This is a genomic window from Shouchella oshimensis (assembly GCF_002019765.1).
GTDB lineage: Bacteria > Bacillota > Bacilli > Bacillales > Bacillaceae_D > Shouchella > Shouchella oshimensis.
The window spans coordinates 1,375,201-1,432,871 of sequence record NZ_KV917380.1 but is presented as its reverse complement, the minus strand read 5'-3'; the positions used below and the strand labels follow the sequence as shown (position 1 = coordinate 1,432,871).

The following is a 57,671-nucleotide window of genomic DNA, read 5'->3' as shown; positions in this document are numbered from 1 at the left end:
TTCTGTCTGTTTCGTCCATGGTAATTGAATTAGCCAGTCAAGGTAGTTTCGCAGGATGGAGCTTTCTCCAGCATTAGCTGGCATTTTCTCATAGCGACTTAGCTCTTTTATCGCTTTTTCATACACGTGTTCAGGCATTTCCGCTGATTCTATTTTTTCTTTCAACTCAGCAATTTCGCCTGTTTTCCCTTCACGATCCCCTAACTCTTTTTGGATGGCCTTCATTTGCTCGCGTAAGTAATACTCTTTTTGTGTTTTTTCCATTGATTTTTTTACACGTTGGCCAATCTTCTTTTCAAGACCTAATACTTCTTGTTCATTACCAAGAAATTCAATCAGCTTTTGCAATCGTTCTTTTACATCAATAAACTCAAGTAACGTTTGTTTTTGAGATAACTTTAACGTTAAATTCGCTGCTATTAAATCAGCAAATTGCTCTGGCGCTGTTGTTTCCTTCAAAGTCGCAAGGGTTTCTTGTGAAGCGCGTTTTGATTGTTTGGAGAACTGATCATACATGGAAAGGAGCGTACGCATTAATGCTTCTGTTTCTGTATCAGCTTTACCATCTTGCTCAAATAATTGAATGTCAGCAACAAGAACATCTCCATGGTCATGAAAACCAGTAAGTGAAGCTCGTTGCAATCCCTCAACTTGAACACGCACCGTTCCATTCGCTAATTTCGTTGATTGAACAATTTTAGCAAAGGTACCAATTCTATATAAATCTTCTTCCGTCGGATCTTCTTTTGTTGTTTGTTTTTGTGTAGCTAAAAATAAAAATTGATCGTTTTGCTTGGCTTCTTCTAATGCTTTTACCGATTTTTCACGACCTACGTCTAAGTGCATAATTGCCCCTGGGAAGATTAATACACCACGCAAAGGAAGGAGCGGAACTCGGCGTTCTTGATATTGGTCAACCATCCGCATGACACCTCCGCCTTTATCTTTATAAAAAATTCATTATGTCTAATCATCTTATTTCTATGCTAAAAAACAAAAACGATGATACACACAATGGAGAAAGCGTCATTCTCAATAGAGTGACGCTTTCAATCATTCATTTCCGGTTTGTTAACCATCTACTCATTTTAGCTCACGAAGTGGTTTGTTGTCCATTATTTAGATTGGTACAGCTCCTCCTGTAGAGAAGGTTTGGGCAGGTATAACATTTTCTGTGCTTTCTTCCTGAATTAACGCAAGTTGAAACACTTCGTCAAGGGTTGTTACTGCAATGACGTCAATGCCATCGATTTCTTTTAAAATCGCTTGTTCATTTTCTTTTGGAATAATAACGGTTTTTGCACCAGCTAATTTAGCTGCTTTCACTTTCGCAATCACTCCACCAATGGGCTTTACTTTTGCATGAATACTTAACTCACCAGTCATCGCCACTTCGTTGGAAACAGCCATTTGCTTTATGCCAGAATAAATACCAGTAGCAATAGCAATCCCAGCTGATGGACCATCTACTGGCGTTCCTCCTGGAAAATTCACATGAATATCATAGTCATTTGTCGGTATACCTTTTCTTTTTAAAACCGATATAACATTTTCAACAGATGAACGAGCCATGCTTTTTCGTTTAATCGAACGAACTTGCGATCCAGATTGTTCTTCTTCTGCAATACCTGTAATCGTTAATTTACCATGCTGCGCATTTTCATGCACAAGCACTTCAATTTCAAGCAATGCTCCGCTTGTTGGTCCAGTTACCGCTAAACCATTTACTAAACCAACAACTGGCTTTTCATGGATTTGTCGCTCTGGACGAGGAGCCATCTGACTAGAATGAGCTACCCATTCAATATCTTTAAGCTGTACTTCTTGCCTTCCATCAGCTCGAGCAGCGCCAACAGCGATTTGCAACATATTCACCGTTTCTCTTCCGTTTGTTGCATATGAAGCCATTTTCTTCGATGCCTCATCGGTTAACGTCATTGCCGCTTTTTTAGCAGCCCGCTTAGCAATTTCTTCGATTTCACCCGGGTCTAAACCGCGAAAAAAGACTTCTAAACAGCGAGAGCGAATCGCTGGCGGCATCTCTTCCGGCTGTCGTGTTGTAGCAGCTATTAAACGAAAATCAGCAGGCAAACCACGCTTGAATATATCATGTATATGAGTAGGAATTTGATCGTTTTCTGAACTGTAATAGGCACTTTCAAGAAACACTTTACGGTCTTCTAACACTTTCAATAATTTATTCTGTTGAATCGTGTGTAGTTCGCCAATTTCATCAATAAATAGGATACCACCATGAGCCTTTGTGACTGCTCCTGGTTTCGGTTGTGGCACACCAGCTTGCCCCATTGCACCGGCCCCTTGGTAAATAGGATCGTGTACAGAACCAATTAGAGGGTCTGCAATTCCTCTTTCGTCAAATCGTGAGGTAGCACCATCTACCTCTACAAATACAGCTGTTGATTGAAATGGAGAGTGATTGCTTTTTTTTGCTTCATCTAACACTAAACGTGCTGCTGCTGTTTTTCCAACACCAGGTGGTCCGTAAATGATAACGTGTTGCGGATTAGCTCCACACAATGCCATACGCAATGTTTTCAAACCGTCTTCTTGCCCAACGACTTCTGATAATGATTTTGGACGTACTTTTTCAGCTAACGGTTCAGATAATCGAATGGAGCGAAGTTTTTTCATTTTATCTAATTCCACTTTTGATTCTCGATCAATATACGTTTTTTGACTCCGCTGGTTTTTTAATAAGTTCCAAAAATAAACACCAATAATAACACCAAAAAATAATTGGACAAATAATGCAATTGTCGTAAAACCCATCTGTTTGCCTCCTAATTGTTCTATTGACGTTAGTATGACCTTGAGACAAGACGTTAGTCGAAAACGGTCAAGCGCATTATTTCCAATTCTAAACACGATGCAAAAAACCACGTTGGTTAAAGACCATCGTGGTTTCTACTTTATGCACTTTCTTTCGGCTTATTAAGGGTTAACTCTGTGCCATCTGCTGATTTAATAATCGGCTCTGCACCGTCCGTTATACAACCTTCATGGATAATACATTTCACTGCATCTTCTCTAGATGGAAGGTCGAACATAACATCAAGCATAATGCTCTCAATAATTGAACGGAGTCCACGAGCACCTGTCTTACGTTCGATTGCTTTTTTGGCAATTTCTTTTAACGCTTCATCTGTAAACTCTAATTCAACATCATCAAGTTCAAGCAGTTTTTGATATTGTTTTACGAGAGCATTTTTAGGTTGCGTTAAAATTTCAACTAGCGCATCTGTATCAAGTGGCGCTAGACTCGAAATAATTGGGAGACGACCGATAAATTCCGGAATCAATCCAAATTTCAAAAGATCTTCAGGAAGTACTTTTGATAGGTACTCACCTGGTTTTAACTCTTCTTGTTTTGAATCGTCGGAACCAAATCCAATAATTTTCTTTCCTAAACGGCTTTTAATAATTTGTTCGATTCCATCAAATGCGCCCCCACAAATAAACAGCACGTTTGTTGTATCAATTTGTATAAATTCTTGATGAGGGTGTTTTCTACCACCTTGTGGTGGCACGCTAGCAGTTGTACCTTCAAGAATCTTCAGCAACGCTTGCTGAACACCTTCCCCTGAAACATCACGGGTAATAGATGGATTCTCAGATTTTCGAGCTACTTTATCAATTTCATCAATATAGATAATACCTTTTTCAGCTTTTTCCACATCATAGTCAGCTGCTTGAATGAGTTTTAGTAGGATGTTTTCTACGTCTTCACCAACATAACCAGCTTCCGTTAACGATGTAGCGTCAGCAATCGCAAAAGGTACATTTAAAATACGTGCAAGAGTTTGTGCAAGAAGGGTTTTTCCGCTCCCTGTAGGTCCAATTAACGTTATATTACTCTTTGCTAATTCAACATCCTCGGAACGTGCCATTGAATTAATGCGCTTGTAATGGTTGTAGACGGCGACGGCAAGAGATTTCTTTGCATCTCGCTGGCCGATAACATAATCATCAAGAATGACGCAAATTTCACTAGGTTTTGGAATTTCTTCTAATTCAACCTCTTCTTCAGTCCCTAGTTCTTCCTCAACGATCTCTGTGCAAAGCTCAATACACTCATCACATATATAGACTCCAGGCCCAGCTACAAGCTTTCTGACTTGATCTTGAGTTTTACCGCAAAAAGAACACTTAAGCTGTCCTTTCTCCTCGTTAAATTTAAACATAACCTCACCCCTTACAGGATTTCTTTTTTTCCATGATTTGCTCATAAAAGCTTAATGTCAAATCATTTTAGCATAGACTAATTCAACAAACTAGAGATATGCATTTTATGTATGAGCTAGAGCAATCACTACCCTTACTCTTCCCTCTCAGAGTACAATTCAAGCTTGATTGTAAAAACCCTTCTTTTTCAGCTACTATCATTTTGTTCAAATTAGCAAACAATCATACTATACTTATGAATAAAAGCGGACATTCATGTTACGTATCGCCGTATAAGGGAAAAAGGTACGGGTGTTATGCCCGCACCTTTTACATTAAGCTGTTGCTTCTTTACTGTGATCAACGAGTACGTCAATCGCTTTACGCATTTTCAAATCGCCTTTAACTGTGTCAAGACCACCTTGCGCAGAAAGTAGTGCTTTGATTTCATCAGCAGAACGCTGGTACATCTCAGCCATTTTTGAAATTTCTTCTTCTACTTCTTCATCAGAAACTTGTACATCTTCTACTTCAGAAATAGCTTCAAGTGTTAAATTCACACGAACACGCTTCTCAGCATCTTCTTTGAATTGATTACGCATATCTTCTTCTGTTTGCCCTGAGAATTGGAAATACATATCCAAGTTCATACCTTGAGCTTGTAAACGTTGACCGAATTCTTGAAGCATACGATCCACTTCAGTATTAACCATTGCATCAGGAACAGTAATATCAGCTTGATCCGCTGCTTTTTCTAATAACGCATCACGGACAGCATTTTCTGATTCTGTTTTTCTTTGCTCTTCAAGCGTCTTACGCAACTCAGCTTTAAGCTCATCCAGTGATTCAACATTTTCGTTCGCATCTTTTGCAAACTCATCATCAAGTTCTGGAAGCTCTTTACGTTTTACATCATGAATTTTCACTTTGAACGTTGCTGGTTTTCCAGCTAGATTCTCTGCGTGATACTCTTCTGGGAAAGTTACTTCTACTTCTTTTTCATCTCCTGTTTTAAGACCAACTAGTTGTTCTTCAAAACCAGGAATGAACGAATTAGAGCCAATTTCAAGTGAATAGTTTTCAGACGTTCCACCTTCAAAGGCTTCACCATCTGCATAGCCTGCGAAGTCAATAACAGCTGTATCGCCGTTTTGGATTTCCCCATCTTCAACAACAACAAGTTCAGCGTGACGCTCTTGAAGTTTTGTTACTTCTTCTTGAACATCTTCATCCGTAACTTCTGCACTTGGCACCTCGACTTCTAAACCTTTATAGTCACCAAGTTTCACTTCTGGTTTAACCGTTACAGTTGCTTTAAATACAGCTTTTTCGTTTTTACCAATTGATTCAACATCTACTTCCGGACGATCAACAGGGAAAATTCCTGTTTCTTCAACGGCATTTGAGTATGCCTCTGGTAACATTAAATCAATAGCATCTTGATAAAGCGATTCAACGCCAAATTGCTTTTCAAAAAGACCTCTTGGCATTTTTCCTTTACGGAAGCCAGGTACGTTTACTTTTTGCACAACTTTTTTAAATGCTTTATCTAAAGCGTCGTTGACTTTATCTGCTTCAACTTCAAACGTTAAGACGCCTGTATTTTGTTCTGTCTTTTCCCAATTTGCAGACATAATATTTCCCTCCAACATGTAATTTCTACACTACTTTATCACGTTTTTGACAACCATTCCATTATAACATATCGAATGAATCTTTCAATGTCTTCCTTCTTATAAAATAAGGTTAGATGTATTTATGTTGTTTCTACTATAATAAAAACCCTCAAGCCTATGTATGAAACCACTCGTTTTGATTTTGAGCTTCTAGTAAAATGTCCTGCTCCAACGCTTCAATTTCATCTGAAGCAGAAAGAACATCAAATCGCTCACATTCATAACATTCCATCATTGTCGTTTCATCTGTTTCAAGGCCAAGTTGTTCCGCAGCAACTAAATGAAATGCACAGGCCCAAGCCTTTGGATTTTCTGGATTAAGTTCAAATGGATAAGTCATAAGCAAGTATGTATGGTGTAGTTGTTTTGCCATATGTAATAAAGTTGGATCTTCTTGTTCGAGCTGGTCTTCTAAAGCTTTTCTTATCGCCTGATCTACCTGTCTTTCACCTGGCTCTTCTAGCTCACTAGGGGTTACAATAACCACTTGATGATCTCGTTCATATCGTAATGGCTTACGGTCGCCCCATTCATGTAACAACTGTAACGCATATGTACGCATAAGAGGGTTCGTTTGTTTATTTAGTACGAAGCTCCTAATCTCATCCGTTAAATCGGTTAGTCCAAGCTTACGAACGGTTTGCAATGCATTCCATTTAGCTGGTTCGTTTGCTGCGTGAAGCCCTGCTTTTAATTCTAACATTGTTTCTTCTTGATTTTGTTTAGACACAGATGCTTCACTATACTCATTTGATTCACTCATTTGCCGACTGAAATGAAGCAGTTCATAGAAGGTTTCTGCATCCTTTGCAGGAATTTTATCTTCACTTAGTACAGCTTCTAGTAAGTGAACGACTTGATCGTAACGAGATAGTTGAACAAGTAATGACACATGTACTTGTAAGATTTCAAAGTAATGACCAATTCCTTCATTTAATAACTTTTCTGTCTCCATAACAGCTTCCTGCTGACGATTTAATTCAATTAAGCTTAGTACAGTCCCGAATCGCGCTTGCGGATCCCCTTGATCATAAGAAGAAGCTTCTGCAAAAAGCTGGTATGCCTTTTCTGCATGCTTTTGCTTTAATTCATTCATTCCTTCTTCGACCAAACGCTTTACTAAGCCAGGAAATAAAATGATCTTATCTTCTCCTTGCTTTTTATCTTTCAATTGTTATCGCCTGCCTTCTCTATATGCCTACTTTAACACGCCTTCACTCTCTAACAAAAGTTCCCCATGTTTTTATTCGTTATTCCTTCCCTAATCCCTTTCATTCAAAACATTAAAGAAGCTCCTTAGTCATACACTAAGGAGCTTAGATGAAAGAATTTCTGACAAAACGACTGTTTTCAAGTAGATATTGAATGGCTTTGGCTACTACTGACTCGTGTAGGAAGCTTCAAAATTTGTAATGTGCTCTTCTAGCTTCAGCGTTAAGTCAATTTCATCCCATCCATTAATAAGCATCTTTTTCCAATGAGGATCAATTTCGAATGAAGATTCGATACGATCACCGATAACTTTTTGCTCAAGCAGATCAACTGTTATGTGACTCTTCCCTTCATTCACTAGTGTCATCCATGTTTTTACTTCTTCATCAGATAGACGAATAGGTAGTAAGCCATTTTTCACGCAATTGTTGTAAAAAATATCGGCAAAGCTTGAAGCAATTACTACTTTAAAGCCGTAATCATATAACGCCCAAGGTGCGTGTTCTCTTGATGAACCACAGCCAAAGTTATCACCACTAATTAAGATACTTGCGCCTTTAGCAGATGGGTGATTTAATTCAAAATCTAGATTCTCTTTTCCTTCTGCTTCATAACGCCAATCATAAAACAAAAATTGTCCAAATCCAGTTCGTTCAATTCTTTTAAGAAACTGTTTCGGAATAATTTGATCGGTATCAACATTTACACGATCTAATACCGCTGCCTTGCCTCTATGAATGCGGATCGGGTTCACTTCGCATCACTCCTAACATCAAATGTTCGCACGTCGACAAAATGCCCGCTCACTGCAGCCGCAGCTGCCATTGCTGGACTCACTAGGTGTGTACGAGACCCTTTTCCTTGTCGCCCTTCAAAGTTACGGTTTGACGTTGATGCACACCGTTCCCCTTCCGGTACCCTGTCTGGATTCATACTAAGACACATACTACAGCCAGAACTGCGCCAATCAAAGCCTGCGTCTTTAAAGATTTGATCAAGTCCTTCTGCTTCAGCACGACGCTTTACTTTTTCCGACCCTGGCACAACAATCGCCGTTACATCTTGATGAACATGTCTGCCTTTTACGATGCGAGCAGCTGCTTCAAGATCGCTAAAACGGGAGTTCGTACAAGATCCGATAAAAACATGTTGGATGGAAATATCTGTTAGAGCCGTATTCGGCTCTAGCTCCATATAAGCAAGTGCCTGTGCAATGGCACGCTTTTCATTTTCTGAAGAAGCATATTGTGGATCTGGAACAAAAGAAGAAATAGGAGCTCCTTGGCCAGGATTTGTGCCCCACGTCACCATTGGCTCTATTTCACTTGCATCAATCGTAACCGTTCGATCGTATGTTGCATCAGCATCTGTGACTAGTGAGGACCAATATTCAACCAGCTCTTCAAATGCCTCACCCTCAGGAACACGACTTCTGCCTTTTAAATAGTCAAACGTTACGAGATCCGGGCTAATTAAACCTGCCTTTGCCCCTGCTTCGATAGACATATTGCATATCGTCATTCGCTCTTCCATTGTCATCCCACGAATAGCTTCACCAGTAAATTCAATGACGGAACCAGTGCCTACATTCACACCAAACTTTGAAATGATCGCAAGGATCACATCTTTTGCAGCAATGCCAGTACCTAATCTCCCTGTAATATGAACTTGTAACGTTTTCGGTTTTGACTGCCACACCGTTTGAGTAGCCAATACATGCTCGACTTCACTCGTGCCAATTCCAAATGCCAACGCTCCAAATGCACCATGAGTCGAGGTATGGCTATCTCCACAAACAATGACATGTCCAGGCTGCGTTAAACCAAGTTCTGGTCCAATTACGTGGACAATTCCGTTATCTGGATGCTCCAAATCAGCAATTTCAATACCAAATTCACGGCAATTATCTGCTAATGTTTCCATTTGTAAACGGGCAATTTGATCTTGTATATCGTAACGATTAAAAGTCGGTACATTATGGTCCATTGTTGCAAATGTACGCTCTGGTCTTCGCACCTTTCTATTTGCGATTCTTAAGCCTTCAAATGCCTGTGGTGACGTCACTTCATGAACCATATGCAAATCGACATAGAGCAAATCCGGCTGATTCGATTCTGATACGATCGTATGTTTCTCCCATATTTTTTCGATAATTGTTTTTCCCATACATGCTCCTCCTAAGAGTGAATTGCTACTTTTATTTCCTTAATGACTGCTTTCGTCATTTCTTCCGTCGAAATTGCATTGGCATTCGTTAAATCAGCTGTACGATATCCTTTTAACAACACTTGATTGATTGCTTGTTCAATACAATGTGCTTCTTCTAACAAACCGAAGCTATATCGTAGTAGCATCGCAGTCGATGCAATTGTCGCTAAGGGATTGGCTTGATTTAACCCAGCGATGTCTGGCGCTGATCCATGTACTGGCTCATATAAGCCAAAGGCCGTTCCGTTTAAACTAGCAGAAGGGAGCATTCCTAGCGAACCAGTAATCATTGACGCTTCATCACTTAAAATATCACCGAATAAATTTTCTGTTACAAGAACGTCAAATTGCTTTGGCTGGCGTATAAGCTGCATAGCAGCATTGTCTACAAGCATATGTTCCAGTGTTACCGACGGATAGTGAGTGGCTACTTCGTTTGCACATTCTCGCCACATTCTGCTGGACTCAAGAACATTCGCTTTGTCGACTGACGTTACGTGCTTTCCTCTAATTTCAGCAAACTGGAAAGCCCGATGTAATAAACGTTCAATCTCACTTTTTTTGTACACAAGCGTGTCAACAACACCCTCTTCACCATCAATCGTGCGACGCTCTCTTGGCTCTCCGAAATAAATACCACCTGTTAACTCTCGGACGATGAGAACGTCAACACCACTTACTACTTCTGGTTTTAAAGTGGATTCTTCTATTAAGGCATCAAGGGCTTGCACAGGTCGCAAATTCGCATAAAGATTTAATGCTTGTCGAATGGCAAGCAATCCTTTTTCTGGTCGAAGATGCGGTGGTTGCTGATCCCATTTCGGTCCCCCTACTGCGCCCAGTAAACAAGCATCAGATGATTGACAACGTTCAATTGTTTCGTCTGGGAGTGGAACACCCGTTGCATCAATGGCGGCTCCGCCTATTAAGCCCTCTTGGAATTCAAATTGGTGTCCATATAAATCCGCAATGACTTGGAGTACTGCTTTACCTGACTCGACAATTTCAGGACCAATACCATCACCAGGTAGTGTTGTAATTTTTTTTATCATTTTGTATCCTCCTACCCAACCGTAGATGGTTCTTTTTTTCGTTTTTCCTCATTTAACATACGATTTACAGCATGCAAATAGGCTTTAGCTGATGCTTCTAAAACGTCATGTGCGACACCTCGACCGGACTGGGACTGCTCCTCTTTAGACAGTTTTACGTGTACTTCAGCTAACGAATCCTCTCCTTCTGTTATGGATTGAATACGGTAGTCTGTTAAACGATATTCATAGTCTGTTAGCTTTGCTAGCGTATTATAAATCGCTTCTACACTTCCTGATCCTGTGCTCGCTTCAGTTATTTCTTTATCACCTGATTTAACTAGCTTTATTGTCGCTGTTGGTGTTTGATTTGTCCCATATGATACTTGTAACGCTTGGAGGCTGTATGTCTGAACTTGTTCGTCTTCCCCTTGGTCAATCATGAGTGCGTAGAGATCGTCTTCTGTAACAGTTTTCTTTTTGTCCGCCAGTGTTTTAAACGACTGAAACAACTGATTCAATTCATCTGCAGTGCCTTTAAAACCTAATTCTTTCATTTTTTCTTGAAACGCATGCCTTCCAGAATGCTTCCCTAAAGGATTTGAAGACGTTGCTCCAACTAGCTCTGGCGTAATAATCTCATATGTTTCTTTATGTTTTAACATTCCATCTTGGTGAATACCTGATTCATGCGCAAATGCATTTGAGCCGACAACTGCTTTATTTTTTGGAATTGGCATGGAAGTGTAGCGACTAACTAACGCACTCGTTCGTTTTAGTTCATTAAGCTGAATATTTGTACCCGTCTTATAGAAGTCTGAACGGATATGCAAACCAACCGCAATCTCTTCAAGGGAAGCATTACCTGCTCGTTCACCGATACCATTAATTGTACATTCTACCTGTCTTGCCCCTCCCTGAACGGCCGCAAGAGAATTCGCTACACCCATTCCAAGGTCATCATGATTATGAGTAGACAATATAGCCCGATCAATATTCGGAACGTTTTTAGTCATATATTCAAATAATTCGGATATTTCCTTTGGCATCCCATAGCCAACTGTGTCTGGTAGGTTAATCACAGACGCACCAGCATCGATGGTTGCTTCAATTATTCTAGCAAGAAATGTCCAATCAGACCGACTTGCATCTTCAGCAGAAAATTGAACGTAGGGGAATTTTTTTGCTGCATACTTTACACTCTCAACTGCTCGCTCCACAACCTGTTCTGGTGTAAGTTTTAATTTATATTGCATATGAATTGGTGATGTTGCTAGAAATACATGAATACGCGGTTCAGCACTTTGTTTTAGCGCTTCCCAACAAGCATCAATATCTTCTTTCTTTGATCGTGCTAACCCTGTTATAGACGAATTCTTTATTTGGGTTGCTATATCTTTTACAGATTGAAAATCACCTTGTGAGGAGGCTGGAAATCCAGCCTCAATGATATCTACTCCCAAACGCTCTAGTTGGAATGCAATGTCTAACTTTTCTTTATGGTTAAGGTTTATTCCTGGAGATTGTTCTCCATCCCGCAATGTTGTATCAAATATTTTAACCTTGCCCATGGTTAACGGCTCCTTTTTTTTGTTTTGATTGCTTAACAAATGGCATCATTTCGCGAAGTTCACGACCAACAACTTCCAATGGGTGATTTGCTTCAGCAGTATTAATAGCGTTATATTCTGGACGGTTTAACTTATTTTCAAGAATCCATCCTTTAGCAAACTTCCCTTTTTGAATGTCATCTAGGATCGCTTTCATTTCTTTTTTCGTCTCATCTGTTACAATACGCGGACCTGCTTGGAAGTCACCCCATTGAGCTGTATCCGAAATAGAATAACGCATGTACTCTAATCCGCCTTCATACATTAAATCAACAATTAATTTAAGTTCGTGGAGACATTCAAAATAGGCAATTTCTGGTTGATAGCCTGCTTCGACTAACGTTTCGAAACCAGCTTTCACTAACGCCGATGTCCCACCGCACAATACAGCTTGCTCTCCAAAAAGATCTGTTTCCGTTTCTTCTTTAAACGTCGTTTCCAACACACCTGCTCGGGCAGCTCCGATTTGTTTCGCGTATGCAAGAGCAATGTCTTTAGCTTCTCCAGTTGCATCCTGATAAACAGCGATTAAACCTGGTACACCAGCACCTTCTGTGAAAGTACGACGTACGAGATGCCCTGGTCCTTTTGGTGCAACAAGAAATACGTCTACATCACTTGGAGGCACGATTTGATTAAAGTGAATGTTAAATCCGTGTGCAAATACTAGTGCTTTTCCAGGTGTAAGTTCACTTTCAATAGAAGCTTTGTAAACTTCCGGTTGTTGTTCATCTGGAAGGAGAACCATGATTACTTCTGCTTTCTCCGCCGCTTCTTGAACAGGAAACACATTGAAACCATCTTCTTTTGCTTTTTCCCAAGATTTCCCTTGACGTAAACCAACAATTACATCGACGCCTGATTCTTTCAAATTTAAAGCATGCGCATGACCTTGTGATCCGTATCCAATAATTGCTACTGTCTTTCCAGTTAAAAATCCTTCGTTAACATCACCATTGTAATAAACTTTTGCCATCGTCAATCTCTCCCTTTTTTTAATAAATAAGTGTTAAACGCGACGTATCATGTTGTGATTTTACGCTGCGATTTATGGCTGTAACGCCTGTTCTTGCAATTTCTTGTATGCCATAGGACTTAATCAATTCAATAAATGCTTCGACCTTATCCGTGTGACCCGTTACTTGAAGGGTTAATGAATCTCTCCCTACATCGATGATTTGTGCTCGAAATGTCTCAGCAAGTGATCCAATTTCTGCCCGTTGTTCAGGTGTTGCGGCTATTTTGATTAAGGCTAGCTCTCTGGATACGGTTGCTTCTTCAGTAACATCTTTCACCTTTAAAACATCGACTTGCTTATGGAGCTGTTTCATTACTTGTTCAACATTTTCCATCGCATCAGCAACAACAACAAATGTCATTCTTGAAACAGTGGGGTTATCGGTGACACCAACAGTGATGCTATCAATATTGTATTGGCGTCTCGCAAATAAACCTGTAATTCGATTTAGTACCCCAGAACGATTCTGAACAAGGACGGTGATGGTTCGTTTCACAATGGCTCAACCCCTTCCATACAGTGATGACCTTGACCTGGACAAATCATGGGATAGACATTTTCTTCTTTTGCAACACAAACTTCCAGTAATACGGGACCTTGATGGTCAAATGTTTCTTTAATTGCATCTGATAAATCTGAACGCTTTTCAACCTTAATGGCTTTAATATCATAAGCTTCTGCCAATTTAGAGAAGTTAGGTTGAATAGGGAACAAAGAATGCGAATAACGTTCACCATGAAATAATTGTTGCCATTGTCGTACCATTCCGAGGGAAGCGTTATTCACAATGACTATTTTTACTGGGAGCTGCAATTCTTGCAGGATGGACATCTCTTGTAAGGTCATTTGAAATCCTGCATCACCTGTAATCGCGATAACTGGAAGTTTAGGCTCAGCGATTTGTGCACCGATTGCTGCTGGAAATCCAAACCCCATCGTGCCTAGTCCGCCACTAGTAATCCATCGATTCGGTTTATTGAATGAGAAATATTGAGCTGCCCACATTTGGTGCTGTCCCACATCGGTGGTAACAATAGCTTCTCCGCCTGTATGTTCATAAAGTCGCTCTATTAATTCTTGTGGTTTAATCACTTCTTTATCGAGCTTATACCATAATGGAAATTCTTTTTTCCAATGCTGCGTTTGTTCTCGCCATTGATCATGATGTGCATATGGATGAACATCGCCTTCCAATAAAAGTGTTAAGGCAGCTTTTGCGTCACCTACTACTGGAATTTCAGCAGGAATATTCTTTCCAATTTCAGCTGGGTCGATATCAATATGTGCAATTTTTGCATTGGGGGCAAAATGTTCTAATACACCCGTTAAACGATCATCAAAACGTGACCCAATATTCAAAAGAAAGTCTGCTTCATGCAAGGCCATATTTGCCGCATACGTGCCGTGCATGCCTCCCATTCCAAGATGATTTTCATTATTTCCCGGGTAAGACCCTAAACCAAGCAACGTTGATACAAGAGGAATGTTTGTTTTTTCAACAAAGGAAGTCAATTCCTCAGATGCTTGCGCGTGAAGCACTCCAGCTCCAGCAAGTAGAACCGGTTTCTTAGCTTCTTGGAACGATTCCAGAACCTTTCGAATTTGCTGCTTATTCGGTCTTGCATTCGGTTGATACCCTGGTAAATAAACTGGCTTGTCGTAGGTAAAAACCCCCATTTGCTGTGATATATCTTTTGGTAAGTCGATTAATACTGGGCCCGGTCGACCACTTTGAGCAATATGAAACGCTTCTTTAACCGTTTGTGACAATTCTTCAATGGAGCGAATTTGATAATTATGCTTTGTTATCGGCATGGTAATACCTAGCATATCTGCTTCTTGAAAAGCATCTGTACCAATTACTTTCGTGCCAACTTGACCAGTAATGACAACAAGAGGAAGTGAATCAATCATTGCATCCGCAATGCCCGTCACTACATTTGTTGCACCAGGCCCTGAAGTAACAATGCATACACCGGGCTTCCCTGTTACCCTTGCATAACCTTCTGCTGCGTGAATGGCACCTTGTTCATGCCTTGCTAAAATGTGATTGATCCCGAGCTTATATATTTCGTCGTACGTTGGAAGAATTGCCCCCCCTGGGTAGCCAAATATGACATCTACTTCTTCCTTCGCCAAAGACCTTAATAAAATTTCTGCTCCAGTACAAGGCGCATTCGTTTCTTTAGTCGTTTTGTTCTCGTCTTCTGTTTGTTCACTCGCATGTAGCATGCATTCTCTCTCCCTTCCCTCTTTTATATAAAAAAAGAAAGACCTTCTCAAACCCCATGTATGATTATCATACAAGGGGCGAGAAAGTCTCTCGCGGTACCACCCTTATTCACTAATAATAGAATTAGCCTCATTTTTTTGTTAACGAATGGTGGTTCAACCATCCGACAACTCCTACTTATTGTTCAGAGTCGTACTCAAAGGTGAGTTTCACATTTCCTTTACCACCGTTTTCCACCAACCAACGGCTCTCTGTAGATAAAATCAAATGCTACTTTCCTTCTCAACGTGTTGTGCTATTAAATTTTCATAATGCCGCCAGTATTTGCGGATGTCACAAGCTTTGAGTAGCGAGCGAGGTATCCTTTTTTCACTTTTGGTTCTGGCTCTACCCAACCATCTCGTCTTCGGGCTAATTCTTCTTCCGTTATATCCCAATCAATGGTTCGATCAATTAAATTAATTGTAATTCGATCTCCATCCTCTACAAAAGCAATTGGTCCACCCTCAGCAGCCTCTGGTGAGATATGTCCAATTGAAATGCCTCTCGAAGCACCTGAAAAACGGCCATCTGTCATTAAAGCGACTTTTGTGCCTAAGCCTCTTCCTTGTATCGCTGAAGTGGGTGCAAGCATTTCTGGCATTCCAGGACCACCTTTAGGACCTTCGTAACGAATGACGACAACGTGGCCTTCTCGTACTTTCCCTTTGTTGATTTGCTCTTGAGCTTCTTCTTGTGAGTTAAAACAAATCGCTTCCCCATCAAAAATTCTAATGGATGGGTCAACAGCACCTACTTTTATAACGGCCCCATCTGGAGCAATATTACCATAAAGAATTGATAAGCCACCTACAGGACTATATGCTGTTTCTTTCGTTCGAATGACATCGGTATTCGTAATTTCGGCATGAGCCACTGTGTCATAAAGAGACTTTCCTGTTATCGTTAGTCGATCTCCTTTGATAGCACCCATGTGAATTAATTCTTTGATAATGGAAGCGACACCTCCAGCTTTATGCACATCATCCATCGAGTAATCAGAAGCAGGACTAATTTTGCACAAATACGGAACTCGTTCCGCCACCTCGTTAATTCGAGTTAAGTCATATTCTATTTCTGCTTCATTGGCAATGGCCAATGTGTGTAACACAGTATTCGTCGATCCACCCATTGCCATATCGAGGGCAAATGCATCGTCAATGGTTTCTTCTGTGACAATATCTCGTGGTCGAATATCTTTTTCAATTAAATTCATTAGATGCTTTGCTGCATCTTTTATTAAATCATGTCTCCCTTGCGATGTAGCAACAAGTGTACCATTTCCTGGTAACGCAAGACCAAGCATTTCCATTAATGAATTCATGGAATTGGCTGTAAACATTCCAGAACAAGAGCCACACGTTGGGCAAGCTTGTTGTTCGATTTCTAGTAACTCTTCCCTTGTCATTTTTCCTGACGCAAATGCGCCCACGCCTTCAAATACGGAAACAAGAGATAAACTTTGTCCATCCTTTGTTCTTCCTGCCTCCATTGGGCCACCAGAAACAAAAACCGATGGAACATTCGTCCGTACAGATGCCATTAACATACCTGGCGTTATTTTGTCGCAATTTGGAATATAGAAAACACCGTCAAACCAATGTGCGTTAATTACTGTTTCTGCTGCGTCGCAAATAATTTCTCGACTTGGGAGTGAATACCTCATCCCAATATGCCCCATTGCGATTCCATCATCTACACCTATTGTATTAAATTCAAACGGAATCCCTCCGGCATCAATAATCGCTTGCTTCGCTACTTCTGCAAACTTATTTAGATGCATGTGCCCAGGAATGATATCAATATAGGAATTACAAACACCGATAAACGGCTTATCCATATCTTCCTCACTTACACCTGCTGCACGAAGAAGACTCCTATGAGGTGCGCGATCAATTCCTTTCTTGATCATGTCGCTTCTCACATCAATCTCCCCTTATTAAATCGTTATTTCTTGTGAATAAGAACATCCACCTGAGAAATACATCTGTTTTTTGTTTAACTATTATTGAAACTTACTATACGCGTCTTCAATTTTAAGGTCAACCTTTTTTTGAAAAGAAATTTAATCTTTCTGTCATTTGAATACGCTTACAGTCTCAAGGGATTAAGGATTCAACCCTAAAAAAATCTTTTTTGAAAAAGGCTATAAATTTCTGAAAAACGGGGATAGTAAAAAAAGGTGGTGATTTGATGCAAGCAAACTATAATAAGAGAAAAAACAAATTTGCTCCCTTATCCTTTCTAGTCAATCTATTTAAACCTGTAAACCGTCCTTCTCTCATTCTCGTTACCAATCATTGGAACGAATGCAAAAACGAGTCCCAACGACTACTTTGCCGCACGTTAAGAGAAAACGGCTTGTACGCTTCACCCGATTTTTTTGTAGGCAACATTCTTATTCATGTTGCATTGGTACCTTACCGAATTGCCTTCTTGAAAAAACAAGATACCATCCAAAGAAAGAAAATAATTCGCTCGTTACAGCGTAAAGGATGGACCGTTTATTTCATTTCTGATGAACAACTTAAAGAAGATGTAAACACTTTTTTATACACGTTTACTAAAGAGACTCAAAGCCTTAAAAACGCCTCCCCCCAATAAATATAGGCGTTTTTTTGTTTTGTCTTTCTCATAGTTCTCTACTCAAAGGAATACATTGTAAGAAGCTTTTGAAAGGAGCGTGCTATGCTATTTTTAAAAGATCATCCGAGCTTACAAGGATTTGAGATTGGCGCATTCTCGTATGGATCAACACTTGATATATTACATTTAGTTCCAGATGTGACATTAAAAATCGGGAATTACTGCTCATTTGCTGCAGGTGTAAGGATTCTTCTAGGTGCGGATCATCAAGTAGACTGGATTACCACTTACCCATTTAACGTTTTCTATCCTACTATATCAACAACAACTGAACACCCAACGAGTAAAGGTGATATTGTTGTTGGTAATGATGTTTGGGTAGCGAGCGGAGCTGTCCTTTTATCAGGCATTACGATCGGTGATGGCGCGATTATTGCTGCCAATGCCGTTGTCAGCAAAGATGTCCCACCCTACTGCATTGTAGGTGGAAACCCAGCAAAACCTATTAAATACAGGTTTACAGAGGAACAGCGAGATCAACTTTTACAAATAAAGTGGTGGAATTGGCCGGAGGATGAGGTCATTCAACTATCTCCTGTTTTGCAATCTGGTGATATCGACCAATTAGTCACTTATGCAAAAAAGCGATCGACGTGAAATGAGTGATATGAATCTAAAAAAAACAATTAGTTTTATTTGTTGTGTTACTAATGAGGCGTTGTTTAAGCGATGCTGCGCACATATCGAACAACTCTATATGCCTTCTGGCTATCAGAGTGAGATTGTACCCGTTCGCGGTGCTGTCAGTATGACCGCTGGTTACAATTCTGGTATGAATCAAGCAGTAGGACAATACAAAGTGTATTTACATCAAGATAGTTTTATTTTGAACCAATCTTTTCTATACGACCTGCTTTTTATATTTCAGAATAATAAAAACCTCGGCTTACTTGGTGTCATTGGCACTCGGAAATTGCCATTTCATGGGATGTGGTGGCTAAGTGACTATAAGTTTAAAGTCGGAAAAATTATCGAAGTTCGTGATACATTTAAGCAAACCATCTTTGTGGACACAACGTATATGTATGAAAAAGTTGCTTGTATCGATGGTCTTTTAATGGTGACACAGTATGACCTAACTTGGCCAGAGGAAGCCATTACAGGCTGGCATTTTTATGACACTGCCCAATCCTTGCAATATGCAAAAGAAGGATATGATGTTGGCGTAGCACATCAGTCAAGTCCTTGGGTCATTCACTATTGCGAATCCTCAACAATGAAAGGCTATTATGAAGCGTTACCAGCTTTTCAGCAGTGGCGGAAACAATTAACATAATCGTTGCAGTCGCTCATCAGCAGTTGATTCTACGTTTTATACTAGAAAAACCCTCTTACTTGGAAGAGGGTTTTCATTATGTACTAAATATAAGCGTCCCAGGAGAGATTCGAACTCCCGACCGACGGCTTAGAAGGCCGTTGCTCTATCCTGCTGAGCTACTGGGACAATGGAGCGGGTGATGGGAATCGAACCCACATCATCAGCTTGGAAGGCTGAGGTTTTACCACTAAACTACACCCGCATGGTTTCATTACTATCGCATGTCTCTAATCGTTCCAGCCTATTATGTAATGCTTCTAAACAGCGCCGCAAGAACTAATTGCGACGCTTATAAATATACACGATTAAAGTTAAAGTGTCAACTAGTAAACAGAAATTTGTTTACCCTTACTAGCTATATTTAGAAACGAGCTTGTAACTCTTCAATGGGACTTCCATTCATTGTGAAGTAGTCAATGCTTATTTTGTCTTCGGATAATTCAATCATGCAATACGAGCCTTTAAATGGACCTTTTGGTAATCGAAGACTACCTGGGTTAATGGTAATCACGTTATCAACTCTCTGTACTTTCGGAATGTGGGTATGACCATAAATCGCAATAGAGGCACCATTGTCTTGGGCTTTACGCACAAGCTCGCCCAAGGAGCTTTTTACACCTTCGTAATGTCCATGGGTCAATTGAATGCGATGCTTACCTAGATCAAGGATCTCTTCCGATGGAAAAGAAGCGAATACATCACAATTTCCTGCTACCGTTTTAACATCCATTAGGGCATTCGTATCCTCTGCTAATTCAGAATCTCCTGCATGAAGAATGAGGTCAACTTGACTTCTGAGAGGGTTTAAAAAGGAAACTAGTTCTTCTTCCCACCCATGTGTATCACTTAAAACAAGGATCTTCATGTTTATTCTCCTATCAAATAGTTGTTTAACTGCTCTATCGCTCTTGCACGATGACTAATTTCATTTTTTTCCTCAAGAGTTAACTGCGCCATCGTTTTAGTGGTTTGACCAACATAAAAAATAGGATCGTAGCCAAATCCATTCTCTCCTATTTGTTCATGGGAGATACAGCCTTCGCACTGCCCTTCAAAGAAAATGGTTTTCTTATCGGGACTGGCTAGAGCGATGGTACATACAAACCGGGCTGTTCGGTCTTGTTCAGCAACTCCTCTTAAATCTTCAAGTACTTTTTTGATATTAGCTTGATCGTTTTTCTCTTCGCCTGCATAACGAGCAGAAAATACCCCAGGTCTTCCATTTAGCGCGTCAATGACTAATCCAGAGTCATCGGCAACAACCGTTTCATTCAGCGCCTTTGACAGCACTTCAGCTTTTTTCTGTGCATTATCTTGAAATGTTTGGCCATCTTCTATAATGTCAGGAATGTGAGGATAATCTAAAAGTGACTTTACTTCATACATACCCTGAAATAGCTTTTTAAAATCTTCTACTTTCCCTTTATTCGCCGTTGCAATTAGTAGTTCTTTCATGGTCAGTTCCCTCTTTTCCTTAAGTAAGCTCACCAATAATGCTTTTCTGTGCTTCTATTAGCTGTTTTATGCCTTCTTCTGCGAGATCTAGCAACTCATTTAATTGTTCTCTACTAAAGACAGCTTCCTCTCCACTACCTTGTATCTCAACGAACGCTCCGTTACCAGTTTGTACAACGTTCATATCGACATCTGCCGTAGAATCTTCGCTGTAATCTAAGTCACACAAAGCTCCTTTACCTTGCACTATTCCAACAGACACAGCAGCAAGGTAGTCTTTAACAAGACGCTTTTCAGCACCCTCCGTCTTCTGTAACGCAAGTACCATTGCAACAAATGCACCTGTTATTGCAGCTGTCCGAGTACCACCATCAGCTTGAATTACGTCGCAATCAATCCAGATTGTTTTTTCACCAAGCTTGTCCAAATCAACAACTGCTCGCAAACACCTACCAATTAAACGCTGAATTTCCATTGTTCGTCCACTAAGCTTTCCTTTAGCTGCTTCTCGGATCGTTCGTTGTTCAGTCGCTCTTGGTAACATCGCATATTCAGCTGTGAGCCATCCCTTTTTTTGTCCTCGTAAAAAAGGAGGCACTTTATTTTCTATCGTTGCTGTACAAATCACCTTCGTTTCACCGACTGTAATAAGAACGGACCCTTCTGCGTGCTTTGTAAAATTCGGTACAATCTCAATTGGTCGAATTTGCTTATGGTTTCTGTCATTGTGTCTCATGTATGTTTACCCCTCTTCTTATCAAGAAGATTTTCTCTTTATCGTCGTATAGTATAACATAATAAAAAGAGCACCTGTAAGGACAGGTGCTCAATTCTTATAATGGATTTTTATTAATATGTGCGGGTCTTTGAATTGTCTCTACAGCTTCACCAGATTCAGAAAAGACATTCTCTTTACCATTGACGAGAATTGAAATTTTTTCTACATCGTTTCGTTCTGTTAAAGAGAGCGCAATAGACTCAATGATGGACTGCTCAATATAGGATTGGTCGCCAACCATCGTTTGAATGGCTTCATTAAAATCTAGAACGAGTTCTCCATCTTTAATTTCTGGATCGTTTAGCAACATCATATCGTCATTCATTTCTGTAAGCAGTGTTCGCATTTGTAAAGACGGACCGTCAATTAACTCATTTACAACAGTAGCAATCTCATTATCCGCATCCGCAACTCTTCGTGTCACCGGAACATAATAGGTTTCGTTTTCATGAGACCCTAAGAAATAAACGGTTACATCTTGACTATTTGTAAAGTCCACGACATTGCTATAGTCTAAATTTATACCGTCTTCACGACTGAAATTCCCAACGATAGGTGTTTCACTCATCGGTAACTGTTCTAACTCTACCCCATTGACTTCAATTTTCACTTCATCAACATCGTCAAATTGTGTTAATGTCCATGTTACAGCTTCAAACATGCCCTTCTCATCTGCCACATTGTATTCTTCGAACTCATTCGAAAAATTAGCAACAGCAATTTTATCTTCTTTTAAATGATTCACATCTACAGTAGTTCCAGCAGGTAAGACAGCTCTAAATCCACTTGGTAATACATCTTGAAGTGGACCATCAGCAACAAGATATTCTAACGATTGTTTCATAGTGCTATCTGTTTTAGGAAGTTCAATTGTTTGTGGTACGACCATACCATTACTATCGAACAAATAAAGTTGGCGCAGGTTTTGTGCTTCTGGATCTTGATCAGGAGTTGGCTCAGCATCTGCATCCTCGTCTTCATCTGTATTCTTATTTTCTTCCGCATCCTTGTCCTCTTCCGAACCTTCTTCCTCTGCTTCACTCAAGGAAGGATCCGTTTCTTCCGTTTCGTTTGTGTATGTGATTTCTGGATCATCTAAACTTACAGGTTCATCTGCTCCAGTTGAACACCCTACCGCTAATGTAAGTGTGACAATAAGTGGCGCACTGATTCCAATTAATTTCCGCATTGCTTTCCCTCCCAGAATGGTTGTACTTCCATGTATACGAGCCTACTATTTGGTTTAGACCAGCTTGTTCAAAGAAAATAAAAAAACGCTCTTTAAAGAGCGTTTTTTTTCAACCCATTTCTTAAAAAGCATCTACGAACGTACCGGAAGCTTCTCCCCTAATACGTCTAGGCGTTCTTGATGCTGTTCTGGTGAAAGCTGCTGTTCCTTAACATATAAATTTCTCGGATGCACACGACATTCAGGTGTACAGCCACGCAAATATTTATGTTCATTTGCTTCTGAAGCAAGAATCTGTTTATTGCATTCTGGGTTTGCACAATTTACATAACGTTCACAAGGCTCTCCATCAAAATAATCTTTTCCAATTACCTTCGGATCAACTTGATTAATCGGAACCGTTAATCGTTCATCAAAAACGTAGCACTGTCCATCCCATAATTCACCTTGTACTTCTGGATCTTTTCCGTATGTCACAATTCCACCATGAAGTTGAGATACATCCTCAAAGCCCTCTTGTTTTAACCATCCAGAAAATTTTTCACAGCGAATGCCGCCAGTACAGTATGTTAAAATCTTTTTGTCTTCAAATTGCTCTTTGTTTTCACGAATCCATTCTGGGAGATCTCTAAATGTTTTAATATCTGGTCGAACCGCACCTCGAAAATGACCGACATCGTATTCATAATCATTTCGAGCATCAATAACTACTGTATTCTCCTGCTGCATCGCGTCTTTCCACTCAGCAGGGGAAAGATACTTCCCTGTTACTTCAAGGGGATTAACGTCATCTTCATGCAATCGCAACGTTACAAGTTCTTCTCGTGGTCGTACGTGCATTTTCTTAAAGACATGTTTTTCTTCAAGATCCTCTTTAAACACAATACCTTTAAAGATCGGATTGGATTCAAGGGCTTGTTTGTACTGGTCGGTTTGCTCTTTTAAGCCAGATACCGTTCCATTAATTCCTTCAGTCGCAACAAGAATGCGCCCTTTCAAATCTAAGCTTTTACAAAACGCTAAATGATCAATCGCGAATTGCTCTGGATCTTCGATTGTTGTGTAATGATAGTACAACAATACGCGGTATTCTTTTTCCATGTTCACCTATCTCCTTATATTTGCAAGATACAATTTGCAGGTGGCATACCTCAATAATTACATCTGTGCTACTTTTATTCCACTCCATATTATACAAAAATATCATCAAATGTCTAGCGTGCAAAAAAAAGCTGTCCCGTCAAGGTTTAGAAGAAACCTTACAGGACAGCATCTACTGAATTTATTTATTCAACGCCGAAAAACGCTTCTGCTTTCTTTAAGTACTTTTCGTCTTCAGGTGCCATTTCATATTCCTCAACAATCGCATCTACAGGGCAGACACCTTGGCAAGCACCACAATCGATGCAAATGTCAGGGTTAATATAGTATTGATCTTCCCCTTCTTCAATACAATCTACAGGACAAACATCAACACATTCGCCCGCTTTTTCACCAATACATGGACTTAAAATTACAAAAGCCATTCTTTGTTACACTCCTTTGTATAAAACCGAAGCTTGTTTACTTCAAATTTTGTAGTTCATTATAGTACTAGCATACACTCGATTCCAAAAAACTTAAAGTATTTCACTCAAAATCTTTCCTTATTTATACCCTAACGCTCTAGTTTTAAACGATGGTCAAGTGTAATGGACTCGATTTTAGCAGACAACAGGTTAAACCGATCCTGGGCAAACGCTTTAAAAGGCTTTGCTTCACCTGTAGTAAAGAACCTGTGCTGAGGCATTTGGCCTGCTTTTCGGTTTAACGAGTGGTGAAACAGCACGCTACTTACTTCTCTAGCTGTTTCTTCTCCGGAAGAAATAACTGTCACATGAGAGGGTAGGTAGTGTTCAATGATAGGCTTTAGCAACGGATAGTGTGTACACCCTAAGATTAGTGTGTCATAAGTTCCATTTTGTAGCGGCTCAAGGGATTCTTTTACGATTAATTCTGCCTCTTCGCCTGCGATGATTCCCTGTTCTACGAGTGGAACGAATAGTGGACAGGCTAGACTTTCCACCTGAACGTCTTCACTTATGGATGAAAGAGCTAAAGAGTACGCTTGACTCTTTATTGTTCCAGTTGTTCCAATAACAGCAATCTGTTGATTATTTGTCACTTTCATAGCAGTAATCGCCCCTGGTTGAATAACACCAACTACAGGGATAGCTAACGTTTGTCTTGCTTCATGCAACACAACAGCCGTAGCAGTATTACAGGCAATAACAATCATTTTCACTTCAAATGTCAATAAATGGTCAATCATTTCCCACGTATAGCGTCGGACTTCTTCAACGGATCTCGGACCATAGGGGCAACGTTTTGAGTCGCCTACATAATAAATGGCCTCCTTTGGTAATTGACGCATCAATTCCGTAGCAACCGTTAATCCACCGTACCCCGAGTCGATAACACCGATCGGTTTATCCATAACGTTCTCTCCTCAATAAAACGAGCACTTTTACAAGATTATGAACGAATTTCTCGTTTTGTTTTCATTGTTTCTAACAACATGCTCAAATTTTCTTCGAGTATGTTAACTTGTTCACATGAGAAATCGTCAAGCATCTCAGCTAAATAGTGTTGACGCTTTTTTATCACTTCTAAAATAATCTCTTGCCCTTTAGTCTTTAAATGTATTCGTACGACACGTCGGTCGGATTCATCTTTAACCCTTGATACGAGCTCATTCTTTTCCATACGATCAATTAAATCAGTTGTGGTACTACAAGCGAGGTGCATGCGATCAGAAAGTTCACCTATGGTCATATCACCATATTCATTGAGCCATTGGAGTGCGACAAATTGTGGTGGAGTAATAGGAAAATGCGTTAAAATCTCCCTTCCTTTTTGTCTCACTAAATCTGCTACTTTTCGTAGAGACTTTTCAATATCCTCAAACTGGCGATAAGATACCTCATACGTTTTTTCCAACCAAAACACCTCCGCATTTAATCAAAACCGTGCCTCTTTTGTTCTTATTGTACCTAACTATTTCCTATTCCTGCAACCGATACTTCTAACAATTTGAAGGCAGTTTTTGCTACATTCTCTAACTAGACTGTGCAACAACGTGTAACCAAAAAAATTGAGAGAATGCGTTATCATTCTCTCAACCTTTTTAAGCCTATAGCGCCGCTTACCGAACAATTTTTTTATTGGTAATGCTTCTTAACTAAGTTTTCTACTGCTTCAGATGTACTCTCAAGCAAAGCACTCTGAGCAAAAGCACTTAACTCTTCTTTAGAAAGCTTACTTAGCTGACTACGGGCTGGTAATACAGACGTCGCACTCATACTAAATTCATCTAATCCAAGACCTAGCAACAACGGAATGGCAATTTCATCCCCTGCCATTTCACCACACATACCAACCCATTTTCCTTCTGCATGGGCTGCCTTAATAACCATATCAATGAGCCTTAGCACAGCAGGGTGATAAGGTTGATAGAGATAGGACACACGTTCATTCATGCGATCCGCAGCCATTGTGTACTGAATTAAGTCATTTGTTCCAATACTAAAGAAATCAACTTCTTTCGCGAATTGTGGTGATGCTACAGCAGTGGAAGGGATTTCTACCATAATTCCTACTTCCAGTTCTTCTGATACTGTTACACCCTCTGCTTTTAGCTTTTCTTTCTCATCAGCTAAAATTTCTTTCGCTTCACGAAGCTCTTCGATTGTCGCAATCATCGGGAACATGATCTTTAAATTTCCGTATGCGCTAGCTCTTAAAAGCGCACGCAATTGATCACGAAACATGTCTTGTTTTTCTAAACAAAGACGAATCGCACGGAATCCTAAAAACGGATTCATTTCTTCTGGTAAATCAAGATACGGAAGCTCTTTGTCGCCACCAATGTCGAGTGTGCGAATAACAACAGGCTTTCCTTCCATTCGTTCAACCACTTCTTTATACGCTTCAAACTGCTCTTCTTCACTAGGAAGCTCTGTTCGTCCCATATAAAGAAACTCTGTACGATAAAGACCAATGCCTTCTGCCCCATTTGCAAGTACACCGTCTAAGTCTTGAGGAGTACCAATATTGGCTGCTAATTCAACATGAACACCGTCTTTTGTAACGGTTTTTTCGTTAACAAGCTTAGCCCACTCAGCTTTCTGCGCAGCAAATTGTTGTTGTTTTTGCTTATAAGTAGCGAGTTCGTCTTCTGATGGGTTAATTAAAACATCACCATCAATCCCATCAACGATAATCATATCGCCATTGGCAATGGTTTTCGTTGCTTGTTTTGTTCCAACCACTGCCGGAATTTCTAAAGAACGAGACATAATCGCAGAATGGGACGTACGGCCACCAATATCAGTTGCAAATCCTTTAATGACAGCTGGGTTTAATTGCGCCGTATCTGATGGCGTTAAATCATGGGCAATAATAACAGTATCTTCGGCGATTGCCGCTAATGATACCACTTGTATCCCCATTAAATGACCTAATACACGACGAGATACGTCGCGAATATCCGCAGCACGTTCTTGCATATATGCATTATCCATGTTTTCGAACATTGTAATAAACATATCCGCAACTTCGTTTAATGCATATTCAGCTGTAACACCATCGTCATTAATTTTTCCTTTTACAGAATCAATTAATTCAGGGTCGCTTAATACAAGTAAGTGGGCAGAAAAAATCTCAGCTTTGTCTTCGCCAAGTTCTTTTAATGCCTTTTGTTTGATTTCTTCTAGTTCTTTTGTAGATTGTGCTAACGCTTCCGTTAAACGTTCTACTTCTTTCTCTTTGTTCGATGCTTCTTTTTGCTTAACCGTAAAGTCTGGTTCTTCATGAACAAAAGCTTTAGCAATCGCGATTCCTGCAGAAGCAGCGATTCCTGTTAGTGTGTTACTCATTATTCTCCTAATCCCTCTTTTACAACTTCTTCAATTGCTGCTAGTGCTTCATCAGCGTCTGAACCTTCAGCTTTAATTGTTACATCAGCACCTTGGCCAACACCTAAAGACATTACGCCCATGATGGATTTTAAGTTAACAGACTTTCCTTTGTACTCTAATGTAATATCAGAAGAGAATTGACCTGCTTTGTTCACTAACTGTGTTGCTGGACGAGCGTGAATTCCTGTTTCCGCTGTAATTTTAAATGTTTTTTCTGGCATAATAAGTTCCTCTTTTCTATAGAATAATTTAGTTGTGTCCGATTTTTGATCTTTCTCAACCATACCCGGTATGAGAAATAACTAACATCTTGTTTCATTAAAAAATCTAAAACCTCATTCAAGCTAGATCTTTGTTTAAAACATCGTCATTATAGCATGCCCCATTTCCCCTTTCAACACAAAAGAATCCTTATTTCTTTGTATTTAGACCAAATCCGACAACAAATGCTCACAAGCATATTTCGACATCTTGTTTTAGAAGTTTTTTCATGAACGCTCACATCTTCCATTCTTCATACATATACTGTTTTGACTAAAGCCTTTCTGGTTACGATAGCCATCTCTTAGCCCGGCATGAAGGAGTGAACATATTGAAAGGAGCAGACTTCGGACCTAAACCCTTGCTTACAAAAAGGGAACGCGAAGTATTCGAACTACTTGTCCAAGATCAAACGACAAAAGAAATAGCGAATCATCTTTTTATTAGCGAAAAAACCGTTCGTAATCACATTTCGAACACAATGCAGAAATTGGGAGTAAAGGGGCGCTCTCAAGCAGTAATTGAGCTTATTCGACTTGGAGAAATTCAAATATAAAAAAAGCCTGCAAAGGGCTTTTTTTATGTGCGCATTTTTTCCTCAATAGATTTCTGAAAAGGTGATGCCTTCCCTGTCTTTCCATCAATTTGGACAAGTGAACCACGACCAAGCAAAACCGGTCGATCGTTTACTACACCTAGATAATGTAGATCCATTGACGATGTCCCCAGTCTATGTACTTTTACACCGACCTTCACTTGATCTCCATATTGGATTTGCGCAACATAATCACACTGCAAGTCTGCAGTAACAATCATTAACCCATTGTTTAACCATTCTTTCATTAGCCCCTTGTTTTCAAAAAAAGCTAAACGTGCTTGCTCAAAATAAATAAAGGCAACCGTATTATTAACATGGCCAAATGCATCTGTTTCCGAAAAACGGACGGAGATGTCTGTAAAGAAAGCAAATTCTTTTTTCCAGTCTTCTAAATTCTCAATATATCCTGGTAACCGCAAAAGTATCTCTCCTTTTGATAAAAAAAAGACTGCCTAAAAGACAGCCTTTTTCGAGTTTTAATAACTACCGAAGAAATTTTTAAACGATTGAAGCGCCGTTGCACGGTTCAATGAAGCAATAGATGTTGTCAACGGAATACCTTTTGGACATGACTGCACACAGTTTTGTGAGTTTCCACAGTTTAAAAGTCCCCCTTCATCCATTAATGCTTCAAGTCTTTCTTCTTTATTCATTTCGCCCGTTGGGTGGGCATTAAATAAACGAACTTGCGACAATGCTGCTGGCCCGATAAACTCTGACTTTGAGTTTACATTTGGACAAGACTCTAAGCAAACACCACACGTCATACATTTTGAAAGTTCATACGCCCACTGACGACGTTTTTCAGGCATTCTCGGCCCTGGACCTAAATCGTACGTCCCATCGACTGGAATCCACGCTTTTACTTTCTTTAGAGAGTCAAACATGCGGCTACGATCGACCATTAAATCTCGCACGATTGGGAAAGTACGCATTGGCTCTAGGCGTATCGGCTGTTCTAGTTTATCTATTAAAGCTGTACACGATTGTTGAGGCTTGCCGTTAATGACCATCGAACAGGCTCCACACACTTCTTCTAAACAGTTCATATCCCACGCTACAGGAGTTGTACGCTCACCTTTCGCGTTAACTGGGTTACGTCGAATTTCCATTAAGCAAGAGATGACATTAAGGTTTGGGCGATAAGGAAGTTTAAATTCTTCATCGTAAACACTACCGTCTGGACCGTCTTGTCTCGAAATAATTATCGAAATCATGTCACTCATTTCGCTTCAGCTCCTTTACTTTTTTGTGTATAGTCACGTTTCCGCGGTTTAATAAGTGACGTATCAACTTCTTCATATTCAAAATCAGGAGCTCCTGTTGCTGGATTATACCAAGCTTTTGTTGTTTTTAAGAACTCTTCATCGTTACGCTCAGGGAAATCTGGTTTGTAGTGAGCACCGCGACTTTCATTACGATTGTAAGCCCCAATTGTAATAACTCTTGCCAGATTTAACATTCCTTCTAACTGACGTGTAAAGGATGCTCCTTGATTTGACCAGCGAGATGTGTCGTTAATGTTAATGTTTTTAAAGCGCTCCATTAGTTCTTGAATCTTTTCATCGGTTTTTAAAAGCTTATCGTTGTAACGAACAACGGTAACGTTATCCGTCATCCATTCGCCCAACTCTTTATGAAGAACGTAAGCATTTTCTTTTCCGTCCATCTTTAGAATCGAATCAAACTTATCTTGTTCTTTTTTCACTTCTCCTTCAAATAATGAAGAAGATAAGTCTTCTGCTGCTTGATCTAATCCGTTAATATAGTCAAGTGCTTTTGGTCCTGCCACCATACCGCCGTAAATAGCAGATAGTAAGGAGTTTGCGCCTAAACGGTTTGCACCGTGCTGAGAGTAGTCACACTCACCAGCTGCGAATAGTCCAGGAATATTTGTCATTTGATCATAATCAACCCACATACCACCCATTGAATAGTGAACAGCAGGGAAAATTTTCATTGGTACTTTACGAGGATCATCACCCATGAATTTTTCATAGATTTCAATGATGCCACCTAATTTAATATCAAGTTCTTTCGGATCTTTGTGGGAAAGATCAAGGTACACCATGTTTTCCCCATTAATGCCAAGACCTTCATCAACACATACATGGAAGATCTCTCGTGTCGCTATATCACGAGGAACAAGATTGCCATAAGCCGGATATTTTTCTTCTAAGAAATACCATGGCTTTCCATCTTTATACGTCCAAACTCGTCCACCCTCACCACGTGCTGACTCACTCATTAAACGTAATTTGTCGTCTCCTGGAATCGCCGTTGGATGGATTTGAATAAATTCACCATTTGCGTAGGCTACGCCTTGCTCATACAACTTCGCTGCTGCATAGCCTGTATTGATCATGGAATTCGTCGATTTTCCGAAGATAATTCCTGGTCCACCTGTTGCCATAATGACAGCATCAGCTGGAAAACTTCTAATCTCGGCAGAATTTAATTCTTGTGCTGTTAAGCCACGACAAACACCGTCATCAATAATGGCCGATAAAAACTCCCAACCTTCGTATTTCGTTACGAGACCTTGTACTTCATATCGTCGAACTTGTTCATCTAATGCATATAGTAACTGCTGACCAGTTGTTGCACCAGCAAAGGCTGTTCGGTGATGCTGTGTTCCACCAAAACGACGAAAATCAAGCAATCCTTCTGGCGTTCTGTTAAACATGACGCCCATTCGGTCCATTAAATGGATAATCGATGGTGCTGCGTCTGCCATCGCTTGTACTGGAGGTTGGTTTGCTAAGAAATCCCCACCATAGACTGTATCATCGAAATGTAGTGCTGGAGAATCGCCTTCTCCTTTTGTATTTACCGCTCCGTTAATACCACCTTGGGCACAAACAGAGTGAGAACGTTTTACTGGTACAATCGAAAAAAGATCAACTGGAACCCCTTTTTCAGCGATTTTTATAGCAGCCATCAAGCCAGCTAAACCGCCGCCGACTACAGCTATTCTTCCTTTACTCATTTTCGTCCACTCCCTATACGTTGCAAGTCTTATTTACACAAATGCCAGAGCTGAAGCAACACCTACATATGTAAGTGCTATAAATACAACGATCGATACATACGTCATAATTTTTTGCGACTTAGGTGTTACGGTAATTCCCCACGATACCGCGAACGACCACAATCCATTTGCAAAATGAAAAGTTGCTGCGACGATACCCACTATATAAAATGCAAACATCCAATTGTTTTGCAAGATATTTGCCATCATTTCGTAATTTACTTCTTGACCTAACATAGCTTGGACTCTTGTATCCCAGACATGCCAAGCGATAAAGATTACTAAGAAAACGCCTGATACACGTTGTAACAAGAACATCCAGTTTCTAAAAAATCCATAACGGCTTGTGTTGCTTTTGCCTTTAAAAGCAATAAAAATGCCATAAACTGCGTGGAACATAATTGGTAAAAAGATAATAAAAATTTCAAGTGCATAGCGAAATGGAAGGCTTTCCATAAAGTGTGCAGCTTGGTTAAAAGCTTCTGGACCTCTTGTTGCAAAATGATTAATAACAAAGTGTTGAATTAAAAAAATACCAATAGGAATAACTCCTAATAACGAATGCAGTCTTCGATTAAAGTACTCTAAATTACTCGGCATACACGTTCCCTCCACATATGTTTTCCAGTTCCTTACCCCTTTTAGAAATGAATGACAATTTCTATCTCTTTCGTATACATGTACCTCCCGCTCCATTTCTTGCCTATTCACAAAAATTCAACAAAACTATGAAACAAACAGAACACTTTCATTTTACTCCTAGGGGTTTTTTGAGTCAAGAAAACGGATTCAATTCTTATTGATTTAAAAGGGTTTAGAATCTTCTGTCTGATCGATCTTTTAAAAAGGCTGACAAATGATTCAAAGAACTGTACTATAGAAGGAGCAATTTTTTTTGAAACAATGGGGTGCTGTAATGAGTGAAACAAACCATCAATTAAAAGGCTACGAATTAATCCGAAACGACGTGCTTCAACTTGTTTTAGGCAAGGAGCATGATCACTTATTGTATTGGGTTGGAAAATCGTTAGCGCGAAAGTATAAGCTAGAACAAATAGAAGAACTACATACGTTTTTTAAACAAGTGTATTGGGGAGACCTCTCCTTAATTAAGCAAAAGAAAAATGAGTGGCACTATGAGTTAAGCGGAGAATGGATGACGAAAGACGATGAACGGTCGTACCAATTAGAAGCAGGATTTCTAGCTGAGACGCTTGAAACCCAGTTTGCGGTTGCAACAGCTGCCACCTACACAAAAAAAGGCAAGGCAATTCGTCTTACCGTTCACTTTGATCATAAAGACTCCGTAGCCATATAAGCTAGAAAAAAACTGCAGTTTACTTCTCTGACTGCAGTTTTTCATATAGTTGCTTTGCCACGTTTCTAGGCACATATTCTGCTAATTGATCTACACTCGCTTCCCGCATTTTTTTCATTGAACCAAATGCCTTTAAAAGTGTGCGCTTTCGTTTCTCCCCTACACCCGTTATGTCGTCAAGTGCAGATTGGAAAAAACTCTTTGAACGGGTTTGGCGATGGAATGTGATTGCAAATCGATGTACTTCATCTTGGATTCGCTGTAGTAAGTAGAACTCATGGCTATCTCGCTTTAAAGTCACTACTTGAGGTGGGCTACCAATGAGGAGCTGTGACGTTTTGTGCGTCGCGTCTTTTGCCAGACCACAAACAGGGATCGACAGCCCTAACTCATCTTCTACAACTTCTTTTGCTGCTGTAATTTGACCACTGCCTCCATCAATTACGATTAAATCGGGTAATGGGGCTTCTTCCTTTAGTAGCCGTACATAACGCCTCCGCACTACTTCTCGCATAGAACCATAATCATCAGGTCCTGCTACTGTCTTAATTTTATACTTTCGATAATGCTTTCGTGCCGGTTTGCCATCAATAAAAGTCACCATTGCAGATACCGGGTCTACTCCTTGAATATTGGAGTTATCAAACGCTTCAATACGGTAAGGTGTTGAAATACCCATTGCTTCTCCTAGACGTTCAACGGCTTTAATCGTTCGTTCTTCGTCTCGCTCAATTAATGAAAACTTCTCCTTTAGTGCAATTGCCGCATTTTCTTCCGCTAGGTCAAGAAGAGATTTCTTCTGTCCTCTTTTCGGTTGGCTAACTTTTACTTTTAAGAGTTCTGTTAATAATTCTGCATCCACATGCTCAGAAACAAATAGTTCTTTCGGTTTAATATGGTTCTTTTCTAAATAAAACTGTGCAATGAAGGAGAGCAGCTCCTCAGATGCTTCTTGATAAATCGGAAACATGGCAACATCTCGCTCAATTAATCGCCCTTGTCGCACAAAAAAGACTTGGACACACATCCAGCCCTTATCATAAGAAAACCCAAATACATCTCGATCGGTTTGATCTGAAAAGGACATTTTTTGCTTTTCCATCACTTTATCCATTTGAATCAGCGTATCTCTCAATTCTTGCGCACGTTCAAAGTCCAGTTTTTCAGCCGCTTCTGTCATTTTTGCTTGAAGACTTTCTTTTATCTCAGTGTGACCGTATTTTAAAAAGCGGGTTATTTCTTGAACCATTTCTTGATTCTGTTTATCAGTTACGTCATACACACATGGAGCTAAACATTGACCGATGTGATAGTACAAGCAAACGCTATCTGGCATCTTTCGGCACTTACGTAAAGGATACAAACGATCTAACAGCTTTTTAGTATCAGAAGCAGCCCCTGCATTTGGATAGGGTCCAAAGTACTTTCCGCCATCTTTTTTTACTTGGCGAGTAATCACAAGGCGTGGATGTTTTTCATTGGTAATTTTAATATAAGGAAAGCTTTTGTCATCTTTTAACAGGACATTGTATTTAGGGTCATGCTTTTTTATTAATGTTAATTCAAGGATTAACGCTTCAATATTGCTCGAAGTAACGATGTATTCAAAATCATGAATCTCCGTAACTAAGCGCTGTGTCTTTGTATCATGACTGCCAGTAAAATAAGAGCGCACACGGTTCTTAAGTACTTTCGCTTTTCCTACATAGATTATCGTTCCTTGCTTATCTTTCATTAAGTAACAACCAGGCTTATCAGGAAGTAGCGGAAGTTTATTTTGAATGGCATCATTCATAAATTGGCCTCCTATGTGTAAAAAAACCGCCTTCCTTTTAAAAAGAAGGCGGATCGTCTTACATTTGTTTGTTAAGAAGTTCAGCTAGCGCTTCTTTTGGTTGGAAGCCAACAGCTTTATCAACGACTTCTCCATCTTTCAGAACAAGTAAAGTCGGGATACTCATAACACCAAATTTACCAGCTGTTTCTTGGTTTTCATCAACGTCAACTTTAACGATTTTTGCTTTGTCGCCAAGGTCTCCATCTAACTCTTCAAGAACTGGTGCAATCATTTTACAAGGTCCACACCAAGGTGCCCAAAAATCAACGAGTACAACACCGTCTTTTGTTTCTTCAGTAAAGTTTTGATCAGTTGCATTTACAATTGCCATTTTTAAAAATCCCCTTTCCATTACAACGTACTTTAAGTATAACACTTCCATTTGAAGCAAGAAAATAATTTGCTCTACCATGTAGAGTGCCCACTGTTGATTTATGATAAACGATAAAGTTATAAAAGAAAAGCCACTTGCTCAAGCAAATGGCTTTCAAACTTAATTGGTCACTAATACATTACGTAATTCTTCTGTTAGTAGCGGTACAATCTCAAACAAGTCTCCAACGATCCCATAGTCAGCCACTTCAAAAATAGGTGCTTCCGGATCTTTATTAATGGCAACAATGACTTTTGAGTTTGACATGCCGGCCAAATGTTGAATCGCTCCAGATAGACCAATAGCAAAGTACAAATCAGGTGTTACCACTTTGCCTGTTTGCCCAATTTGCAGTGAATAATCACAGTATTCCGCATCACATGCACCTCGTGAAGCTCCAATTGCACCACCAAGGAGTTCAGCTAATTCTTCTAACGGTTTAAAGCCATCAGCACTTTTAACCCCTCGTCCTCCTGCTACAATGACATTTGCTTCAGATAGATCGACCCCACCTGTCGCTTTCTTAACAACTTCTTTCACAATGGTGCATAAGTCACGAATATCAACCGCTACTGTCTCCACATCACCTGTTTTCGTTTCATCTTTTTCCGGTGCCACAATATTGTTCGGACGGATTGTCACAATCATTTTCTCGCTTTGCGTTGTTCGTTTTTCAAATGCTTTACCGGAATATATCGGTCTTGTGAAGTGTAAGCCCTCAATGGCAACAACATCTGAGAATAAGGCAGCGTCCATTTTCACAGCCAATCGTGGTGATACGTCTTTCCCGATAGACGTATGACCAAGAACCACTGCGTCAGGGTTTTCTTTATCGAACACTTGTAAAAATGCTTGTTTAAACCCATCCGTTGTGTAATGCTTCAGTGCGTCATTCTCTACTCCGATTACGCGGTCTGCTCCATATGCAAACAACGTTTTCGCCAGATCGCTCACAGTATCGCCAGCTAAAACAGCTACGATTTCCCCTCCATCAGCAATTTGCTTTGCTGCTCCAATGGATTCAAACGATACATTTCTTAACTCACCATTTTTCGCCTCTGCAAGAACAAGTGTTTTTCTACTCATGATGAAGCCTCCTTTTATATCACTTTCGCTTCTGATCGTAATAATGAAACAAGTTCTTTTACTTGTTCGCTTGGTTCACCTTCTAATTTCTTACCAGCTTGTTTCTCAGGTGGTAAATACACTTCACTAACAGACGTTTTTGCTTCAACATCCTCTTCTTCCACCTCTAAATCATCAAGGTCAAGTGTTTCTAAAGGCTTCTTCTTCGCTTTCATAATCCCTGGCAAAGAAGGGTAGCGAGGCTCATTCAGGCCTTGCTGAGCCGTTACGAGCAAAGGCAGCTGTGCTTCTACTTTTTCTTCGTCTCCTTCCACATCACGAACAATAGATGCGGTTTGACCATCAATAGAAAGACTTGTAATCGTTGTCACTTGTGAAATATCTAATAGTTCTGCAAGTCTTGGACCAACTTGACCCGATCCACCATCAACAGCTACATTTCCAGCTAGTATAATATCAAAATCCTGCTCTTTGAAATACGCATGCAGCAACGATGCTGTTGTATAAGGGTCACTCTCTTCAACCTCTTCCCTGTCTAAGAGCACCGCTTTATCTGCCCCCATTGCTAGCGCAGTGCGAAGCTGTTTCTCCGCATCTTCTTCGCCAACGGTTACGACGGTTACCTCACCACCATGGACTTCTCGTAGAACGAGCGCTTCTTCTACAGCGTATTCATCGTATGGATTAATAATAAATTCTGCACCATCTTCTTGAACTTTTCCATTTGTTATTGAAATTTTTTCCTCTGTGTCAAACGTACGCTTTAAAATAACAAAAATATTCATCTATGAACCCTCCTCTATTAATTCCCTTTAAATACAGGCTTTCTCTTTTCTAAAAATGCTTGAACGCCTTCATGTCGATCTTCTTGTTTAAACACATCTCCAAAAGCGGCACGTTCTTTCTCTAATCCTACTTCTAGCTTGCTGTCGCTAAACTCCACTAATTCTAACGTTTTTTGAACGGTGAGAGGGCTTTTTCCTGCAATGACCGTTGCCATTGAACGCGCTGCTGAAAGAACGTCTTCTTCAGGTAAGACATGATTAATTAGCCCAACTAAATACCCTTCTTCTGCTGTCATTGGTTCACTTGTAAGCATCAGTTCTATTGCCTTAGCTTTTCCTATGAGTTTAGGCAATCGCTGTGTTCCACCAAACCCAGGTATGAGGCCAAGATTTAGTTCGGGTAATCCGAGCTTTGTTCCTTTTGCAGCCAGTCGTATATGACAAGCTAATGCAAGCTCTAAGCCACCACCTAACGCCGCACCATGAATAGCAGCAATAACTGGTTTAGGGGATTGCTCAATTTTCGTAAACGTTTCTTGTCCAATTTGACCTAGTTGTGCAAACTCCTGTTCATTTTTCACTTCTGTAAATTCTTTAATATCCGCACCAGCGGCGAAGAAGCGTCCTTCACCATGAAGAACCACTGCCTTAATCTCATTGTCTTTGTATACGTTTTCAAAAATCTCGTTTAACTCAGCCATTACGCCACGTGAAAGCGCATTGGCTGGTGGTCGAGTTAGTGTCACAATGGCTACACCTTCTTCAACCTGCCACATAACATGCTCCATTCTCTCTAACCCCTCTCCTTTTTACCGGTTAAGCCATGAAGTAACATTTCTTGTACCGTGTTTGTTTGGTTTGTTAACGAAAATTTTCCTTCGGACATGACCCAGTTTGAAACCACTTCATCAAGCGTTCCAAAAATCATTTGCCTCGCCAATAAAGGATCCAAATCGACATGAAACGTGCCACTTTTTTTCCCCTCTTGTACTATTTCGTCTATTAAGAGAAGATATCCTTTTAAAACTTGATTTATTCTTTGCCTCAATTCTACTTTAGACTGACGTAACTCTAATTGAGTAACAACAGCAAGGTGATAATCCCTCTCCAATTGAGCAAAATGAGACGAAATTAACACGTTTAATTTATCTTCAATGGTTTTCTCTTGTTTAATTTTCAGGTTGCTTGTTTCAACGAAAGAACCCATTTTTTCTTGAAATAAGGAGATTAATATATCTTCTTTGTTTTTAAAATATAAGTAAATGGTTCCATCTGCCACTCCAGCTTCTTTTGCAATCTTAGACACTTGAGCTTGATGAAACCCATGCTTCGCTATGACTAATACTGCTGCATCAATTATTTTATCGAATTTTTGACCTTTACGTTTACTCACTACAATCTCTCCTTACCACAATCATGAATGAGTATTCATTCATATTGATATTATAGTAAATGGGAGGATAATTGTCAAATAAGAAACTGGTTTCTTTGCCTGCATAGCAAAGAAACCTTTTGTTCTAAGCTTGCTTTTTTTCGTGGGCATCTCTCTTTGTTCGTTCTTCATCTAATAATACTCTTTTCAATATTTTACCTGTTAATGTAGCAGGCAATTCCTCTCTAAATTCATAGTACTTAGGAAGTTTAAAGGCAGCCATTCGTTTTGCGCAATAGCTCTTTAACTCTTCTTCCGTAACGGAAGAACCCTCTTTTAATACAACAAATGCTTTTACAGTTTCACCACGATATTCGTCTGGTACACCGATTACAGCAGCTTGCACAATTGCTTCGTGCTCATATAATACTTCTTCAATTTCACGAGGGTAAATATTATAGCCACTTGCAATAATTAATTCTTTTTTCCGATCCACTATATAGACGTAGCCTTCCTCATCCATTCGGCCCATGTCACCACTTTTAAACCAGTCACCATGAAACGTTTGACTCGTATCTTCAGGACGGTTCCAATAGCCTGACATCACTTGGGGACCTTTTATAAACACTTCCCCAATTTCTCCTATTTCTGCAGGTCCGTCACGTTCTAATGAGAAAATCATCACATCTGTATCTGGCCAAGGAATGCCTACACTTCCTGGCTTCCGCTTATCCCATATAGGATTGGCACATGCCACTGGAGAAGTTTCCGTTAAACCGTATCCTTCTACAATTCGACCATTTGTCAACTTTTCAAACTTCTGCTGAACTTCTAATGGAAGAGCAGCCGCGCCACTAATACATGCATTAACAGACGTTAAATCATATTCAGTAATATCTTCTTGCTTACAGAGCGCAATATACATCGTTGGTGCACCTGGAAATAGCGTTATTTTCTGCTTTTCAATTGTTTTTAGTACGTCTTTCGGGTTAAACCGTGGCAAAAGAACCATTGTTTGTGCCTTCAATACGGCGACATTCATAACGGTTGTCATACCATACACGTGAAAAAATGGCATCACACCGAGTACACGTTCTTTCGCGGGTTTAGCTTTATAGAGCCATGCATCACACTGTTGAGCATTCACAACAAGATTATAATGGGTGAGGATAACGCCTTTCGCTAGTCCGGTAGTTCCCCCAGTATATTGCAATAAAGCAACATCTGTGCTAGTGACTTCAACATCCGGCTGCTGAAGACTTCCCTCTTTAACGAGTTTCGTAAACCGTAATATCCGATCTGAGTATTCCACTTTCACTTTAGGAATACCTTGCTTTTTCTGTACAAGTGGAAAAAGCATGCCTTTTGGAAATGGTAAGTAATCGGGAATACTTGTAACGATAATCAGTTCAAGTGGTGTTTGCTCCATTACCTTTTGTACTCGAGGTAAGACTGAGTCCAGACAAACAATTAGTTTCGCTCCTGAATCAGATAACTGATGCTGGAGTTCTCGTTCCACATACAGAGGGTTTGTTTGAACAACAATTCCACCTGTCATTAAAATGCCGTAATAACTGATGATTGACTGTGGAGAGTTTGGCAACATAATTGCTACTCGGTCCCCTTTTTTCACCCCCAATTTAATCAGCTGATTTGCAAAAGAAACGGCTTGATTATGCAAATCCTCATAAGTGATTGATTTTCCTAAAAAATGAACAGCCTCGTGTTCAGGATACGCCTTGGCAGATTCAGTGAAAAAATGTTGCAACGGAAGCTCATCATAATGCATGGATCCCTCTACAGTTTTCGGATAGTGCTTCGTCCATCTTTTTTCAACGATCTCCATCGTTCCCCTCCTCATTCAGGCTCCTCACAATAGAAATGTATTCTCCTCATTTCCATTGTATTGTAATCGCTTACAGTTTCCAATTGTTTTTTCTTATTTTTTCAAAAAAATATGTGTTCTAAAAGAATTTCACTCTAGAAATCAGCCTTTACCCTAGCTCCGCTTGTCCATTAAAAAAGAAACGAACAATGTCCGTTTCTTTACGCTTTTGAGCACGTTACGCATATATGAACAAAAATAGAATTCCTGCTAGCGCAAAAATAGCACAGCAAATATACAATATGCGAATTAACAGTTTCATGGTTTTCCCCTACCCTTTTATTCCTGCTGAAATAACGAAAGACAATCCAATTGACAGAAGGAGAGATACTAGACCAACCGCTCGATTATCATTGCCTATTTCTTCGTCTACATTAAAACCCGGTGTTAAAAATTCAAAAATAAAATAGCTAAATAATAGAAGTACAAAGCCAAAGCTCCCCCACATGAGCATCATAAGCAACGATTCAGATTGATGAATGACGTTGGCAAATATATTCGCCACGCCAAACATCTTCCCACCAGTAGCCATTGCTACAGCGACGTTGCCTTGCTTAATTTCTTCCCAGTTATTGTACTTTGTGACTGTTTCAAAAATGGCCAGAAAAACAATGAGCATTAATATCGTTACACTATAATTTGCGATTGTTTGAATCCATTCGTTTGATAATAAGCGCTCCATCTCTATAGCCTCCTATTTCAATTCCACAACCGTATTGCCAAGTCCACCTTCATTCATTCCACCATCACGAGAAGATTTAATTCGTGGATGACTAGCAACAAATTGTTTTACACCTTTTCTTAGTGCCCCAGTGCCTTTTCCATGTATGATGGAGACTTGGTGGTAACCAGCAAGAAGCGCATCATCAATATATTTTTCAATTCGATTCATCGCATCATCATAGCGGACACCACGTAGGTCTAGCTCCGCCTTTACATGAGCATCATTCCCACGAATGGTTGTAATTGCTTTTTGAGGCTCTAAAGACTTTGCTTGTTCCAGCACTTGTATATCATCAATGGCAACGGTCATTTTCATAATACCAAGTTGAACTTGAAATTCCTTGTCCGTAACCTTTTTTACAACAGTACCTTTTTGATTAAAGCTGATGACTTTTACCTCATCGCCAGCTTTTGGAATACGTTTCGCTTTTTCCGCCGTTTTCTTCACTTGTTTTTGCTTTTTATTGAGCTTTGGCACAGCTTGATCCAACTGTTTTCGTGCATCAATAAGCTGGTGTTCCTTAACTTGATAGCCGGCTTTTTGCAAATCTCTTAGCTCAGAGATGATCACTTCAGCTTCTTCTTTCGCATCAGCCACTGCTTTTGCTGCTTTTGCCTCTGCTTCTTCCATTATTTTTTCTTTCATTCGTTCAAATTCGTCGAGTTTTGCTTCTAATTCAGTTCGAAGCTTGTCTGCTTCAAGCCGTACTTGTTGTGCTTGACTCCATTCTTGTTCAGTCGATTTACGACTATCTTCTAAAGAAGAAATCATATTTTCCACTTGTGTCGAATTGCTATCAATCTGTAGTTTCGCGTCCGCAATAATGTCTTCTGCAAGGCCTAAACGTCTCGAAATCGCAAAGGCGTTGCTTCGTCCAGGTACACCAACGAGCAATCGGTAAGTCGGTCGAAGGGTTTCTACATCAAATTCAACGCTAGCGTTAATCGCACCATCCCGGTTAAACGCGTACCCTTTTAATTCACTATAATGCGTTGTTGCTGCTGCCAAAGCTCCTTTCTTGTAAACAAAATCAAGAATGGCAATGGCAAGTGCTGCGCCTTCCGTTGGATCGGTTCCTGCTCCTAACTCATCAAAAAGCACAAGACTATTTGCATTCATTTTCTCTAAAATCGAAACAATGTTCTTCATATGAGATGAAAAGGTACTTAAGCTTTGCTCAATAGACTGCTCATCCCCAATATCTGCAAATACATGCTCGAATACAGCTAATTCTGTTTTTTCATCAGCAGGCACATGGAGTCCTGATTGAGCCATCACCGTTAGCAGACCAATTGTTTTAAGGGTAACCGTTTTACCACCTGTATTCGGTCCTGTTATAACGAGAGAACGAACTTGATTTCCCATAGCGATATCACTTGGAACAACGTCTTCACTTGGCAATAAAGGGTGTCTCGCTTGTTTTAAATCAATGACCCCTTGATTGTTTAAAATGGGTTTTACCCCTTTAATCGACTTTGCATAGTAGCCTTTCGCCGAAATAAAATCCATATCCGCTAATGTCTCTACATTGACTAGTAATTGTGCTTCTTCTTCAGCTACTTTTGATGACAGTTCCGTCAAAATACGTTCGATCTCTCTTCTTTCTTTCGCTTTCGCTTCTGTTAACTGATTATTTAACATGACGATTGATGCAGGTTCAATAAACAGCGTCGCTCCCGATGAAGATTGATCATGAACAATTCCGCCAAAACTTCCTCGATATTCTTGCTTAACCGGAACAACATAGCGGTCGCTACGAATCGTTACAATAGCGTCAGATAACATTTTTCTCGTAGTGCTTCCTCTAGTGAGGGATTCGAGTTTAGACTTAATTGTCGATTCATAACTACGCATTTGATGACGAATCGTACGTAATGCTTGACTCGCTTGATCTAAAACAGTCCCATAATCGTCAATACAGCTTTTGATCTCCCTTTCAAGTGGTGACAATGGTTCGAGGACTTGTATTCGTTCTTGCAACAACGGAATACCAATATTCCCCTCATCAATAATCTCTTCAAAAAAATACTTAAGTTGTTTACTTCCGTAAAGAGTTGAAGCAATTTCTGTGAGTTCACTTGCAGAAAGTACCCCTCCAATTGCTGCTCGCTTTACATGGGCTTTTATATCACTAATTCCACCTAATGGAACATGGCCTTTTAGGCGAATAATATTACTTATTTCAGCCGTTTCGTTTTGTACTAATTGTACGTCCTCTAAATCGATCAAAGGCTTCAATGCTTGTACACGCTGTTTTCCTAAGCTTGATGCCACAAACCCAATCAACTGCGCTTTCATTTTATCGTATTCTAACACTCGGAGTACGTGCTCCATTAGTAAAGCCTCCTGTCCTGCTTGTTCGTATTTAACCATGCAGTCAATTTTTCCGTTGACCATGTATTCATAATTGTATCATGAGGTACTTTCGCTTTTGTTGCTTGTCCATACCCATAAACAACATCATCTAGCATCTCTATCCGATGAGCATCGGAATTGATTGCAAGAGGTGCCCCAACTTCAACCGCCCGCTTTAGCCACATTAATTCTAAGTCGAGACGGTTTGGATTCGCATTTAGTTCCAAGACAGTGCCTGTCTCTTTTGCCCATTGAATAAGCTGTTCCACATCTACTTGATAACCTGCCCGCTTTCCGATTAAACGTCCGGTAGGATGCGCAATCATGTCGACGTGAGGATTAAACATCGCTTGCTTCAATCGTTTCATAATAGCGGATTTACTCTGTGAAAAAGAAGAGTGAATAGACGCAATGACAAAATCAATAGATGCTAGCACGTCATCTTCATAGTCGAGACTGCCATCTGGCAAAATGTCCATCTCAATCCCAGTAAAAATTAAAAAATCCGTATGGCGTTCATTCCAATCCCGAATCGCTTGATGCTGTGCTTTTAACCGTTCAACTGAAAGTCCATTTGCCACTTTTAAATAGTGTGAATGATCCGTAATGGCAATATGACGGTAGCCCTTTTCTTTTGCAGCTTCGACCATTTCTTCAATTGACTGAGCTCCATCACTCCATGTCGTATGCATGTGTAGGTCGGACTGCACTACATAGGGCTTATATGGTTTTTCAATTGGATATCTATCAACCTCTGTACCATCTTCTCGTGCTTCAGGAGGAATATAGGCAGTATGAAAATGGTGAAAAAAAGCAGTCTCGTTAGGAAATGTGAGGATTTCGCCGGTTTCAAGTACCTCTACACCATACTCATTTATTTTTTCACCTTGTTGTTTGGCTAACTGCCTCATCCGAACATTATGGTCTTTAGAGCCTGTAAAGTGGTGCAAAGCAGTGGCGAAAGCCTCATCTGTCACAATGCGGAAATCGACAGACACAGTATGAGGGTTTCCTTTTATGTTCAACGAAACTTTTGTATCACCTTTTGAAATAATATCGGTTCGATCCTGTAAATCAAGAAGGCGCTGTTTCACTTCAGCCGGTTGATCGGTGGCAATAATGTAATCTAAATCTTTTACGGTTTCACTTAACCGTCTTAAACTCCCTGCTCTTGAAAAACGGATGACTTCTGACCATTCGCTTAATTGACTTTCTACCTTTTTCGCTATAGGCAAAACAGCCGCTAGGGGAAATCTGTCAGGTCGTTCATTCCACGACTCAATCGCTTGAATCATTTTCTCTTCAGATTTAGCTCCAAACCCTTCAAGTGATTGAATTGTCTTCGATTTAGCTGCTTCTAGCAACCCCTCTTTACTTTCAATCCCTAACTCTCGATACAAGCGCCCTACTTTTTTGCCACCTAAACCTGGTATTTCGATAAGTTCTATTAAGCTGGCAGGTAGACTTTCTTGTAGCTCGCGCAACACTGTTGACTGCCCTGTGTCCTTTAACTCTAAAATAACTTCTGAAGTAGCTTTCCCAATTCCAGCAAGTTGCTGTGGTTTATCAATCTCTTGCAAAGGTCGTTCATCCTTCTCCAAAGCTTGTGCCGCTTTTCGATAGGCAGAAATTTTGAATGTATTTTCCCCTTTAATTTCTAAATAACGTGCAATTTCTTCAATGGTTTGAATGACTTGTTTTTTATCCAACTTCTAACACTCCTTTACAAAAAAAAGCTCGCTATGCGCGAGCAATCATTAAAATGAAGGTCTTACCCATAATTCACTTAACCAGTCTGATAAATAAGGTGTATGATTAATCATTAGATCGGCCAAAACGGATGATTGAAGCGCCTCTTGAACGCTCCCTACTGGGATAACGGTTGCGACGAATAACAAAACAAATAGGAGCAAATAAATCTCTAGAAAACCTAATACGCCTCCTAAAAGTCTGTTTACCGTTTTTAATATCGGCAAATGAGAAACAAAATCTAACATCGATCCGATAATATGCAGAATAATTTTTGTCACAAAAAAGAGAATCGCAAACGCGATGGCTGAATAATACACGCTTTCTGCATCGAACGATTGAATAATCATGCCAATGGCGCCATCACCAGAAAAATCCGGATACGGAATGTATAGTCGTATCGTATTTGCTAATGGCTCATAATACCGCCATGCAATAAAGATTGCTACAAAAAAGCTTACTAAATGAATGAGTTGCAAAATAAACCCTCGGCGTCTTCCAATAAAGAAACCAAAGAGCAATAATACAAGGATGATTAAACTGAGCATCTTACTCTCCTTCAATGTCTCGTTTTAATTTTAAATAGTCATCCGCAATATTTAATGCAGTGAGTACGGACAATTTCGTTGTATCTAAATATGGATTTCTTTTTTTTAGTTCGTCCATTTTATCGTCTATATATTTGGCAACCGTTTTGACATGGGCAGCATGTTCTTCACTTACCACATTGTACGTTTGACCTTGAATACGGACTGTCGTCCTCGTTTTATTATCGTCATTTTCCACGAGAGAACCTCCATACCGTTAAGGCATTAGTTGAAACTAATCTTCATCATACCATGTTAGACTTAAATTGGAAACTGCTAAATAGCTGACTCCCAACGCTGGCGCAGTTTTTCCATTCTTTCACATAAATTCCCCTTTAAGTAGATGCGCTGTTCCTTTTCTTTGTCCAGTACAAGAGAATTTTTACACATGCAATAGTGTCAAATCAAAAAAGAGCTTTTCCATTTATCACTAAAAGTGACTTATTGGAAAAGCTCATCATTTAAGCAAACAAGGGGGGATTTTTCTTACGAACGTAATGTCGCTTGATACGTAGCTGTTAAAGCTTGCAACACTTGTTCATGCTGCTCTTGCACTTCTTCATCAGTTAACGTGCGTTCGTTATGACGATACGTTAACGAGAAAGCAACTGACTTTTTACCGTCTTCTAAATGCTCACCTTCATATAAATCAAATAGGTTAACTTGCTTAAGTAAACTACCACCTGCTTCTTCAATAACGGTTGTTAGGTCGGCAACAGGGATGTGCTGATCTACTACAAGAGCAATGTCCCGTCCAATTGATGGAAATTTAGGTACACCTTGGTACAGAACCATTTGATTAGCCTGGTTGAAAAGCGGCTCTATTGTTAATTCAAACGCATATGATTCATCAAGGTGCCATTCATCCTCAAGAGCAGGGTGTACTTGTCCTATTATTCCAATTGGCTCACCCTTTAACAGGATCGTTGCGGTACGACCAGGATGAAAATCCGCTTGTTCTGTTTGCTTGAAAGTCACGTCTGCTGTTAAACCAAGTGAAGCAAATAGTTGCTCAACCATGCCTTTCAACAAGAAGAAATCACTTTGTTTTTTCTCGCCTTGCCACATGTGATTTAAATAGGTACCACTAATAAGACCTGCAACGCGTTCTTCTTCTCGAGGTAATACCGTTAATCTTTCTTCCGTTGTTAAAAAGACGGAACCTAGTTCATAAATAAATAGGTCTTGATTACGATGATTACGGTTATGGGCGGCGATATCATATAAATGTGGCAACAAACTCGTCCGCATAACACTGCGTTCTTCACTCATCGGCTTGTCAATTCGTATCGGTCGATAGACATCCTCTACAAAACGTGTTGCTTTTGCAGGACTTGTTAAAGAGTAGCTGATGACATCTGCCAATCCAGCTGCGCTTAGAACACTACGAATTTGAGAGCGAACAAGCTGTTTTGGTGACCGTTTCCCTTGGGTTGTTGTACCAATGGGTAAAGTAGAAGGAATGTTATCATACCCGTGTATGCGAGCGACTTCTTCATAGAGGTCTTGTTTTATCACAAGATCCTTTCGACGCTCAGGGATGGTGACAACGAGATCATGGTCTACTTTTTCACATGGAAGCTGTAAGCGTCCCATGATGTTAGCCACCTCTGATATAGTTAAACCCGTTCCTAAACGATGATTCATTTGCTCCAAGTTAAGAGAGATCGTTGTTTCTTTTTTCACACGATGATCAACGGTTACATCACCATTTAACACTTGACCGCCAGCTAAGTCTTGAATCAAGTATGCAGCTCTTCTCGCTGCTTCTCCAATCCTGCTCTCATTGACTCCCTTTTCAAATCGAGCACTTGCATCGCTTCTAAGATTCATTAATTTAGATGACTTCCGAACAAGTGCAGGCGCAAATGATGCCGCTTCAAGAACAATCGTAGTTGTAGAATCTGTCACTTCTGAATCCAATCCACCCATTACCCCTGCTAGAGCAACAGGCTCTTTACCATTCGTAATAACGAGTTGCTCTTCGCTTAATGTCCGCTCAATTCCATCTAATGTAGTGAATGATTCGTCGTTGTACGCGCGTCGAACATGAATTTCTCCTGTTCCAAGAGCATGAAAGTCGAAAGCATGTAATGGTTGACCATATTCAAGTAATACATAGTTTGTCACGTCAACAACATTGCTTATCGGACGAATTCCTGCTGCCATTAGTCGATTTTGCAACCAAGCAGGGGAAGGTCCAACTTGAACATTTTTTATGACTAATGCTTGATAAAATGGTGTATCTTGAGCATGATCGACTTGAACGCTTATATGTTCTTCAGCCATTTCCTTAATTTCTCTCACTTTTGCTTTTGGCAATTTAACAGGACGATCATACAAAGCCGCTAATTCATAGGCGACACCAATCATATGCATACAGTCTGAGCGATTTGCTGTAAGGTCTAGTTCGAGCACTCGGTCATTCAATGCCATAATGGTAAGCACATCATCTCCAGGGTTTACTGCTGCATCTTCAGAAAAAACATAAATCCCTTCTGCATAGCGCTTTGGAACAAGCTTCCCCTCAATTCCAAGTTCTTGTAAAGAGCAAATCATTCCTTGAGAAAGTTGCCCTCGTAATTTTGCCTTTTTGATCTTTACATTACCAGGTAAGCGTGCTCCAACTTTCGCAACAGCTACATATTGACCAGCATCAACGTTTGGGGCCCCGCACACAATTTGAACCGGTTCTTCTTCACCAATATCTACTTGACAGACATTTAACTTATCTGCGTCTGGATGTTGCTCTATTGCTTTTACATAACCAACAACGATGTTGGTTGCGCCATTGTTTCGATTATGAATAAAATCAATTTCGATTCCACTCCGCGTCATCTTCTCCGCAATTTCTTCTGGCGTAATATCGTCTATTTCAATGTAGTGTTGTAACCATTCGTATGAAACTAACATTTATTTTTTCTCCCCTCACTTTGTATGAAACTGTTGTAGGAACCGGTGATCATTTGTATAAAACTGACGAATATCATCAATGTCATACTTTAACATTGCTAAGCGCTCAACACCCATTCCAAAAGCAAATCCACTGTATTCATTTGGATCAAACCCACTCATCTCAAGTACACGCGGATGAACCATCCCTGCGCCTAATACTTCAATCCACCCAGATTGCTTACACACTCGACAGCCCTGTCCTTTACAAATCCCGCAAGACACATCAATTTCCACTGACGGCTCTGTAAAAGGGAAAAAGCTTGGTCGTAAACGAATATCGCGGTCTTGTCCAAAAAATTGTTTAGCAAAGAGTTCAAGTACACCTTTTAAATCACTCATACGAACGTCTTTATCTACATAAAGCCCTTCAGCTTGCATAAATTGATGAGAGTGTGTGGCGTCATCATCATCACGTCTAAAAACTTTCCCTGGTGCAATTACTTTAACTGGCCCTTTCCCTTTATGGGCTTCGATTGTTCGTGCTTGTACGGGAGATGTCTGCGTTCGAAGTAGTGTGTCCTCTGTTATATAGAAAGAGTCTTGCATGTCACGAGCAGGATGATCTTTCGGTAAGTTTAATGCTTCAAAATTGTAATAGTCCGTTTCAATCTCAGGACCTTCACCAACTGAAAAGCCCATTCCCAAAAAGATTTCTTCAATTTCGCGAACGACTTGATTTAGTGGATGCGTTGTTCCTTGTTTCGGTTTGCGTCCAGGCAGCGTCACGTCAATTGTCTCTGCTTTTAACTTCTGTTCAAGAGCAGATGCAGCCATTACCTCCATTTTTTCATCAATAGCTGCTTTAATATCGTCACGAACGACATTAGCCAGTGCGCCAATAACTGGACGCTCTTCAGCAGATAGCTTACCCATCCCACGTAACACTTCCGTAATTGGACCTTTTTTTCCTAAATAAGCGACGCGTACGTCTTGTAATTCTTTCTCTGATTGAGCTGCTGTTACTTTAGCTAGCGCTTCTTGCTTTAATCCTTCTAATTGTTCTCGCATCTTATAGCCTCCCTTAGCATTCAAGAAAACAACAAAAAGAGCCTCCATCCCCTGGAAAGGGACGAAAGCTCGCGGTACCACCCTTAGTTCACATACGTAAAAACGTTGACTTCATTCACTATAACGGCTCTTAACCGGTATCCTCTTTTAAGAGGACAGCTCCAGAGTGAATTCAGCCCTGCCGTTCCTTAAAGTTGCTTCCAGTCTAGACAACTTCTCCCTATAAGGTGGTCATGAACGTACTACTCTCTATCATTGCTTTTATTATTATTTTATTGTCTTCTATTATAATCAACTTATCTTTAATGTGCAAGGCTACCCTTGTAAAGAAAAAAGCAAAATGCCTGTTGCAATTCCTACGTTAAGTGACTCCGAATCATGATTGATTGGAATATAGACGTTTTCGGTGGTTTGAGCAAGTAAAGAGGGCTGTACGCCTTCTCCTTCATTCCCTACAAGTAGTGCAAAAGCTGGATAGGTTTGACCTCTGTTTATTGGAGAAGCGTTTGTTAAAGCGGTGCCTATGACAGGTACAGCTTCCTCCTTAAACATTTCTACCCATTGATGAAGATCACCTGTGTAAATGGGCAAGTGAAACAAAGCACCTTGGGTCGAGCGAATGACTTTATCGTTATATAAATCCACTGTTCCTTTTCCTAGAATGACGCCTGACGCATGTAGGGCAAGTGCCGTACGTATAATCGTACCAACATTTCCTGGATCTTGAACGCCATCAAGCAATACGTATATTCCGTCTAAAGACGTCGGTTGCTTCATTATTCTTTTTTGGCAAACAGCGATGATACCTGGCGGTGTTTCGGTCATTGATAATTCGGCCATAACCGCTTGTGTAACATAGTAAATTGAACCAGAGAAATTCGCCACATACTCTTTGCGAGTTGTAATAATTGTCTCAATCACAACAGATGCGGCAAGTGCCTCGTCAACTAAATGATCACCTTCTATAAGGAAGGAACCAGTCTGCTCTCTCCCTTTTTTCGTGTGTAACTTTTTCCATGCTTTTACCCGTTCATTTTTCGTTGATTCAATTGTCTTCAACTGTCTAGCCTCTCTTTTTTACTGTTCTTCCTAAAAGAATAGCTTGTTTTATACATAATTTCTACCCTTTTAAAGCCATACTATAGAGGATTCATTTAACCTAGGGGGTAATCGCATGGGATTTAACTTACGTGGTGCTATTATGTCTAATATTCAAGGATCAAGTCAAGAAGACGTTGAAGCAACGATTTTAGACGCTATACAAAGCGGAGAAGAAAAGATGCTTCCTGGTCTCGGCGTTCTCTTTGAAGTGTACTGGCAGCAAGCAGATGAATCAACAAAAGATCAACTTTGCGCTGATATTAGCAAAGGCTTAAACTAAAAAAAGCGAGCGATTCCGCTCGCTTTTTTTGTGTATAAGACTACTTGTCTTTTTCACGACATAGACATAAAGCATGTCTATTTTATTGAGGTGTACCTTTTGTTATTTCGATGGTTCTTTTCCATACTTGCAATTCTATTATTGTGCTACGGTATATCGTTTATGTTTCACCACCCGATGGAAACATATGGGTTCCGCGGATTTCGCTTTTTCTTATTTATTCTCCATCTTTGCATCTTCTTATATGGCATTGATTTAATTCGTAATCATCCCAAGTGACGTTACTGGATATAAACAACATTAATTAGAATAAATAACACAACAACGCTTAACCCGATTAGAACCCACGGCGCCAATTTCCACTTTCCCTTTTCTCCTTTTCCAAGGGAAGCCAAACTAAAGCCAACACTTGCAAATAAGACGAGTAAGGCAATGGAGCCGAGGGCATTGGTTACCCATGAAGGAAAAGCTGTCGCAAATCCGGTTAGCAGAAACACTGCAAATACGCCTAGCATCATTGAAGAAATGACCGTTAACACAAAAGACCACTTTCCGTATCGATTCATTTGCTAACCCCTTTTACTTATGAACCAAACGTTAACTGTTTTACTGTGTCTGCGTCTAATTTTTTTATCACTTCCACTAACAGCTTCACTGTGTTTTCATAGTCATCTCGATGTAAAATACCTGCATGAGTGTGGATGTATCGCGTCGCAACCGTAATAGACAGTGCTGGTACACCATTCGCTGTTAAGTGAATCGAGCCAGAATCGGTACCTCCACCCGCGATGGAATCATATTGATACGGTATTTGATTTTCATCTGCTGTTTGTATAACAATATCTCGAAGGTCTTTATGAGGAATCATCGATGCATCAAACAAAATAATTTGTGGACCTTTACCTAGGGTACCTTCGCCTTTCGTTCCAGGTGTATCAGCTCCTATCCCTACATCAACACCAAATCCAATATCAGGTTGAACAGCATGAGCGCTTGTCTTTGCTCCTCGTAATCCTACCTCCTCTTGAACAGTACCCACACCATAAACAACATTAGGGTGCTCTTGACCTTGTAACTGCTTTAAGACGTCAATCGCGATTGCGCAGCCGATGCGGTTATCCCAAGCCTTTGCCATTAATAGCTTTTCGTTTTTCATTACAGTAAATTCGCAAACAGGTACAACAGCATCTCCAGGCATAATTCCAAATTCAGCTGCTTCTTCTTTGGAGCTTGCCCCAACGTCTATAAACATGTCTTTTATATCAACAGGTTTTTTTCGAGCCTCTGGTGACAAAACATGAGGTGGTTTAGAGCCAATGACACCTGCAACATTTCCTTTTTTCGTCATAATGGTCACTCGTTGCGCAAGCATAACTTGCCCCCACCAGCCACCAATCGTTTGAAAACGGAGGAAACCTTTATCGTCAATTGTCGTCACCATAAAGCCAATTTCATCTAAATGGCCAGCAATCATAATTTTTGGACCTGCTTCATTGCCCACTTTCTTCGCAATCAAACTTCCTATGTGATCTGTTTCGATTGAATCCGCATATGGAGAGATGTATGATTTCATTACATCCCTAGCTTCTTTCTCAAAGCCAGAAATTCCGTTAGCATCTGTTAAATCTTTTAGCATTTGTAATTGTTGATCCAAATTAAGCACTCCCTCTTTGCGCAATACCGTTAGTATAACGAAATTTCTTTTTTTCAACAAACGTTTAGTAGACAAGTTGTTCGGGAAACTTTATAACTAATTATTGAAACCTTCCTTTTCCATCTTACGTAGTATGACTAGTAAGGGATCTATTTTGAAAGGAGCTGTCCTCCATGCTTGTTATTCTATTCCGCATTCTCATTATTTTAACCATAATTGTCATTGCTTATAGCCTCATTAAATATATAATAAAGCCTGAGAGGAAGCTGACAAAGGCACAGGAAAAGAGAGAATTTTATTTCCTTGATGAAGAAGAAAATGTCCGAAAAAATTTTTTTATTACGTATAAGGGCTTATTGTTTGAAGGGGAGAAATATTTAGAGGCTACAGCTGATTCCTTTGACATTACACGTATTCATATGCACTTGGATCAGCATTCTTTAAAGGGATTTCGCTATGAAGATTTTCATTTTTTAGAAGAAGAAATTCGAATTCGCTATCCGAAAGCTACAATAGAATGGTCAAAACCAGTTAAAGAGTTCATGAAATCATCATCAACTAGCGCTCAACCTACTACGTAAGCAACAAGAAAGCCAGCATACTCTTTTTTGAGTAAGCTGGCGTTTATTATTACTCGGCTTTCTTCAATCCAATGTTAGCGCGAACCTTTACTTCAGAATATTTTTGTTCATTCCGTTCTTTAGATAAATAGGTTCCAATAATGCCTCCTAAGAAGCCAATTGGGACTGATATAATTGCTGGATTCGTTAAATCAATTAACGGATCACCGACTATAAACGCAGTGCCATCAGCTTTTATGACGTTCGGACTAACAGCAACTAAGAACAACGCAGACAGTAGACCTGATAGCATAGCCGTAATAGCTCCTGCTGTGTTAAAACGCTTCCAATAGATTGTGTATACAATGACTGGGAGGTTCGCACTTGCCGCCACACAGAATGCTAGCGCAACTAAAAAAGCAACATTCATATTTTGCGCGAATAGGGCAAGTATAATTGACAAGATCGCAACTGTGACAGAAGCTAGTCGTGCTGCTACTACTTCTTGTTTTGGTGTTGCTTTACCCTTTTTAATAATCTGTCCATACACATCATGGGCAAATGCAGATGCTCCTGACAAAACCAGACCAGCAACAACGGCAAGAATGGTCGCAAACGCAACAGCTGCTACAAACGACATGAATAGTTCTCCACCAAGTTCCTCAGCTAATAATGGGGCAGCCATATTCCCAGCTGGATTTGCTTCCATAATAGCATCCGAACCAACAAAAGCAGCCGCACCAAAGCCTAAGAAGATCGTCAATAAATAGAAAATCCCAACAATCCACGTCGCTGTTACAACAGAACTTCTTGCTGTCTTCGCATCTCTTACTGTAAAGAAACGCATGAGAATATGTGGAAGCCCTGCTGTACCGAGCACTAATGCAAGCATTAAGGAAATGGAATCAATTGGTGCTCTTCCTTGGCCACCTGGATTTAAGAACCCTTCTCCTTCCATTGAACTGACCGTTGAGAACATCTCAGCAATATTAAAGTTAAATTGAAACAGCACCATAATAGAAATAAGAACTGTAGCAATCATAAGCAATGCAGCTTTGACAATTTGAACCCAGCTCGTTGCCGTCATTCCTCCAAAAAGTACATACGTTGTCATCATCACGCCGACTAATAAAACAGCCCATGTATAAGGGATATTGAAAAGAAGTTGTATAAGTGCACCGGCCCCTACAAGTTGCGCAATCATATAAAAAATGACAATGGTAATCGTACTTCCAGCGGCGACACCTCGAACTTTTCGAGCATCGAATCGAGAATGAATCATATCCGCTAGCGTATATTTTCCTAGGTTACGCAACGGCTCAGCAACAATAAACATAACGACGAGGTACGCAACTAGATAACCAATACTATAAAAGAAACCATCAAATCCAAAAAGGGCTATTGCGCCTGCTATCCCTAAAAAGGAAGCCGCAGATAAATAATCCCCAGCAATGGCTAAGCCATTTTGCCAACCTGTAAGCCCACCTCCTGCTGTATAAAATTCACTTGCTGTTTTTGTCCGCTTTGCAGCAAAATACGTAATAACAAGAGTTAAGGCAACGATAGCTAAAAACAGTGTAATGACGGCTGGGTTCATAGACTAGCCCTCTCTTTCCGCTCACTTTCTTCAATTACCTCTTCAGCGAGTTTATCGAATTTAGCCGCTTTTCGTACGTAGAGGGTACACAAAGTCCAAGTCATGATAAATTGTGCTATAGCTAACACCCAAGCCCACGTAATATCGCCATAGACCTGTCCATTTAATACGTCTGTATAAACGGCAAGTATTGGTAACGAAAAGTAAAACATCATAAAAAAGATGATGGAAGGAACTAAAAAGCCTTTTTTCTCTTTCATCAGACGTTTAAATGACGGGCTCTTCTCCATTTTCTCATAGTATGAATCCTGATTTTTTCTCACGCCGACTCCTCCTTTATGAATCACTATTCATTAGTAAATCGATTTTCCTCCTTAAACAAATCAGAATATACTTAGTTTATGTAAACGCTATCAATAAGTCAATTATTAATTTTCTAAAAATAAAAATTACGTTCTCTCATTCCACGCTTTCTATCCATCTATCGACCTCTAAAAAAAGAAAATCCCTTTACTTTTGAGGTAAAGGGGCGTCAATGTCATTTGGCTGATACGCGTCGGTAGGCTTTTTAGGACGAATAATAAACATAAATAAAGCTAGGAATAAAGAAAACACGATTAAGCCAGGTAGTGGTAACTCATGGATTAATCCACCGAATGCAGTATAGACAATAGCTGGTGAAATATTCATCACTGCTGATTGTTTAACATAATCACGATAATGCTTAGACTCTTCCATTACATAAAAGGAAAGAGCATGGAAGTGAACAAATGGCATAATACGCAAAAGAAGTAGTTGCCAAATCGTTAAACTTGCTTTCGAGCCGAGCAATTTTTCTTTAACCATTTTTAGCTTGTTATACACTTTTGGAAAACGCTCAATGAGCCAATAAAACGTTAGGCTCACTCCCATTAATCCAACATATGAAAAAATCATTCCGTAGAAAAGTCCAAATACATAACCACCAGCTAGCGTTACAAGCAAAACAGGTAGAAACAACACTGGACGTAAAATATGAAGAACAATAAATAATACCGGTGCCAACCAGCCAGCAGCTTCAATATAGGCGAGTGCGTCTGTAAGTAAGCCGTCCATCGTCATGCCTCCTTATTACCATGTATATGTTACAACGATGTGTAAATGAACAACCCTACAGCTAGTTGCAAAACAACAATTGCCGGTATTCCATATTTAAATGAGGGCTTCCTTGTCTTATGGCGAAAACTATACATACCTGCTAGTAAGCCGACACTACCACCAATTATAGCAAATAAAAATAGACTCTTTTCCGGTATTCTACTTCTTTGATGGCGTGCATTGTGCTTATCCATACCCATTACAATAAAAGTAAAAACCGAAAGCAAACTAAGATAAACAAGCATTGATTATCTTCTCCTATATACTTTAAAAAAGTACAGCCAAATGGCTGTACTTTATATTAGTTATTTAAGCTAGCTTTTGCTTGGTCAGCTAATTGAGCAAATGCTTTTTCATCATTTACAGCAAGTTCTGCAAGCATTTTACGGTTTACGTTAATTTCAGCAAGCTTTAATCCGTGCATTAAACGGCTGTAAGAAAGACCATTTATACGAGCAGCTGCATTAATACGTGTAATCCAAAGCTTACGGAAATCACGCTTTTTCTGACGACGGTCACGGTAAGCATACTGAAGTGATTTCATTACTTGTCCTTGAGCGGACTTGAATAACGTATGTTTAGAACCGTAATATCCTTTAGCTAGTTTTAAAATCTTTTTACGACGACGACGAGCGACATATCCACCTTTTACTCTTGGCATCGCAAATCCCTCCTTCTATCTGAACGAACAGTTTATTTTTTCTTGTATGTTAGCATTTGACGAATACGTTTGAAGTCTCCAGAATGAACAATTGCAGACTTACGTAATTTACGCTTTTGTTTCTGAGATTTGTTACGGAACATGTGGCTAGTATACGCGTGTGAACGCTTTAGCTTGCCAGTCCCAGTTTTCTTGAAACGCTTTGCAGCGCCACGGTGAGTTTTCATCTTAGGCATAATAACGTCCTCCTTTTAACTAATCCTAAAAACTAAAATTATTTCTCCGCTTTTGGAGCCATAATGAGAAACATGCTACGTCCTTCCATCTTCGGACGCGATTCAATAGTGGCAATATCTTCACATTCTTTTGCAAGTCGCTCTAGTACATCACGCCCGATTTGAGAGTGTGTAATCGCACGACCGCGAAAACGAATAGAAGCTTTTACCTTATCGCCTTTTTCAAGGAATTTACGTGCATTTCGTAATTTCGTATTAAAATCATTGTCTTCAATCGTTGGACTAAGACGAACTTCTTTAACAGTAATTACTTTCTGCTTTTTACGTGCTTCCTTATCTTTTTTCTGCTGCTCATAGCGATATTTTCCGTAATCCATGATACGGCAGACAGGCGGTTTCGCATTTGGTGCCACGCAGACAAGGTCAAGATTTACTCTCTGTGCCATTTCCAGTGCTTCATGCTTTGATTTCACGCCAATTTGATCGCCATTAGCGCCAATTAAACGTACTTCTCGAGCTCGAATCCCTTCATTGACCAACATGTCCTTGCTAATAATGAGCCACCTCCAGTGGTTTTTGTGATGCAGCTAAAGCAATATAAAACGTCGATACGCAAAAAAATGCAGGTACACACGGCACCCACATTTAATCAGCTCATTAAATAAAAACTGACGATTTCTAACCTGACAACCGTTGTCAACAGGTGAGAAGCGGGTGCTTCTTCTTGCTTTATTTGACTAACACAAGTGCTAATATACCATTATTTATTACCCTTGTCAACGTATGATTGCTTTATTCATAGCGCAACGCATCAACAGGATCCAACTTAGCAGCTTTATTAGCCGGTAGTAAACCAAAAACGACTCCAACAACAATAGAGAACGTTGTGGCAATGGTAATAACAGGAATGGAAAGTGCAACGTCTAAATCAAACCCATTTCCGATTAACACAACAAGTAGGCTTCCAA

59 protein-coding genes, 2 tRNA genes and 3 other annotated features (2 of these 64 only partly in view) are annotated in these 57,671 nt (G+C 40.0%); of the genes, 7 read left to right on the top strand and 54 right to left on the bottom strand.

Annotated elements, in window-relative coordinates; genetic code table 11:
* The 13 genes from lon to ilvD all read right to left on the bottom strand — a co-directional run.
* Window positions 1-921: the 5' portion of an endopeptidase La gene (gene lon / locus BK583_RS07115; protein WP_055736268.1), read on the bottom strand. 1,413 nt of this gene lie to the left of the window's left edge; the window shows 921 of its 2,334 coding nt (coding positions 1-921); it begins with the start codon at window positions 919-921; its stop codon lies beyond the left edge, outside the window.
* 198 nt (window positions 922-1,119) lie between these two features.
* Entirely contained in the window at window positions 1,120-2,790 is a 1,671-nt protein-coding gene (lonB, locus tag BK583_RS07110; protein ID WP_055736267.1) for an ATP-dependent protease LonB, read from the bottom strand.
* A 140-nt stretch (window positions 2,791-2,930) separates the two neighbouring features.
* Complete coding sequence (gene clpX / locus BK583_RS07105) at window positions 2,931-4,202, bottom strand: ATP-dependent protease ATP-binding subunit ClpX (RefSeq protein ID WP_035395947.1); 1,272 nt, start codon at window positions 4,200-4,202, stop codon at window positions 2,931-2,933.
* Window positions 4,203-4,517: 315 nt separating this feature from the next.
* Window positions 4,518-5,816, bottom strand: coding sequence for a trigger factor (gene tig / locus BK583_RS07100; RefSeq protein ID WP_038481673.1), 1,299 nt, complete (start codon window positions 5,814-5,816; stop codon window positions 4,518-4,520).
* A gap of 157 nt (window positions 5,817-5,973) precedes the next feature.
* Window positions 5,974-7,029: a hypothetical protein gene (locus BK583_RS07095; protein WP_038481676.1), complete on the bottom strand. Its 1,056-nt coding sequence runs from the start codon at window positions 7,027-7,029 to the stop codon at window positions 5,974-5,976.
* A 207-nt stretch (window positions 7,030-7,236) separates the two neighbouring features.
* A complete protein-coding gene (leuD, locus tag BK583_RS07090; protein WP_055736266.1) occupies window positions 7,237-7,824 on the bottom strand; it encodes a 3-isopropylmalate dehydratase small subunit in 588 nt (195 codons plus the stop codon).
* A complete protein-coding gene (gene leuC, locus BK583_RS07085) occupies window positions 7,821-9,236 on the bottom strand; it encodes a 3-isopropylmalate dehydratase large subunit (RefSeq protein WP_038481682.1) in 1,416 nt (471 codons plus the stop codon). The genes leuD and leuC overlap by 4 nt, the downstream gene beginning before the upstream one ends.
* Before the next feature lie 11 nt (window positions 9,237-9,247).
* The gene (gene leuB, locus BK583_RS07080; RefSeq protein WP_055736265.1) at window positions 9,248-10,330 is read right to left on the bottom strand and encodes a 3-isopropylmalate dehydrogenase; all 1,083 of its coding nucleotides are present in this window, start codon (window positions 10,328-10,330) and stop codon (window positions 9,248-9,250) included.
* A gap of 11 nt (window positions 10,331-10,341) precedes the next feature.
* Window positions 10,342-11,880: a 2-isopropylmalate synthase gene (locus BK583_RS07075; RefSeq protein ID WP_038481688.1), complete on the bottom strand. Its 1,539-nt coding sequence runs from the start codon at window positions 11,878-11,880 to the stop codon at window positions 10,342-10,344.
* Window positions 11,867-12,895, bottom strand: coding sequence for a ketol-acid reductoisomerase (gene ilvC, locus BK583_RS07070; protein WP_038481691.1), 1,029 nt, complete (start codon window positions 12,893-12,895; stop codon window positions 11,867-11,869). Before ilvC ends, BK583_RS07075 begins: the two co-directional genes overlap by 14 nt.
* Before the next feature lie 19 nt (window positions 12,896-12,914).
* Window positions 12,915-13,433, bottom strand: a complete 519-nt coding sequence (gene ilvN, locus BK583_RS07065; RefSeq protein ID WP_038481695.1) for an acetolactate synthase small subunit — start codon at window positions 13,431-13,433, stop codon at window positions 12,915-12,917.
* A complete protein-coding gene (ilvB, locus tag BK583_RS07060) occupies window positions 13,430-15,169 on the bottom strand; it encodes a biosynthetic-type acetolactate synthase large subunit (RefSeq protein ID WP_055736264.1) in 1,740 nt (579 codons plus the stop codon). The genes ilvN and ilvB overlap by 4 nt, the downstream gene beginning before the upstream one ends.
* 71 nt (window positions 15,170-15,240) lie before the next feature.
* Window positions 15,241-15,465: a binding site (T-box leader), on the bottom strand.
* Window positions 15,466-15,468: 3 nt separating this feature from the next.
* On the bottom strand, window positions 15,469-17,133 hold the full coding sequence (gene ilvD, locus BK583_RS07055) for a dihydroxy-acid dehydratase (protein WP_055736263.1): 1,665 nt from the start codon (window positions 17,131-17,133) through the stop codon (window positions 15,469-15,471).
* A 269-nt stretch (window positions 17,134-17,402) separates the two neighbouring features.
* On the opposite strand from ilvD, the gene BK583_RS07050 reads away from it, so the two are divergent.
* The 3 genes from BK583_RS07050 to BK583_RS07040 all read left to right on the top strand — a co-directional run bounded on the left by BK583_RS07050 (window position 17,403) and on the right by BK583_RS07040 (window position 19,131).
* Window positions 17,403-17,813 carry a hypothetical protein gene (locus tag BK583_RS07050; protein ID WP_055736262.1) on the top strand — a complete coding sequence of 137 codons (411 nt, stop codon included), beginning with the start codon at window positions 17,403-17,405 and terminating at the stop codon, window positions 17,811-17,813.
* 84 nt (window positions 17,814-17,897) lie between these two features.
* Complete coding sequence (locus BK583_RS21270; RefSeq protein WP_038481704.1) at window positions 17,898-18,452, top strand: CatB-related O-acetyltransferase; 555 nt, start codon at window positions 17,898-17,900, stop codon at window positions 18,450-18,452.
* A gap of 10 nt (window positions 18,453-18,462) precedes the next feature.
* Entirely contained in the window at window positions 18,463-19,131 is a 669-nt protein-coding gene (locus tag BK583_RS07040; RefSeq protein ID WP_160319286.1) for a glycosyltransferase family protein, read from the top strand.
* A 94-nt stretch (window positions 19,132-19,225) separates the two neighbouring features.
* Here the strand turns inward: BK583_RS07040 and BK583_RS07035 are convergent.
* The 12 genes from BK583_RS07035 to BK583_RS06980 form a co-directional block, all read right to left on the bottom strand.
* Window positions 19,226-19,299, bottom strand: a tRNA-Arg gene (locus BK583_RS07035).
* A gap of 2 nt (window positions 19,300-19,301) precedes the next feature.
* A tRNA-Gly gene (locus tag BK583_RS07030) sits at window positions 19,302-19,375 on the bottom strand.
* Between the two features lie 159 nt (window positions 19,376-19,534).
* Window positions 19,535-20,038 carry a metallophosphoesterase family protein gene (locus BK583_RS07025; protein WP_055736260.1) on the bottom strand — a complete coding sequence of 168 codons (504 nt, stop codon included), beginning with the start codon at window positions 20,036-20,038 and terminating at the stop codon, window positions 19,535-19,537.
* 2 nt (window positions 20,039-20,040) lie between these two features.
* A complete protein-coding gene (locus BK583_RS07020) occupies window positions 20,041-20,628 on the bottom strand; it encodes an XTP/dITP diphosphatase (protein ID WP_055736259.1) in 588 nt (195 codons plus the stop codon).
* A gap of 19 nt (window positions 20,629-20,647) precedes the next feature.
* On the bottom strand, window positions 20,648-21,364 hold the full coding sequence (rph, locus tag BK583_RS07015) for a ribonuclease PH (protein ID WP_038481713.1): 717 nt from the start codon (window positions 21,362-21,364) through the stop codon (window positions 20,648-20,650).
* Window positions 21,365-21,461: 97 nt separating this feature from the next.
* Window positions 21,462-22,595, bottom strand: coding sequence for a GerMN domain-containing protein (locus BK583_RS07010; protein ID WP_055736258.1), 1,134 nt, complete (start codon window positions 22,593-22,595; stop codon window positions 21,462-21,464).
* 132 nt (window positions 22,596-22,727) lie between these two features.
* Complete coding sequence (trhO, locus tag BK583_RS07005) at window positions 22,728-23,696, bottom strand: oxygen-dependent tRNA uridine(34) hydroxylase TrhO (protein WP_055736257.1); 969 nt, start codon at window positions 23,694-23,696, stop codon at window positions 22,728-22,730.
* Between the two features lie 185 nt (window positions 23,697-23,881).
* Window positions 23,882-24,121, bottom strand: coding sequence for a 4Fe-4S ferredoxin (gene fdxA / locus BK583_RS07000; RefSeq protein WP_035398139.1), 240 nt, complete (start codon window positions 24,119-24,121; stop codon window positions 23,882-23,884).
* 131 nt (window positions 24,122-24,252) lie between these two features.
* On the bottom strand, window positions 24,253-25,071 hold the full coding sequence (gene racE / locus BK583_RS06995) for a glutamate racemase (RefSeq protein ID WP_038481722.1): 819 nt from the start codon (window positions 25,069-25,071) through the stop codon (window positions 24,253-24,255).
* Between the two features lie 38 nt (window positions 25,072-25,109).
* Window positions 25,110-25,574 carry a MarR family winged helix-turn-helix transcriptional regulator gene (locus BK583_RS06990; protein ID WP_055736256.1) on the bottom strand — a complete coding sequence of 155 codons (465 nt, stop codon included), beginning with the start codon at window positions 25,572-25,574 and terminating at the stop codon, window positions 25,110-25,112.
* A 221-nt stretch (window positions 25,575-25,795) separates the two neighbouring features.
* Entirely contained in the window at window positions 25,796-27,511 is a 1,716-nt protein-coding gene (gene ptsP, locus BK583_RS06985) for a phosphoenolpyruvate--protein phosphotransferase (protein WP_055736255.1), read from the bottom strand.
* Entirely contained in the window at window positions 27,511-27,774 is a 264-nt protein-coding gene (locus BK583_RS06980) for a phosphocarrier protein HPr (RefSeq protein ID WP_035398136.1), read from the bottom strand. Before BK583_RS06980 ends, ptsP begins: the two co-directional genes overlap by 1 nt.
* A gap of 371 nt (window positions 27,775-28,145) precedes the next feature.
* On the opposite strand from BK583_RS06980, the gene BK583_RS06975 reads away from it, so the two are divergent.
* Entirely contained in the window at window positions 28,146-28,370 is a 225-nt protein-coding gene (locus BK583_RS06975; protein WP_035398135.1) for a helix-turn-helix domain-containing protein, read from the top strand.
* A gap of 23 nt (window positions 28,371-28,393) precedes the next feature.
* Here the strand turns inward: BK583_RS06975 and BK583_RS06970 are convergent, their stop codons facing one another.
* Genes BK583_RS06970 through BK583_RS06955 form a run of 4 tightly spaced genes read right to left on the bottom strand, consistent with a single transcriptional unit; the run spans window position 28,394 to window position 32,043 of the window.
* Entirely contained in the window at window positions 28,394-28,831 is a 438-nt protein-coding gene (locus BK583_RS06970; RefSeq protein WP_055736254.1) for an acyl-CoA thioesterase, read from the bottom strand.
* Between the two features lie 57 nt (window positions 28,832-28,888).
* Entirely contained in the window at window positions 28,889-29,638 is a 750-nt protein-coding gene (gene sdhB, locus BK583_RS06965; RefSeq protein ID WP_038481734.1) for a succinate dehydrogenase iron-sulfur subunit, read from the bottom strand.
* Window positions 29,635-31,401, bottom strand: coding sequence for a succinate dehydrogenase flavoprotein subunit (sdhA, locus tag BK583_RS06960; RefSeq protein WP_038481737.1), 1,767 nt, complete (start codon window positions 31,399-31,401; stop codon window positions 29,635-29,637). The genes sdhB and sdhA overlap by 4 nt, the downstream gene beginning before the upstream one ends.
* 33 nt (window positions 31,402-31,434) lie before the next feature.
* Window positions 31,435-32,043 (bottom strand): succinate dehydrogenase cytochrome b558 subunit, encoded by a 609-nt coding sequence (locus tag BK583_RS06955; protein ID WP_038481741.1) that lies wholly within the window; start codon window positions 32,041-32,043, stop codon window positions 31,435-31,437.
* A gap of 295 nt (window positions 32,044-32,338) precedes the next feature.
* Here BK583_RS06955 and BK583_RS06950 point away from each other — a divergent pair, with 295 nt between their 5' ends.
* Window positions 32,339-32,761, top strand: a complete 423-nt coding sequence (locus tag BK583_RS06950; RefSeq protein WP_236702394.1) for a YslB family protein — start codon at window positions 32,339-32,341, stop codon at window positions 32,759-32,761.
* 19 nt (window positions 32,762-32,780) lie between these two features.
* Here BK583_RS06950 and uvrC read toward each other — a convergent pair whose 3' ends face one another.
* The 15 genes from uvrC to BK583_RS06875 form a co-directional block, all read right to left on the bottom strand.
* Window positions 32,781-34,556: an excinuclease ABC subunit UvrC gene (uvrC, locus tag BK583_RS06945; RefSeq protein WP_038481744.1), complete on the bottom strand. Its 1,776-nt coding sequence runs from the start codon at window positions 34,554-34,556 to the stop codon at window positions 32,781-32,783.
* A 58-nt stretch (window positions 34,557-34,614) separates the two neighbouring features.
* Complete coding sequence (gene trxA / locus BK583_RS06940) at window positions 34,615-34,929, bottom strand: thioredoxin (protein ID WP_035397723.1); 315 nt, start codon at window positions 34,927-34,929, stop codon at window positions 34,615-34,617.
* A gap of 162 nt (window positions 34,930-35,091) precedes the next feature.
* Entirely contained in the window at window positions 35,092-36,057 is a 966-nt protein-coding gene (locus BK583_RS06935) for an electron transfer flavoprotein subunit alpha/FixB family protein (RefSeq protein WP_055736253.1), read from the bottom strand.
* 14 nt (window positions 36,058-36,071) lie between these two features.
* Window positions 36,072-36,842, bottom strand: coding sequence for an electron transfer flavoprotein subunit beta/FixA family protein (locus BK583_RS06930; RefSeq protein WP_055736252.1), 771 nt, complete (start codon window positions 36,840-36,842; stop codon window positions 36,072-36,074).
* Between the two features lie 17 nt (window positions 36,843-36,859).
* Complete coding sequence (locus tag BK583_RS06925) at window positions 36,860-37,630, bottom strand: enoyl-CoA hydratase (RefSeq protein ID WP_055736251.1); 771 nt, start codon at window positions 37,628-37,630, stop codon at window positions 36,860-36,862.
* Window positions 37,631-37,635: 5 nt separating this feature from the next.
* A complete protein-coding gene (gene fadR / locus BK583_RS06920) occupies window positions 37,636-38,235 on the bottom strand; it encodes a fatty acid metabolism transcriptional regulator FadR (RefSeq protein WP_038481756.1) in 600 nt (199 codons plus the stop codon).
* Between the two features lie 124 nt (window positions 38,236-38,359).
* On the bottom strand, window positions 38,360-40,060 hold the full coding sequence (locus tag BK583_RS06915; protein WP_055736250.1) for a long-chain-fatty-acid--CoA ligase: 1,701 nt from the start codon (window positions 40,058-40,060) through the stop codon (window positions 38,360-38,362).
* 310 nt (window positions 40,061-40,370) lie between these two features.
* Entirely contained in the window at window positions 40,371-40,781 is a 411-nt protein-coding gene (locus BK583_RS06910; protein WP_038481759.1) for a DUF350 domain-containing protein, read from the bottom strand.
* Window positions 40,782-40,793: 12 nt separating this feature from the next.
* On the bottom strand, window positions 40,794-43,157 hold the full coding sequence (locus BK583_RS06905) for an endonuclease MutS2 (protein WP_055736249.1): 2,364 nt from the start codon (window positions 43,155-43,157) through the stop codon (window positions 40,794-40,796).
* Entirely contained in the window at window positions 43,157-44,887 is a 1,731-nt protein-coding gene (polX, locus tag BK583_RS06900) for a DNA polymerase/3'-5' exonuclease PolX (RefSeq protein WP_055736248.1), read from the bottom strand. Before polX ends, BK583_RS06905 begins: the two co-directional genes overlap by 1 nt.
* A 48-nt stretch (window positions 44,888-44,935) precedes the next feature.
* Window positions 44,936-45,475 (bottom strand): CvpA family protein, encoded by a 540-nt coding sequence (locus tag BK583_RS06895; RefSeq protein WP_055736247.1) that lies wholly within the window; start codon window positions 45,473-45,475, stop codon window positions 44,936-44,938.
* Between the two features lies 1 nt (window position 45,476).
* Complete coding sequence (gene zapA, locus BK583_RS06890; protein ID WP_038481773.1) at window positions 45,477-45,713, bottom strand: cell division protein ZapA; 237 nt, start codon at window positions 45,711-45,713, stop codon at window positions 45,477-45,479.
* A 287-nt stretch (window positions 45,714-46,000) separates the two neighbouring features.
* Complete coding sequence (gene pheT / locus BK583_RS06885) at window positions 46,001-48,427, bottom strand: phenylalanine--tRNA ligase subunit beta (RefSeq protein ID WP_055736246.1); 2,427 nt, start codon at window positions 48,425-48,427, stop codon at window positions 46,001-46,003.
* A gap of 15 nt (window positions 48,428-48,442) precedes the next feature.
* A complete protein-coding gene (pheS, locus tag BK583_RS06880) occupies window positions 48,443-49,477 on the bottom strand; it encodes a phenylalanine--tRNA ligase subunit alpha (RefSeq protein WP_055736245.1) in 1,035 nt (344 codons plus the stop codon).
* A 54-nt stretch (window positions 49,478-49,531) separates the two neighbouring features.
* Window positions 49,532-49,742: a binding site (T-box leader), on the bottom strand.
* Between the two features lie 50 nt (window positions 49,743-49,792).
* Window positions 49,793-50,536, bottom strand: coding sequence for a TrmH family RNA methyltransferase (locus BK583_RS06875; RefSeq protein ID WP_055736244.1), 744 nt, complete (start codon window positions 50,534-50,536; stop codon window positions 49,793-49,795).
* Window positions 50,537-50,651: 115 nt separating this feature from the next.
* On the opposite strand from BK583_RS06875, the gene sspI reads away from it, so the two are divergent.
* The gene (gene sspI / locus BK583_RS06870; protein WP_035397702.1) at window positions 50,652-50,858 is read left to right on the top strand and encodes a small acid-soluble spore protein SspI; all 207 of its coding nucleotides are present in this window, start codon (window positions 50,652-50,654) and stop codon (window positions 50,856-50,858) included.
* Between the two features lie 281 nt (window positions 50,859-51,139).
* Here sspI and BK583_RS06865 read toward each other — a convergent pair whose 3' ends face one another.
* Entirely contained in the window at window positions 51,140-51,424 is a 285-nt protein-coding gene (locus BK583_RS06865; protein WP_038481785.1) for a hypothetical protein, read from the bottom strand.
* A 17-nt stretch (window positions 51,425-51,441) separates the two neighbouring features.
* Entirely contained in the window at window positions 51,442-52,512 is a 1,071-nt protein-coding gene (locus BK583_RS06860; RefSeq protein ID WP_496196930.1) for a M42 family metallopeptidase, read from the bottom strand.
* Between the two features lie 173 nt (window positions 52,513-52,685).
* On the opposite strand from BK583_RS06860, the gene BK583_RS06855 reads away from it, so the two are divergent.
* Window positions 52,686-53,093, top strand: a complete 408-nt coding sequence (locus tag BK583_RS06855) for a hypothetical protein (RefSeq protein WP_055736243.1) — start codon at window positions 52,686-52,688, stop codon at window positions 53,091-53,093.
* 49 nt (window positions 53,094-53,142) lie between these two features.
* On the opposite strand, the gene BK583_RS06850 is transcribed toward BK583_RS06855, so the two are convergent.
* From BK583_RS06850 to BK583_RS06815, 8 genes are all read right to left on the bottom strand, one after another.
* Window positions 53,143-54,669, bottom strand: a complete 1,527-nt coding sequence (locus tag BK583_RS06850) for a solute symporter family protein (RefSeq protein WP_038481791.1) — start codon at window positions 54,667-54,669, stop codon at window positions 53,143-53,145.
* The gene (locus tag BK583_RS06845; protein WP_038481794.1) at window positions 54,666-54,992 is read right to left on the bottom strand and encodes a DUF485 domain-containing protein; all 327 of its coding nucleotides are present in this window, start codon (window positions 54,990-54,992) and stop codon (window positions 54,666-54,668) included. Before BK583_RS06845 ends, BK583_RS06850 begins: the two co-directional genes overlap by 4 nt.
* A 187-nt stretch (window positions 54,993-55,179) precedes the next feature.
* Window positions 55,180-55,764, bottom strand: coding sequence for a TVP38/TMEM64 family protein (locus BK583_RS06840; protein ID WP_038481797.1), 585 nt, complete (start codon window positions 55,762-55,764; stop codon window positions 55,180-55,182).
* 29 nt (window positions 55,765-55,793) lie between these two features.
* Complete coding sequence (locus BK583_RS06835) at window positions 55,794-56,051, bottom strand: DUF1294 domain-containing protein (RefSeq protein WP_038481800.1); 258 nt, start codon at window positions 56,049-56,051, stop codon at window positions 55,794-55,796.
* Between the two features lie 56 nt (window positions 56,052-56,107).
* Window positions 56,108-56,467: a 50S ribosomal protein L20 gene (gene rplT / locus BK583_RS06830; RefSeq protein WP_038481803.1), complete on the bottom strand. Its 360-nt coding sequence runs from the start codon at window positions 56,465-56,467 to the stop codon at window positions 56,108-56,110.
* A gap of 32 nt (window positions 56,468-56,499) precedes the next feature.
* Window positions 56,500-56,703 carry a 50S ribosomal protein L35 gene (gene rpmI, locus BK583_RS06825; RefSeq protein WP_035397685.1) on the bottom strand — a complete coding sequence of 68 codons (204 nt, stop codon included), beginning with the start codon at window positions 56,701-56,703 and terminating at the stop codon, window positions 56,500-56,502.
* Between the two features lie 38 nt (window positions 56,704-56,741).
* Window positions 56,742-57,245 carry a translation initiation factor IF-3 gene (gene infC / locus BK583_RS06820; protein WP_038481806.1) on the bottom strand — a complete coding sequence of 168 codons (504 nt, stop codon included), beginning with the start codon at window positions 57,243-57,245 and terminating at the stop codon, window positions 56,742-56,744.
* Window positions 57,246-57,311: 66 nt separating this feature from the next.
* Window positions 57,312-57,435 (bottom strand) — a sequence feature (ribosomal protein L20 leader region).
* Window positions 57,436-57,495: 60 nt separating this feature from the next.
* Window positions 57,496-57,671 carry the 3' portion of an ABC transporter permease gene (locus BK583_RS06815; protein ID WP_038481810.1) on the bottom strand. The gene runs 1,018 nt beyond the window's last position, so 176 of the gene's 1,194 nt are visible here — the last part of the coding sequence; its start codon lies off the right edge, out of view — the gene reads right to left on this strand; the stop codon is at window positions 57,496-57,498.

Coding starts and splice junctions, on each gene's coding strand:
- BK583_RS06835 (WP_038481800.1), bottom strand. CDS start 56,051: ATGCTTGTTTATCTTAGTTTGCTTTCGGTTTTTACTTTTATTGTAATG.
- rpmI (WP_035397685.1), bottom strand. CDS start 56,703: ATGCCTAAGATGAAAACTCACCGTGGCGCTGCAAAGCGTTTCAAGAAA.
- BK583_RS06980 (WP_035398136.1), bottom strand. CDS start 27,774: ATGCCAGAAAAAACATTTAAAATTACAGCGGAAACAGGAATTCACGCT.
- BK583_RS07025 (WP_055736260.1), bottom strand. CDS start 20,038: ATGAAGATCCTTGTTTTAAGTGATACACATGGGTGGGAAGAAGAACTA.
- BK583_RS06855 (WP_055736243.1), top strand. CDS start 52,686: ATGCTTGTTATTCTATTCCGCATTCTCATTATTTTAACCATAATTGTC.
- infC (WP_038481806.1), bottom strand. CDS start 57,245: ATGTTGGTCAATGAAGGGATTCGAGCTCGAGAAGTACGTTTAATTGGC.
- sspI (WP_035397702.1), top strand. CDS start 50,652: ATGGGATTTAACTTACGTGGTGCTATTATGTCTAATATTCAAGGATCA.
- racE (WP_038481722.1), bottom strand. CDS start 25,071: ATGGATAAACCGATCGGTGTTATCGACTCGGGGTACGGTGGATTAACG.
- BK583_RS06935 (WP_055736253.1), bottom strand. CDS start 36,057: ATGAGTAGAAAAACACTTGTTCTTGCAGAGGCGAAAAATGGTGAGTTA.
- lonB (WP_055736267.1), bottom strand. CDS start 2,790: ATGGGTTTTACGACAATTGCATTATTTGTCCAATTATTTTTTGGTGTT.
- leuC (WP_038481682.1), bottom strand. CDS start 9,236: ATGGGAAAAACAATTATCGAAAAAATATGGGAGAAACATACGATCGTA.
- rph (WP_038481713.1), bottom strand. CDS start 21,364: ATGAGACACAATGACAGAAACCATAAGCAAATTCGACCAATTGAGATT.
- BK583_RS07040 (WP_160319286.1), top strand. CDS start 18,463: ATGAATCTAAAAAAAACAATTAGTTTTATTTGTTGTGTTACTAATGAG.
- BK583_RS06925 (WP_055736251.1), bottom strand. CDS start 37,630: ATGGAGCATGTTATGTGGCAGGTTGAAGAAGGTGTAGCCATTGTGACA.
- BK583_RS06905 (WP_055736249.1), bottom strand. CDS start 43,157: ATGGAGCACGTACTCCGAGTGTTAGAATACGATAAAATGAAAGCGCAG.
- uvrC (WP_038481744.1), bottom strand. CDS start 34,556: ATGAATGATGCCATTCAAAATAAACTTCCGCTACTTCCTGATAAGCCT.
- BK583_RS21270 (WP_038481704.1), top strand. CDS start 17,898: ATGCTATTTTTAAAAGATCATCCGAGCTTACAAGGATTTGAGATTGGC.
- sdhB (WP_038481734.1), bottom strand. CDS start 29,638: ATGAGTGACATGATTTCGATAATTATTTCGAGACAAGACGGTCCAGAC.
- trhO (WP_055736257.1), bottom strand. CDS start 23,696: ATGGAAAAAGAATACCGCGTATTGTTGTACTATCATTACACAACAATC.
- trxA (WP_035397723.1), bottom strand. CDS start 34,929: ATGGCAATTGTAAATGCAACTGATCAAAACTTTACTGAAGAAACAAAA.
- clpX (WP_035395947.1), bottom strand. CDS start 4,202: ATGTTTAAATTTAACGAGGAGAAAGGACAGCTTAAGTGTTCTTTTTGC.
- BK583_RS06955 (WP_038481741.1), bottom strand. CDS start 32,043: ATGCCGAGTAATTTAGAGTACTTTAATCGAAGACTGCATTCGTTATTA.
- BK583_RS07075 (WP_038481688.1), bottom strand. CDS start 11,880: ATGGGCAAGGTTAAAATATTTGATACAACATTGCGGGATGGAGAACAA.
- leuB (WP_055736265.1), bottom strand. CDS start 10,330: ATGATAAAAAAAATTACAACACTACCTGGTGATGGTATTGGTCCTGAA.
- BK583_RS07020 (WP_055736259.1), bottom strand. CDS start 20,628: ATGAAAGAACTACTAATTGCAACGGCGAATAAAGGGAAAGTAGAAGAT.
- rplT (WP_038481803.1), bottom strand. CDS start 56,467: ATGCCAAGAGTAAAAGGTGGATATGTCGCTCGTCGTCGTCGTAAAAAG.
- BK583_RS06865 (WP_038481785.1), bottom strand. CDS start 51,424: ATGAATCGATACGGAAAGTGGTCTTTTGTGTTAACGGTCATTTCTTCA.
- ilvB (WP_055736264.1), bottom strand. CDS start 15,169: ATGCTACATGCGAGTGAACAAACAGAAGACGAGAACAAAACGACTAAA.
- pheS (WP_055736245.1), bottom strand. CDS start 49,477: ATGCGAGAACAATTAGAAGGATTAAAGCAAGAAGCGCTAGCTAAAGTA.
- BK583_RS06895 (WP_055736247.1), bottom strand. CDS start 45,475: ATGCTCAGTTTAATCATCCTTGTATTATTGCTCTTTGGTTTCTTTATT.
- pheT (WP_055736246.1), bottom strand. CDS start 48,427: ATGTTAGTTTCATACGAATGGTTACAACACTACATTGAAATAGACGAT.
- BK583_RS06915 (WP_055736250.1), bottom strand. CDS start 40,060: ATGGAGATCGTTGAAAAAAGATGGACGAAGCACTATCCGAAAACTGTA.
- BK583_RS07010 (WP_055736258.1), bottom strand. CDS start 22,595: ATGCGGAAATTAATTGGAATCAGTGCGCCACTTATTGTCACACTTACA.
- ptsP (WP_055736255.1), bottom strand. CDS start 27,511: ATGAGTAACACACTAACAGGAATCGCTGCTTCTGCAGGAATCGCGATT.
- BK583_RS06840 (WP_038481797.1), bottom strand. CDS start 55,764: ATGGACGGCTTACTTACAGACGCACTCGCCTATATTGAAGCTGCTGGC.
- BK583_RS06850 (WP_038481791.1), bottom strand. CDS start 54,669: ATGAACCCAGCCGTCATTACACTGTTTTTAGCTATCGTTGCCTTAACT.
- tig (WP_038481673.1), bottom strand. CDS start 5,816: ATGTCTGCAAATTGGGAAAAGACAGAACAAAATACAGGCGTCTTAACG.
- BK583_RS06910 (WP_038481759.1), bottom strand. CDS start 40,781: ATGGAGCGCTTATTATCAAACGAATGGATTCAAACAATCGCAAATTAT.
- fdxA (WP_035398139.1), bottom strand. CDS start 24,121: ATGGCTTTTGTAATTTTAAGTCCATGTATTGGTGAAAAAGCGGGCGAA.
- sdhA (WP_038481737.1), bottom strand. CDS start 31,401: ATGAGTAAAGGAAGAATAGCTGTAGTCGGCGGCGGTTTAGCTGGCTTG.
- ilvC (WP_038481691.1), bottom strand. CDS start 12,895: ATGGCAAAAGTTTATTACAATGGTGATGTTAACGAAGGATTTTTAACT.
- BK583_RS06930 (WP_055736252.1), bottom strand. CDS start 36,842: ATGAATATTTTTGTTATTTTAAAGCGTACGTTTGACACAGAGGAAAAA.
- BK583_RS07050 (WP_055736262.1), top strand. CDS start 17,403: ATGCAAGCAAACTATAATAAGAGAAAAAACAAATTTGCTCCCTTATCC.